Annotated in this window: 47 protein-coding genes and 1 CRISPR repeat array (2 of these 48 running past the window's edge); of the genes, 25 read left to right on the top strand and 22 right to left on the bottom strand. The window is 37.1% G+C overall.

Annotation, left to right across the window (positions count from 1 at the left end; genetic code table 11):
- From NSCAC_RS03350 to NSCAC_RS03320, 7 genes are all read left to right on the top strand, one after another.
- Positions 1-106, top strand: the 3' end of a protein-coding gene (locus tag NSCAC_RS03350; RefSeq protein ID WP_232085983.1) for an HAD family hydrolase. Its footprint begins 629 nt before the window's first position; 106 of the gene's 735 nt are visible here — the last part of the coding sequence; the start codon falls outside the window, past its left edge; its stop codon occupies positions 104-106.
- Positions 107-180: 74 nt separating this feature from the next.
- Complete coding sequence (locus NSCAC_RS03345) at positions 181-3105, top strand: insulinase family protein (protein ID WP_232085982.1); 2925 nt, start codon at positions 181-183, stop codon at positions 3103-3105.
- A 5-nt stretch (positions 3106-3110) separates the two neighbouring features.
- Positions 3111-3971: an NAD(P)-dependent oxidoreductase gene (locus tag NSCAC_RS03340; protein WP_197745009.1), complete on the top strand. Its 861-nt coding sequence runs from the start codon at positions 3111-3113 to the stop codon at positions 3969-3971.
- Between the two features lie 31 nt (positions 3972-4002).
- Positions 4003-4380 carry a DUF423 domain-containing protein gene (locus NSCAC_RS03335; RefSeq protein ID WP_197745008.1) on the top strand — a complete coding sequence of 126 codons (378 nt, stop codon included), beginning with the start codon at positions 4003-4005 and terminating at the stop codon, positions 4378-4380.
- A gap of 26 nt (positions 4381-4406) precedes the next feature.
- Positions 4407-5015: a peptide-methionine (S)-S-oxide reductase MsrA gene (msrA, locus tag NSCAC_RS03330; RefSeq protein WP_197745007.1), complete on the top strand. Its 609-nt coding sequence runs from the start codon at positions 4407-4409 to the stop codon at positions 5013-5015.
- Between the two features lie 36 nt (positions 5016-5051).
- Positions 5052-5945, top strand: coding sequence for a tRNA 2-thiocytidine(32) synthetase TtcA (ttcA, locus tag NSCAC_RS03325; protein WP_197745006.1), 894 nt, complete (start codon positions 5052-5054; stop codon positions 5943-5945).
- A gap of 1018 nt (positions 5946-6963) precedes the next feature.
- Complete coding sequence (locus NSCAC_RS03320; protein WP_197745005.1) at positions 6964-7218, top strand: hypothetical protein; 255 nt, start codon at positions 6964-6966, stop codon at positions 7216-7218.
- Between the two features lie 233 nt (positions 7219-7451).
- Here NSCAC_RS03320 and metE read toward each other — a convergent pair whose 3' ends face one another.
- From metE to dxs, 3 genes are all read right to left on the bottom strand, one after another.
- Positions 7452-9725 carry a 5-methyltetrahydropteroyltriglutamate--homocysteine S-methyltransferase gene (gene metE, locus NSCAC_RS03315; protein WP_197745004.1) on the bottom strand — a complete coding sequence of 758 codons (2274 nt, stop codon included), beginning with the start codon at positions 9723-9725 and terminating at the stop codon, positions 7452-7454.
- A gap of 139 nt (positions 9726-9864) precedes the next feature.
- Complete coding sequence (locus tag NSCAC_RS03310; protein WP_197745003.1) at positions 9865-11151, bottom strand: DUF1295 domain-containing protein; 1287 nt, start codon at positions 11149-11151, stop codon at positions 9865-9867.
- A 194-nt stretch (positions 11152-11345) separates the two neighbouring features.
- The gene (gene dxs / locus NSCAC_RS03305; protein ID WP_197745002.1) at positions 11346-13271 is read right to left on the bottom strand and encodes a 1-deoxy-D-xylulose-5-phosphate synthase; all 1926 of its coding nucleotides are present in this window, start codon (positions 13269-13271) and stop codon (positions 11346-11348) included.
- Positions 13272-13447: 176 nt separating this feature from the next.
- On the opposite strand from dxs, the gene ispH reads away from it, so the two are divergent.
- From ispH to lpxA, 7 genes are all read left to right on the top strand, one after another.
- On the top strand, positions 13448-14395 hold the full coding sequence (gene ispH, locus NSCAC_RS03300; protein WP_197745001.1) for a 4-hydroxy-3-methylbut-2-enyl diphosphate reductase: 948 nt from the start codon (positions 13448-13450) through the stop codon (positions 14393-14395).
- A 26-nt stretch (positions 14396-14421) separates the two neighbouring features.
- Positions 14422-15540, top strand: a complete 1119-nt coding sequence (gene hpnH, locus NSCAC_RS03295; RefSeq protein WP_197745000.1) for an adenosyl-hopene transferase HpnH — start codon at positions 14422-14424, stop codon at positions 15538-15540.
- Positions 15541-15651: 111 nt separating this feature from the next.
- On the top strand, positions 15652-16287 hold the full coding sequence (locus tag NSCAC_RS03290; RefSeq protein ID WP_197744999.1) for an ABC transporter substrate-binding protein: 636 nt from the start codon (positions 15652-15654) through the stop codon (positions 16285-16287).
- A 28-nt stretch (positions 16288-16315) separates the two neighbouring features.
- Positions 16316-19024 (top strand): MMPL family transporter, encoded by a 2709-nt coding sequence (locus NSCAC_RS03285; RefSeq protein WP_197744998.1) that lies wholly within the window; start codon positions 16316-16318, stop codon positions 19022-19024.
- 136 nt (positions 19025-19160) lie between these two features.
- On the top strand, positions 19161-20309 hold the full coding sequence (locus NSCAC_RS03280; RefSeq protein WP_197744997.1) for a flavodoxin/ferredoxin-dependent (E)-4-hydroxy-3-methylbut-2-enyl-diphosphate synthase: 1149 nt from the start codon (positions 19161-19163) through the stop codon (positions 20307-20309).
- A 23-nt stretch (positions 20310-20332) separates the two neighbouring features.
- Complete coding sequence (locus NSCAC_RS03275; RefSeq protein ID WP_197744996.1) at positions 20333-21121, top strand: hydroxyacylglutathione hydrolase; 789 nt, start codon at positions 20333-20335, stop codon at positions 21119-21121.
- Between the two features lie 26 nt (positions 21122-21147).
- Complete coding sequence (gene lpxA / locus NSCAC_RS03270) at positions 21148-21951, top strand: acyl-ACP--UDP-N-acetylglucosamine O-acyltransferase (protein WP_232085981.1); 804 nt, start codon at positions 21148-21150, stop codon at positions 21949-21951.
- Positions 21952-21957: 6 nt separating this feature from the next.
- Here the strand turns inward: lpxA and lpxB are convergent, their stop codons facing one another.
- Genes lpxB through NSCAC_RS03250 form a run of 4 tightly spaced genes read right to left on the bottom strand, consistent with a single transcriptional unit; the run spans position 21958 to position 25956 of the window.
- Entirely contained in the window at positions 21958-23112 is a 1155-nt protein-coding gene (gene lpxB / locus NSCAC_RS03265) for a lipid-A-disaccharide synthase (RefSeq protein WP_197744995.1), read from the bottom strand.
- Positions 23102-24205 carry a DegT/DnrJ/EryC1/StrS family aminotransferase gene (locus NSCAC_RS03260; protein ID WP_197744994.1) on the bottom strand — a complete coding sequence of 368 codons (1104 nt, stop codon included), beginning with the start codon at positions 24203-24205 and terminating at the stop codon, positions 23102-23104. Before NSCAC_RS03260 ends, lpxB begins: the two co-directional genes overlap by 11 nt.
- A 28-nt stretch (positions 24206-24233) precedes the next feature.
- Positions 24234-25181, bottom strand: coding sequence for a Gfo/Idh/MocA family protein (locus tag NSCAC_RS03255; RefSeq protein ID WP_197744993.1), 948 nt, complete (start codon positions 25179-25181; stop codon positions 24234-24236).
- Between the two features lie 16 nt (positions 25182-25197).
- Entirely contained in the window at positions 25198-25956 is a 759-nt protein-coding gene (locus NSCAC_RS03250; protein WP_197744992.1) for an alpha/beta fold hydrolase, read from the bottom strand.
- A gap of 93 nt (positions 25957-26049) precedes the next feature.
- Between NSCAC_RS03250 and NSCAC_RS03245 the strand changes: the two genes are divergently transcribed.
- Genes NSCAC_RS03245 through NSCAC_RS03225 form a run of 5 tightly spaced genes read left to right on the top strand, consistent with a single transcriptional unit; the run spans position 26050 to position 31011 of the window.
- Complete coding sequence (locus NSCAC_RS03245; protein WP_197744991.1) at positions 26050-26706, top strand: DedA family protein; 657 nt, start codon at positions 26050-26052, stop codon at positions 26704-26706.
- Positions 26707-26736: 30 nt separating this feature from the next.
- Complete coding sequence (locus NSCAC_RS03240) at positions 26737-27963, top strand: efflux RND transporter periplasmic adaptor subunit (RefSeq protein ID WP_197744990.1); 1227 nt, start codon at positions 26737-26739, stop codon at positions 27961-27963.
- Positions 27964-27975: 12 nt separating this feature from the next.
- Positions 27976-28641 (top strand): ABC transporter ATP-binding protein, encoded by a 666-nt coding sequence (locus NSCAC_RS03235; protein WP_197744989.1) that lies wholly within the window; start codon positions 27976-27978, stop codon positions 28639-28641.
- Between the two features lie 22 nt (positions 28642-28663).
- Complete coding sequence (locus tag NSCAC_RS03230; RefSeq protein ID WP_197744988.1) at positions 28664-29830, top strand: ABC transporter permease; 1167 nt, start codon at positions 28664-28666, stop codon at positions 29828-29830.
- 14 nt (positions 29831-29844) lie between these two features.
- Positions 29845-31011 (top strand): ABC transporter permease, encoded by a 1167-nt coding sequence (locus tag NSCAC_RS03225; RefSeq protein WP_197744987.1) that lies wholly within the window; start codon positions 29845-29847, stop codon positions 31009-31011.
- 13 nt (positions 31012-31024) lie between these two features.
- Here NSCAC_RS03225 and NSCAC_RS03220 read toward each other — a convergent pair whose 3' ends face one another.
- The 5 genes from NSCAC_RS03220 to NSCAC_RS03200 form a co-directional block, all read right to left on the bottom strand.
- The gene (locus NSCAC_RS03220; RefSeq protein ID WP_197744986.1) at positions 31025-31540 is read right to left on the bottom strand and encodes a hypothetical protein; all 516 of its coding nucleotides are present in this window, start codon (positions 31538-31540) and stop codon (positions 31025-31027) included.
- Between the two features lie 152 nt (positions 31541-31692).
- A CRISPR array of direct repeats spans positions 31693-35023; the repeat unit is 28 nt; unit sequence TTTCTAAACCGCCTATTCGGCGGTGAAC.
- 179 nt (positions 35024-35202) lie between these two features.
- A complete protein-coding gene (gene cas6f, locus NSCAC_RS03215) occupies positions 35203-35787 on the bottom strand; it encodes a type I-F CRISPR-associated endoribonuclease Cas6/Csy4 (protein ID WP_197744985.1) in 585 nt (194 codons plus the stop codon).
- 12 nt (positions 35788-35799) lie between these two features.
- Entirely contained in the window at positions 35800-36861 is a 1062-nt protein-coding gene (csy3, locus tag NSCAC_RS03210) for a type I-F CRISPR-associated protein Csy3 (RefSeq protein WP_197744984.1), read from the bottom strand.
- Between the two features lie 36 nt (positions 36862-36897).
- Entirely contained in the window at positions 36898-37806 is a 909-nt protein-coding gene (locus NSCAC_RS03205) for a type I-F CRISPR-associated protein Csy2 (protein WP_197744983.1), read from the bottom strand.
- 8 nt (positions 37807-37814) lie between these two features.
- Positions 37815-39176: a type I-F CRISPR-associated protein Csy1 gene (locus NSCAC_RS03200; protein ID WP_197744982.1), complete on the bottom strand. Its 1362-nt coding sequence runs from the start codon at positions 39174-39176 to the stop codon at positions 37815-37817.
- A gap of 155 nt (positions 39177-39331) precedes the next feature.
- On the opposite strand from NSCAC_RS03200, the gene cas1f reads away from it, so the two are divergent.
- A complete protein-coding gene (gene cas1f / locus NSCAC_RS03195; protein WP_197744981.1) occupies positions 39332-40219 on the top strand; it encodes a type I-F CRISPR-associated endonuclease Cas1f in 888 nt (295 codons plus the stop codon).
- Positions 40216-43713: a P-loop NTPase family protein gene (locus NSCAC_RS03190; RefSeq protein WP_197744980.1), complete on the top strand. Its 3498-nt coding sequence runs from the start codon at positions 40216-40218 to the stop codon at positions 43711-43713. The genes cas1f and NSCAC_RS03190 overlap by 4 nt, the downstream gene beginning before the upstream one ends.
- A gap of 1 nt (position 43714) precedes the next feature.
- Here the strand turns inward: NSCAC_RS03190 and NSCAC_RS03185 are convergent, their stop codons facing one another.
- Positions 43715-44575, bottom strand: coding sequence for a DUF4743 domain-containing protein (locus NSCAC_RS03185; protein WP_197744979.1), 861 nt, complete (start codon positions 44573-44575; stop codon positions 43715-43717).
- Positions 44576-44664: 89 nt separating this feature from the next.
- Complete coding sequence (locus NSCAC_RS03180) at positions 44665-44868, bottom strand: hypothetical protein (RefSeq protein WP_197744978.1); 204 nt, start codon at positions 44866-44868, stop codon at positions 44665-44667.
- Between the two features lie 69 nt (positions 44869-44937).
- Here NSCAC_RS03180 and NSCAC_RS03175 point away from each other — a divergent pair, with 69 nt between their 5' ends.
- Entirely contained in the window at positions 44938-45792 is an 855-nt protein-coding gene (locus tag NSCAC_RS03175) for a RibD family protein (RefSeq protein WP_197744977.1), read from the top strand.
- Positions 45793-45796: 4 nt separating this feature from the next.
- Here NSCAC_RS03175 and NSCAC_RS03170 read toward each other — a convergent pair whose 3' ends face one another.
- Positions 45797-46447 carry a hypothetical protein gene (locus NSCAC_RS03170; RefSeq protein WP_197744976.1) on the bottom strand — a complete coding sequence of 217 codons (651 nt, stop codon included), beginning with the start codon at positions 46445-46447 and terminating at the stop codon, positions 45797-45799.
- A gap of 17 nt (positions 46448-46464) precedes the next feature.
- The gene (locus NSCAC_RS03165; protein ID WP_197744975.1) at positions 46465-48381 is read right to left on the bottom strand and encodes a DCC1-like thiol-disulfide oxidoreductase family protein; all 1917 of its coding nucleotides are present in this window, start codon (positions 48379-48381) and stop codon (positions 46465-46467) included.
- An 86-nt stretch (positions 48382-48467) separates the two neighbouring features.
- On the opposite strand from NSCAC_RS03165, the gene NSCAC_RS03160 reads away from it, so the two are divergent.
- The gene (locus tag NSCAC_RS03160; RefSeq protein WP_197744974.1) at positions 48468-49127 is read left to right on the top strand and encodes an HAD family hydrolase; all 660 of its coding nucleotides are present in this window, start codon (positions 48468-48470) and stop codon (positions 49125-49127) included.
- Positions 49128-49135: 8 nt separating this feature from the next.
- Here NSCAC_RS03160 and NSCAC_RS03155 read toward each other — a convergent pair whose 3' ends face one another.
- Entirely contained in the window at positions 49136-49552 is a 417-nt protein-coding gene (locus NSCAC_RS03155) for a hypothetical protein (RefSeq protein WP_197744973.1), read from the bottom strand.
- Positions 49553-49617: 65 nt separating this feature from the next.
- Between NSCAC_RS03155 and NSCAC_RS03150 the strand changes: the two genes are divergently transcribed.
- Together NSCAC_RS03150 and NSCAC_RS03145 are read left to right on the top strand one after the other, a co-directional pair.
- Positions 49618-52410, top strand: a complete 2793-nt coding sequence (locus NSCAC_RS03150; RefSeq protein WP_197744972.1) for a valine--tRNA ligase — start codon at positions 49618-49620, stop codon at positions 52408-52410.
- Between the two features lie 28 nt (positions 52411-52438).
- The gene (locus NSCAC_RS03145; RefSeq protein WP_197744971.1) at positions 52439-53350 is read left to right on the top strand and encodes an AEC family transporter; all 912 of its coding nucleotides are present in this window, start codon (positions 52439-52441) and stop codon (positions 53348-53350) included.
- 21 nt (positions 53351-53371) lie between these two features.
- On the opposite strand, the gene NSCAC_RS03140 is transcribed toward NSCAC_RS03145, so the two are convergent.
- The 5 genes from NSCAC_RS03140 to fghA all read right to left on the bottom strand — a co-directional run.
- Positions 53372-55435 carry a DUF3300 domain-containing protein gene (locus NSCAC_RS03140; protein ID WP_197744970.1) on the bottom strand — a complete coding sequence of 688 codons (2064 nt, stop codon included), beginning with the start codon at positions 55433-55435 and terminating at the stop codon, positions 53372-53374.
- A gap of 225 nt (positions 55436-55660) precedes the next feature.
- Positions 55661-56071, bottom strand: a complete 411-nt coding sequence (locus NSCAC_RS03135; protein WP_197744969.1) for a nitrosocyanin — start codon at positions 56069-56071, stop codon at positions 55661-55663.
- A gap of 194 nt (positions 56072-56265) precedes the next feature.
- Positions 56266-56688: a hypothetical protein gene (locus tag NSCAC_RS03130; protein WP_197744968.1), complete on the bottom strand. Its 423-nt coding sequence runs from the start codon at positions 56686-56688 to the stop codon at positions 56266-56268.
- Positions 56689-56932: 244 nt separating this feature from the next.
- Entirely contained in the window at positions 56933-57352 is a 420-nt protein-coding gene (locus NSCAC_RS03125) for a hypothetical protein (RefSeq protein WP_197744967.1), read from the bottom strand.
- A gap of 88 nt (positions 57353-57440) precedes the next feature.
- Positions 57441-57671 carry the end of an S-formylglutathione hydrolase gene (gene fghA, locus NSCAC_RS03120; RefSeq protein WP_197744966.1) on the bottom strand. The gene runs 609 nt beyond the window's last position, so the window shows 231 of its 840 coding nt (coding positions 610-840); its start codon lies off the right edge, out of view; the stop codon is at positions 57441-57443.

The following is a 57671-nucleotide window of genomic DNA, read 5'->3' as shown; positions in this document are numbered from 1 at the left end:
AATGCATGCTATTTGGATTAATCGTAATGAAATGATGTGGCCAGAGGAACTACCTCCTCCTAACAGCATGATTAATAATCTTTATGAATTAGAGCAGTGGCTATAATAGATTAATACTCACTTTCTCTTAAACTAAATTTATTAAGGTAAAAGTAAATATTTATGAATAATACGGCGAGCATGAAATCTTCTACTCATTCTGCATTTAAGTGGTTACGGAGCCAGCGAATTGATTCTCTTAATCTGACCGTAGAAGAATATGATCATAATAAAACTGGAGCGAAACATTTCCATTTAGCAGCAGATCACCCAGAAAATGGCTTTTTAGTTGCGTTCCGTACGATTCCAATGGATTCTACTGGGGTTGCTCATATTTTAGAGCATACCGTGCTATGCGGTAGTAAAAAATATCCCGTCAGAGATCCTTTCTTCATGATGCTACGCCGATCTTTAAATACCTTTATGAATGCCATGACGAGTTCAGATTGGACAGCTTACCCATTTTCTAGTCAAAATGTGAAAGATTTTAATAATTTACTGCAAGTTTATTTAGATGCAGTATTTTTTGCCAATTTAGATTATTTTGATTTTTCTCAAGAAGGTCACCGAGTAGAGTTTGAAGAACCTAATAATCCCCAAAGCGATCTAGTATTTAAAGGAGTAGTATTTAATGAGATGAAAGGAGCGATGAGTGCTCCTACTTCTATGTTATGGCATACCCTTTCTAGTCATTTATTTCCTACCACAACTTATCACTATAATAGTGGCGGCGAGCCCAGTTGTATTCCAGATTTAACCTATGATCAGCTCAAAGCATTCTATGAAACTCACTATCACCCCTCTAATGCAATTTTTATGACTTTTGGGGATATTCCAGCCCAAAAACATCACGAATGTTTAGAGTCTTATGCTCTTTCTTCCTTTGATCGCCAAAATCTTCACTTTAAAGTTTCTGATGAAAAACGTTACCATACACCCGTTCAAATTGAAGAAACCTATGCGTTAGATTCTGAAGAAGCTATTAATAAAACTCATATTGTATTAGGTTGGCTTTTAGGTAAAAGCACTGACTTAGCTGCTCAATTAAGAGCTCATTTACTCTCTGAGGTATTATTAGAGAATAGTGCCTCACCCCTACGCTATTTACTAGAAACTTGTAGGTTAGGATCTTCCCCTTCTCCTTTATGTGGTTTAGAAGAAAGCAATCGAGAGATGAGCTTTGTCTGCGGTATTGAAGGATCCGATCCTAAACATGCAGACACCCTTGAGAAGAGAATATTAGAAGTTTTAGAAGAAGTAGCTGAAAAAGGTATTCCTCAAGAACAAGTAGATGCGGTACTTCATCAGTTAGAATTACACCAAAGAGAAGTGGGTGGCGATCGAATGCCTTATGGGCTTCAATTATTATTAGGAGGACTATCCAGTGCGATTCATTATGGAGATCCGGTGGGGTTATTAAATCTTGATCCTGCTTTAGCACAACTTCGACAGGAAATTAAAAATCCTAACTTTATTCAAAATTTAGTACGGGAAAATTTGCTCAATAACCTCCACCGAGTTCGTTTAATACTAAAACCAGATTCCCACTTAAGCACAAAACGAACTGAGATAGAAAAATCTAGACTCGCTCAGCTTAAATCTCAAATGAGTGAAGCACAGAAACAAACTGTTGTAGATTTAGCCGCTACCCTCACAGCTCGTCAACAAAAGCAGGATAATCCTGATATTTTGCCTAAAGTAGGAATTGAAGATGTTTCCTCAGATTTAACTATTCCTCAAGGGAAAAAAGCTAAAGTGGGTAATTTACCCCTTACCTCCTACAGTCAAGGGACTAATGGTCTTGTTTATCAACATATTGTGATTGATTTACCTTATTTAGAGGATGAGTTATTAGCAGTATTGCCTCATTATAGTGCTTGTTTAACAGAGTTGGGGGTAGGAAATCGAGACTATCGCCAAACCCAGATTTGGCAAAGTAGTATCAGTGGCGGAATCAGTGCAAGTACCACTTTACGCAGCGCTATTGATGATTTACAACAGACAAATAGCCATTTTATTTTTTCAGGCAAAGCGTTAAATCGAAATCACAGGGCATTAAATGAATTACTACAAGCTACCCTAGAATCGGTAAGATTTGATGAGCTAGATCACTTACGAGAAATCATGGCACAACGCAGATCAGGATGGGAAGATAGTATTACTGGCAGTGGTCATAGTCTTGCTATGCTCGCAGCATCTAGCGGTATGAGCCCCTCTGCTGCCCTTTCCCATCACTTAACTGGTCTTGCTGGTATTTCTTTCTTGCAAAAATTGGATTCAAGCCTGGAAAATAAAAAATCTTGTGAAGAATTAGCATATAAATTCCAGCAAATTCATAAACGTATTTTATCTGCTCCTCGCCAATTACTGTTAATTAGCGAAGAAGAACATCAATCAGAGTTTCTTCAAAATTTATCTCAATATTGGGGACAGAGTAGCAACACTGATTCTAGTACTTTTACTAGACTAACATTACCGAAAATACAAGAATCGGTATATCAGGCGTGGACTGCTAATACCCAAGTTAATTTCTGTGCTAAAGCCTATCCTACTGTACCTATTGATCATCCAGATGCTGCTGCTCTTTCAGTACTTGGTGGTTTTTTACGTAATAACTATTTACACCGTACTATCCGTGAACAAGGAGGTGCTTATGGGGGAGGCGCTGGTCAAGATTCGGAAAGCGGTGCTTTTCGCTTTTTCTCCTATCGGGATCCTCGGCTTACTGAGACTCTTAAAGACTTTGATCAATCAGTACAGTGGCTATTAGACAATGATCATCCATGGCGTTTAGTGGAAGAAGCTATTTTAGGTGTGATTAGTGCCATTGATAAGCCAAAATCCCCTGCTGGGGAAGCTAGAAGTACTTTTTATAATGAACTTTATGGGCGTACCCCAGAGCAATGTCGCCGTTTTCGTAATCGTATTTTAGAAGTTCAATTGAATAATCTTAAAGAGGTAGCAGAAAAATACCTTCAGCCCGAAAAAGCCAGTGTTGCTATCCTTACTAATACAGCTAGGCTTGAGCAATTAGATGGTCTTGGATTGACTGCATATCATCTATAAAAGCTATGAGAGCAGGATTTATTGGACTAGGTGCTATGGGTATACCTATGGCACGAAATTTAGCCAAAAATAGATTTTTGTCTACTGTTTGGAATAGAACTCAGAGTGTAGCGGATACTCTTGCAAAAGAGTTACGTGTTGCATCAGCACAACAGCTTAAAGATCTTGCAGAAAAAACAGAAATTATCTTTATCTGTGTCTCTAAAGATGAGGATGTACTTGCTGTTATAGATAGTTTGCATCCCTATTTTAGTAAACAGCATATTATTATAGACTGCTCTACTACCAGCAGTGAAACTGCGAGAAAAGTAGCTTGTATTGTTCGCAGTAAAGGGGGAGATTTTCTAGATTCTCCTGTTTCAGGAGGGGTAGAAGGAGCTTGCCAAGGTACACTCGCTTTTATGGTAGGTGGAAATGCAAATGCATTAAATACAGTCTATCCTTTGCTTAATGCTATGGGTAATTCTATTACCCATATGGGAGAGGTAGGAACGGGACAGGCGACCAAAGCGGTAAATCAAGTCATGGCAGCAGGTATTAATGAAGCAGTTACAGAAGCACTGGCTTTTGGTCAAGCACAGGGACTAGATATGAGTAAAGTAATAGAGGTGATTACTCAAGGTGCAGCAAGTAACTGGTTTTTAAAACACAGAGGGAACACCATGATGAAAGAAATTTTTAATCATGGATTTAAATTAAAATTACACCAAAAAGATTTACAAATTTGTAAGGAAATTGGGGAACAATTAGGCATTAATCTACCTCTCACTGAAACAGCTTTTACTCATTATCAAACATTAATAGATCAGGGATTTGGAGAAGAAGATATTTCTGCCCTATTTAGGCTAAAATCCCGCTTATCTTGACACTGTATAACAAAGGTAAAAATAAAAGAATATGGCTAAATTTTTCATTAGTACGGGTGCATCTTTTGCCGCTTTAGGTATCCTTTTAGGTGCTTTTGGTGCCCATGGATTAAAAAATAGATTAGAAACCCGTATGCTAGAAATATGGCATACCGGGGTAAATTATCATATGTACCATGCTTTAGGGCTTATTTTTATCGGAATTTTATTACATCAACTTGGAGATAGCTCATTCATTAAATGGTCAGGCAGGCTTATGATTACAGGAATTATTCTGTTTTCTGGTAGTCTTTATCTACTTGCATTTACTGGGATACGGTGGTTAGGTGCAATTACTCCTCTAGGTGGTATAAGCTTTATTATTGCTTGGTTACTACTTAGTTTTGCTCTTTTACGTGCTAATTATTAAAAACAATAGTTCTGTTTATTTTTACTATGCCCATCTTAGATCAAGCATTAATTAATCGAAAAATAAAAATAAATCAGCAAGGAAGGCATTTTATTAAGGGCAACTCCATTACCCCTCCTTTCCCTGAAAAGATGGAAAAAATTTTATTTGGCATGGGGTGTTTTTGGGGGGCAGAGAGAAAGTTTTGGGAGCTCGATGATGTGTATACTACTGGTGTAGGTTATAGCGGGGGCTATACCTTTAACCCCTCTTACCAAGAAGTATGCACAGGTATTACAGGCCATGCTGAGGTAGTATTAGTAGTTTTTGACTCAAATATTATTTCCTATCAAGATCTACTAAAAGTATTTTGGGAATCCCACGATCCTACCCAAGGAATGCGCCAAGGTAATGATGTAGGCACTCAATACCGATCGGCTATTTACACTTATAATGGGCGACAAAATCAAGCAGCAGAAGAATCTAAATCCATATATGAAAATACCTTAAAACAAGCAGGATTTAGAGCTATTTCAACTGAAATTAAATCAGCTCCAAAATTTTACTATGCTGAACCTTATCACCAGCAGTATTTAGCTAAAAATCCAGATGGCTACTGCGGAGTAGGAGGTACAGGTGTTCTTTTTCCATCTTAATTAATCTCTAATAATTAAGAAAAACTAGTATTTAATATGGACGTTCTAGCTCGTAAATCTCAATATAACGCCAATAAGCTTCAGAAAAAATTACGCCGTTTGGTAGGGCAAGCTATTGATGATTTCAATATGATTGAAGCTGGAGATCGGGTAATGGTATGCCTTTCTGGAGGAAAAGACAGCTATGGGCTTTTGGATATTTTACTTAATCTTCAAAAACATGCACCTATTTCATTTGAAATTATTGCAGTTAATTTAGATCAAAAGCAACCTAGCTTTCCAGAATATTTGTTGCCTGAATACTTAGAATCGATTCAAGTGCCCTATCGCATTGTTGAACAAGATACCTATAGTGTAGTTAAACGAGTCATTCCAGAGGGGAAAACCACTTGTTCTCTTTGCTCCCGCTTGCGACGAGGAATCCTCTATGGTACTGCTGAAAAATTAGGAGCTACTAAAATCGCACTAGGACACCATAGAGATGATATTCTGGAGACGCTACTGCTAAATATGTTTTATGGAGGCACACTTAAGGGAATGCCGCCAAAATTATTAAGTGATGATGGTAAAAATATTGTCATTCGCCCTCTTGCTTATTGCCGAGAAAAAGATTTAGCAGCTTACGCACTCATTAAAGAATTTCCCATTATTCCTTGTAATCTTTGCGGCTCTCAGCCTAATTTGCAACGGCAAGTCATTAAAGAGATGCTTCAGAGCTGGGATAAGAAATTTCCTGGCAGACTAGAAACCATGTTTCGTGCATTACAGCATGTTAAACCTTCTCATCTAGCTGATCCTAGTTTATATGAATTTAATCATATTAAGCAGCAAGAGACTCCTTTTCCAGACGGAGATAAAGCCTTTGATGAGGAGGTTCTCTTTGATTTTTCAAAAATGTTTTCGTCAATTGATAGTAATCAAGAAGTTTAAAAACTATATTTCTCACACCTTCTAATAAATTCTTCTCTTTCTTCCGCAAGAATAATTGGTAACAGGGATTTGTTTAAGTAGCAAACACCCTAGTTTATAATTGGATCTTTGTATTTAGAACCCGCTTACTTGTAATGCTAAGTGGCTGAATTGTTTTTCATTTAAAACTTAAAGAGTCGGATACAGCTATGCGAATTTGTGTTAAAAGCGATAGAAAATACAAAAACCTATTGTATGCCTAGACAAGACAAAATCATCTCTATCATTTAACTGTATTAACTATAAATAATCTAGGAGACCAATTGTGTCCGATGACATTAAAGCATTTGAGAAATTTATTGAGTATGTAAACACCAATTCTCAATCATGCGTGGCCTATAGAATGTTGAGTACTTGGTGCTTGCTGTTCTCCCTGTCAAATAGTTTATTCACTTTCATATTTTTACAGGAGAATACACATGCCTGACTTCGACTTTAATTCACACAACGAAGCAATCGACCTTTCTACTTCTTCCAATACATCTACGCTCACCCCGGTAAGTGGAGGGATAAAGAACAATGGTAAAAAGCAAAAGGTAGTAGCAGGCGATACAATTCCACAACTAAAATTGTATGTCCAAAACGAGGGAAAATAATGGTTAGGTGTTTGTGGTATATGGCCTAAACTTTGGAAGAATGGTGAACTCTCAAAAACCAATTGCCAATACGATTCATTATTCAAAGCATGTTCAAACGGAAACTCAATCAACGTAACAATCCAATCTAATTGTACTAACCAGAACAACTCTGTCCTTTTCAAATCAGGAGACGATGTTGATGAAACAATTACATTGGTTGTGGCTGAAGGTAAGACTGGACGGATGGTCAATGGCAAACAAGTCGTTGAAACAACTGAAGTCACTATTACTTCAGTCAGCAAAGTAACATTTATCTAACACTGTATTACCTTGCACACTGAATGGGATGTAATCTCATTCTTGTGTAAGGTCTTACTGCACAGCAATCTAAGAGATAAATCATGAACAAGCAACAACAAAAGGAATTAGATACTATTAACCTAGAGCTAAAGCATCCTGATAACATGACTTTGACTGGATACATTCGTAGGTTGCCAGCAGAGAAAGCTATCAGGAAAGCATTAGTTATTGCTTACGGAAAGAAAGATGCGAAATATCTGAGTAAGATTATCCTGAATGGACATATTGCCATGCATGAGATAACCACAAAGGAGAAAGAGCTACTGAAATTCCGAGATAAGTATCATCTTACCTGAGTTCCAATCTCTGGTAACACTCAGGAATACATCCAAAAATATGCCATATGCAGTTGAATTTGGTACATTTAGATCAAAGAATTCCAGTTCGGATTAAAATTGATTACAGTACCTCCAGGCTTATTATTAGCCGCAGGCCTCACCACAACTCATCCAATGGCTAAAAAATAAGTTAGCTTACACTTCCCTGTGCTTTTTCTGTAAAAAACAGAATTCCTAAACTTTATAACCTCTTAAGTTCGAAGCGTTTTAGCTGCTTCAACCATAGTACATAAAGCAGCTTCTACCTCTTCCCATCCTCTGGTTTTTAATCCGCAATCTGGATTAACCCAAAGTCGCTCTGATGGCACATATCTTGCTGCTTTTCGCATTAAACTCACAATTTGTTCCGAGGTAGGCACGTTTGGTGAGTGGATATCGTAAACTCCTGGCCCTACTTCGTTAGGATAATTAAAGGTAGCAAATGCTTGTAATAACTCTCCATCCGAACGAGAGGTTTCAATAGTAATTACATCCGCATCCATAGCAGCAATGGAAGCAATAATATCATTGAATTCTGAGTAGCACATATGAGTATGAATTTGGGTGCTATCCTCTACTCCAGCGGCAGAAATCTGGAAACAGCGTACCGCCCAATCTAGGTATTCATTCCAATCTGCTTTCCTCAGGGGTAGCCCTTCCCTAAAGGCAGGTTCATCAATTTGTATAACTTTAATACCTGCTTTTTCTAAATCTACCACTTCATCTCGGATAGCAAGGGCGATTTGCAAGCAAGTGTCTGCTCTAGGTTGATCATCTCGCACAAAAGACCATTGTAAAATGGTAACCGGTCCAGTGAGCATCCCTTTAACCCATTTACTAGTTAAGGATTGAGCATATTTAATCCAATCTACTGTCATAGGATTGGGACGTGCTATATCTCCATAGATAATAGGAGGTTTGACACAGCGAGAACCATAACTTTGTACCCATCCATATTGAGTGAATGCAAATCCATCCAGTTGTTCTCCAAAATACTCTACCATGTCGTTGCGTTCAGCTTCCCCATGAACCAGCACATCTAAACCATATTTTTCTTGCTCGACAATTGCTTTTTTAATCTCTTCTTTCATGTGCATATCATATTCTGCTTCAGAAATGATATTTTTCTTAAATTCTTGTCGTGCTTTACGAATATTAGCTGTTTGAGGGAAAGAGCCAATAGTAGTAGTTGGGTATGGTGGTAGATTTAGTGCTTCCTTTTGAGCTTTAGCCCGATCGGCATAGGAGCTTTGGCGCTGAGTTAACTTATCATTTACTCCAGCTACCCTCTCTCTTACTTTGGCTTGATGAGTGCGAGTAGATTGACGGCGGCTTTGCTGAGCAGCAGTAGAAGCTTGTAAATCATGAGCAACAGTCTGTTTACCCTCTGTTAGCGCACGTTTTAGAGTAGCTACTTCTTTAGTTTTTTGGGTAGCAAAAGCGAGCCATGATTTTAATTCACCATCTAATTTAAATTCTAAACCTAGATCTGCTGGGCTATGTAATAAAGAGCAGGATGGAGCCACCCATAAACGATCCCCTAACCGTTCTTTTATATACTCAAGTGTTTTTAAGTTGGCTTCAAGATCATTACGCCAAATATTTCGACCATCCACAATACCAACTGAGAGTACTTTATAGGCAGGAAGCTCATCGAGTACTTTAGTGATCTGAGCAGGAGCACTGGTTAAATCAATATGCAATCCTTCAGTAGGTAAGCGGCAAGCAAGCTGAGTATTATCTCCTAAGGCACCAAAATAGGTAGCTAAAAGTATTTTTAATCCTGAATTAGCTAATTGGGCATAAGCTTTTTCAAATCCAGTTTTCCAGTCATTAGGTAAATCTAAAACTAAAATTGGCTCATCAATCTGGACCCATTCTACTCCTTGAGATTTCAATCTTTCTAGTACTTGCCCATAAACTGGTAAAAGTTTATCAAGTAAGGAAAATTTATCAAAATCTTCTCCCTTAGCTTTTCCCAGCCATAAGAAACTTAATGGACCTAGAATTACAGGTTTTACAGGTACATCAAGCTTTTGAGCGGCAACCACTTTCTCAAAAAGCATATTACTGGATATAGAAAAATCCTGATGATCTTGAAATTCTGGTACAATGTAATGATAGTTGGTATTAAACCATTTAGTCATTTCACAGGCAGCCGCTTCTGTACCATGGACACTGCGACCTCTTGCCATCCTAAAATAGGTATCCAAATCCACACCCCCACCTGGGTGACCAAATCTAGGAGGAATTACTCCAAGCAAAACCGACATATCAAGTACATGATCATACCAAGAAAAATCACCCACCGGGATTAGATCCAGTCCTGCATTTTTTTGTCTCTGCCAGTGTAAGTTTTGTAAATCTTGACCAACTTTTATTAATTCTTCTTGACTTAGCTGTCCTTTCCAATAGTTTTCTAAGGCCCACTTCAGCTCTCGCTTATCTCCCATTCTGGGGAACCCCAAATTATGCGCTAAAATCACAAATAAATTCCTCTTTATATATTTACAAAAAATAATATATAGTTTGGCTTAGGTAGTTTATTAATGCAATTTAATAATTTTAAGATTAATATGAATCAAATTCATATTCATGAAGAGAGAGCTATTTTATAAAGAGTAATCATTTTAATCTTGCAAATAATCCATATTCTGCAATCCATGCAGCGTATGCACGATAGGTTGGATCCTCATTTAAATGCTGTTCTTCGGTAACTGCACGCATATAGTAAATAAAATTTACCATAGCTAATAATATGCAGCTTCGTACAGCCATCCAAGGGTTATTTACAGGGATAAAGGGAACCCATATAAGCCACCAAGAAATATTCTTACAAATATAATCTGGATGTTTACTATATTTGAAAAGCCCATCAGTAACGATTCCTCGATGGGTTAGATTAGAAAAACGCAATCCAAGGGTTAACATACTTAAAGCATGAATAGTAATCATACTAAGAATCATTAACCCCCAAATAATCTGTATGTATGGATGATTATGTAACCACGCTCCCCATCCCCAATGATCAATTTGATAATGTAAGAATTTATCATTAATAGCTAGGCTGAACGGGGCATAACATATTAGAGTAACTAACCACCCAAGCGTTGTTGGCTGGACTGTACGAGTGTGGGTATCTAAAATACGAAGAGACACAGTATAGCCAATAACGGCAACTATTATATCTGCAAGATACAGCCAATTATAAAAAAATGTATACACCGAAAGCCAATGCTTTACTTCCATACTTGTAAAACTATGAATTGCAGTTTCAAGATTGGCATTCACACCAACCAAATAGCAAAACATTGAAGGTAGGAAAAAGCCTTTTACTATCCATCCGCCCCAGTGATGAGCGATACGATTTCGATTTGGTTTTTCCAAGCAGCAGAATACTGCACCAAGGTGCCAATAATCGTCGTATGGGTCACGTTGTAATCCATCTATCCACCAAAAATAGATAGGGGATAAAATAAGCAGTGGAATCCCGATAATTTTTAATACTTCCCACCAAGGTTGATAGAATGTACCTTGATATTCTGGAAAAATGAGATAGGCTAGTGTAGGCACAGCAAGACTAAATGCAAGACCCACTAATTTAACGAGTACTCGTTGTAATGATGCTTTCCGAGGTTTTAATCCAACTAATCCTGCCGAATCTCGCTGCCAAACTTTAGCAACAAACAAATCATAAGTACAAATAATAGTAGTTATTACCGTACAAACAATTACTCCATTACGAAATGTAGAAAATGGCCACCACCACTGAAGAATAACTAATATAGCTAACCCTACCGTTAATGCTAAAAAATTAACAGTAAAATTACTTGCAGAAGGAGGCGGGATGTTTTTATTTGAGGGTATATTCTCTTTTTGATTTTTATATTGCGGCTTTTTAAAAAGTTTCATTTCTTATCTAACTTTGCTTTAACTTAGTTAAAATGTTAGAGATGTTTTTGCTATTTGTGCTAGATCGGAGTAACAATAAAGGGAATAAATTAGATTCTAATAAATGACAGAATCTAGCTCTGTGTTTACGTCTGATGCTATAGAGGATAGTAGTAAGTGTATTTTTAGAGTAGGCTACTTTATTTTTGAAAATGTTAAGAAATAGCTTTAACTATTTGTTGTGCATTTGCTTTTGCATAATTCAGTTTATTTTGACAAGATTGAATTGCCGATAAGATCCCTTTTGAGTCTAAATCACAACTAGCAAGAATTTCTTCTCTTGAACCATGCTCTTGGAAATAATCTGGTAATCCTTGGTGCAGTATTGGGATGAGTATTCCATGTTTTGCTAAACACTCACTTACTGCACTTCCAGCACCGCCTGCAATAACATTGTCTTCTATCGTGACCAACAATTCATGAGTTCTCGCCATTTCTATAATAGCTTTTTCATCGATAGGTTTTACAAATCTCATATTTAAGACTGTAGCATTTAATTTTTCCGCTACTTCTAAAGCAGGTGCGAGCATGGCACCGAAAGAAAGAATAGCAACTTTTGATCCGGATCGTTTAAGATCTGATTTACCTAAGGGAATTTGAGTCATTTCTGAATCAACATCTATGCCAATACCTTTTCCTCTGGGATAACGCACTGCAGCTGGTTGGTTGAGCATAAATCCAGTATATAGCATTTGCCGGCATTCATTTTCATCAGCAGGTGTCATGACAACCATATTAGGAATGCAGCGTAGAAAACTTAAATCAAAACTACCTGCATGGGTAGGACCATCAGGACCCACAATACCTGCACGATCAATAGCAAATAATACAGGTAGGTTTTGAATTGCTACATCATGAATAAGCTGATCATAAGCTCTTTGTAGGAAAGTAGAATAAATAGCTACCACAGGTTTTAAGCCATCACAAGCCATTCCTGCAGCTAAAGTAACGCTATGTTGCTCTGCGATACCTACATCAAAATAACGCTTTGGAAATTGTTCCGAAAATTTTACAAGTCCTGAACCCTCTCTCATAGCAGGGGTAATTCCTATCAAACGGCTATCTAAATAAGCCATGTCACAGAGCCATTGACCAAATACTTGAGTATAAGTAAGTGTTGGCTTTGTTTTTGCTACACTCTTTGGCTTTTCCATACCCACTTTAGGATCAAAAGGCACTACTGCATGGTAAGTAACGGGATTCTTTTCAGCTAATGAATACCCTTTCCCTTTTCTAGTTACAACATGCAACAATCGAGGTCCGCCAAGTTTATATAAATTGCGTAATGTACTAACTAATACAGGCAAATCATGTCCATCAATAGGACCAAAATAATTAAACCCCATTTCTTCAAATAGTGTCCCTGGAACAACCATACCTTTTACATGCTCTTCGGTACGTCGGACTAGCTCCCACATAGGTTGAGGCATCCGCTCTAGTACTTTTTTACTACCCTCTCTAACTGTGGCATAAAAACTACCAGTCATTAACCGAGTAAGGTAACTTGAAAGAGCTCCTACATTTGGAGAGATAGACATCTCATTATCATTTAGAATAACTAGCAGATCTGAACCACAAGCCCCTGCATGATCTAAGGCCTCATAGGCCATGCCTGCAGTCATACCCCCATCACCAATAATTGCTACTGCCTTACGGTTACTACTACTTTGCTCTGCAGCAATAGCCATACCTAGAGCTGCTCCAATTGAAGTACTAGAATGTCCTACCCCAAAAGTATCATAAGGACTTTCTGCTCTAGAAGGAAAAGGTGCTAGCCCATTAAGCTGCCGGATAGTTGTTAATAAATCCTTTCGCCCAGTTAAGATTTTATGAGGATAGGCTTGATGCCCTACATCCCAAACTAATCGATCTTCTGGTGTATTAAATACATAATGAAGTGCAATGGTAAGATCTATTACACCTAAACCTGCGGCGAAGTGACCACCACTTTGAGAAACTGAATGGAGTAAAAAAGATCGTAATTCTTCCGCAAGTATATTTAATTCTGCTTCTGATAAGAAGCGTATTTGTTCTGGTGTGTGAATGCGGTTTAATAAAGGATAATTTGCTATAGCAGTCATATTAAAATTGGTAATCAGGGAGTTTTCATTCTCTAATTTCAGAGCAATATTGAAGATATTAGACTAATTAATTATAGTAGTCTATGACCAGATTATTTTGTATATAATATACAAGTTTTTATTTTTATCTAAAGTTAATTATTAACTGTACACTACAAAGGCAATAAATATAGTTTATGGAAGTTACCCTTTCTCAGCCTCGGGGCTTTTGTGCTGGTGTAGTGCGTGCTATTGAAGTTGTTGAGCGTGCATTAGAAATTCATGGTGCGCCTATTTACGTGCTACATGAAATTGTCCATAACCAACATGTAATTCAAGATTTACAGCAGCGAGGAGTTATTTTTACTGAAAATTTAAACTCTATCCCTTCAGAATCAGTAGTTATTTTTAGTGCTCATGGAGTTGCTACTGCTGTAGTAGAAGCTGCAAAACTTCGTAACTTATACGCAATTAATGCAACTTGCCCGTTAGTTACTAAAGTTCACTTACAAGCTCAAAAATATCATCGTCAAGGAGATGAGCTTATTATTATTGGGCATGTAGGTCATCCAGAAGTAGAAGGTACTCGTGGACGAGTTAGCGGCACTGTTTATATTGTAGAGTCTGTTGAAGAAGTTGAAAAATTAGAAGTTAAGGATCCAAAGCAGATTGCTTATGTAACCCAAACTACTTTAAGTATTGATGATACTCGAGATGTGGTAGAAGCACTTAAAAAACGCTTTCCTGATATTCATGGTCCTGGTCTTGATGATATTTGTTATGCTACCCAGAATCGTCAAAATGCAGTTCGAGAAATAAGCAAAGAAATAGATGTTCTTTTAGTCGTGGGAGCACGAAATAGCTCAAATTCTAATCGTCTACGGGAAGTAGGTGAGCAAAGTGGGGTTGCTTCTTACCTTATCCAAGATAGCCAAGATATAGACTTCGGTTGGTTTACTCCGCAAGCTAGAGTAGGAATTACTGCCGGAGCTTCAACACCAGAAATCCTTGTACAGGAAGTTTTAGATAAACTACACAATTACGGTGTAAATGAAGTTAAGAATTGGGATGGAGTGCAAGAGTCCGTAAACTTCCGTCTCCCTTCATCACTACTCCGATCTGAAAAAGCCACGAATTTCACCTAAACTCTTTGTAGAGGAACAACACAATTATGGGTATACCTTTAATCCAACAATATCGAGTCGGCAAGTATATTTTAGAGCAAAAATTACGAGGCGTAAAACGTTATCCCTTAGTATTAATGCTTGAACCTCTTTTTCAATGTAACTTGGCTTGTGCTGGTTGCGGAAAAATAGACTATCCAGATGAAACTTTAGCCAAACGCTTAAGTGCTCAAGAATGTCTTAACGCAGTAGATGAATGTGGTGCTCCTGTTATATCAATCCCTGGAGGGGAACCTCTGCTACATAAAGAAATGCCTCAAATCGTTGAGGGTATTATTAAGCGGAAAAAATTTGTATATTTGTGTACCAACGCACTTCTTTTGTCTAAAAGATTAAAAGATTATACGCCATCACCTTATCTTACTTTTTCAGTTCATCTAGATGGTTTAAAAGAAGAACATGATGCCTCTGTATGCCAAGAGGGTGTATTTGATCGAGCAGTCACAGCGATTAAATTATGTCTTGATCGGGGATTTAGGGTCACTATAAATTGTACTCTATTTCAAAATGCAGATTCTAAAAAGGTGGCTGAATTTTTCGATTACTGTATGGGATTGGGTGTAGAAGGCGTCACTATTTCTCCAGGATATAGCTATGAGCATGCCCCTAGACAGGATATTTTTCTCCAACGAGCTGCAAGTAAACGCTTATTTAGAGATATTTTTCGTCTTGGTAAAGGGCACAAGTGGAGATTTAATCAATCTAGTCTTTTCTTAGATTTTTTAGCGGGAAATCAAAGCTATCAGTGTACTCCTTGGGGTAATCCTACCCGTAATATTTTTGGTTGGCAAAAACCTTGTTATCTGTTCTCAGAAGGGGGATATGCTCCTACATTTAAAGCATTAATGGAAGAGACAGAATGGGAGAGATATGGCACAGGAAATCATCCTAAATGTGCTAACTGTATGGCTCACTGTGGTTATGAACCTACTGCAGTGAATGACACGATGGCACATCCTATAAAAGCGTTTTCTGTATTTCTACGAGGCCCTAAATTAAAAGGTCCCTTGGTTCCAGAGCTTCCAATTAAATACTCACAAAAACAAACAACCTCTCCAACACCAATGGAAACACATTTATCTCAGAAGAGAGGAGATATTTCTTAAATCTCATTTAATTAAGAGATATCTAACTATTACAACAAGCAAAAGCTCTGTAGGTTTTAGCTATCATCATTAATAACTGTAATTATATTATACGGAATTAAAAACAGCACTATGAATCGAAAGTTAGCAGGAATGAGGGTTATATCACTATTTATAGGTATTGTATTTTTGTTAATAGCTCCCTCAACCTTTGCAGATACGCCTTCTTCAGTTATTGACAAATTACAAGTAGAGCTTTTATCTGTGATGAAAAATGCTAAGAAACTAGGTTTTGATGGTCGCTATAAACAACTCTTACCTGTAGTAACAGAAACTTTAGATATTCCATTTATTGCTCGCTACACCCTTGGATCCTCTTGGAAGTCTCTTACAGATGAGCAGAGCATCCAATTTGTTGATGCATTTCAAATTTTATCTGTTTCCGATTACGCACGTCACTTTGATGGTTATAGTAATGAAGAATTTAATATTGAAGGTGAGTATCCCCTTAAAAATGGAGGAATACGAGTTAGAAGTAAGCTAACTAACCATGATGATACCAATGTTACATTTGACTATCTTCTGAGAAATATAGATGGTAACTGGCGTATCGTCAATGTAATTGCCGATGGGGTAAGTGATTTAGCAGTTAGGAGAACTGAATATCGTCAAGTCATTAAAACACAAGGCTATGATGCGTTACTTGATCAGGTTAAAGAGAAAAGTAAACAGTATCGAGAAGCTGCAATTGCTAAGGAAGGTAAGTAGAGTTTTAATATAAAAGCTATCCTCTATTATGTCTGATCATTTGCTAAGAGAGAAGGAAAATTCTTTCGCTAAGGCTGCTAGCCATTTTGTTACTAATTTTATCACCCGGTGCATTAGTGTAGTTTATCGTTTTTCCCTTTGGATTATCATATCTACCCTCCTATTCACAGGGTGGGTGCTTTTTTATGTATCAGGGCATTTAGGTGTAGATATGGATACAGGAAATATCCTGGCTCCAGATCTCCCTTTTCGCATAGCAAGCAAAAATTACGATAAGTTATTTCCTCAATATCAAGATACTTTACTCATCCTTGTTGAAGGGGATATTCCAGAACATACTTGGGATGCGACTAAACAGCTTACTAATGCACTTGAGAAAAATTCTCTAGTTAAAAGTATTTATGCACCTGAATCAAATGATTTCTTCAAACGTAATGGATTAATTTATCTAGATCTCAAAGATCTAGATACCGTAGCAGATAATCTAGCAGAGGCACAACCGTTTCTAGGTAAACTGACTCAGGATCTCACATTAAATAATTTCTTTGGGATGCTTGATGATATTATTTCTGCTAAGCAGAAAAAAGAAACCACCCTTGATTTAGAATCGATTTTCTCCTCTATTAATGAAACTATAGAAAGCACCTTAAAAGGGCAGGATCATTTGCTTTCTTGGCAAGACCTTATGAATCGTGGATCTTCCTTATCAAAAAGCGGAGAACGCCAGTTTATTATTGTGCAGCCTCAGATGGATTATAATCAAATGCTGCCTGCAAAGGATGCCATTGATGTAATTCGAGACGTTGCTAAATCTCTTCATCTAGATCCTGAACACGGAGTGAGAATACGACTTACCGGTGATGTAGGCCTTGCCCATGAAGAATTAGAAAGTGCTCTGACAGGAAACACACTTGCTGGGATTTTAGCACTAATCATGACAGGGACCTTATTATATATAGGGCTTCGATCAGGTGCTTTTGCACTTACTATCTTATTAGGGTTAGTAGTTGGTCTCATCCTAACTGCAGGGTTTGCTGCATTTTATATCGGGCATCTCAATATTATTTCAACTGCGTTTGGTGTACTTTATATTGGATTAAGTACTGAATACGATATTCAATTTTGTATGCGCTATCAGCAGCTTGTAAATCAGGGGGCAAATAGGCTAAGGGCATTGAAAGTAACAGCATCTGAAACTGGAATTGCTCTTATATTATGCGCTATTACTACCATGATTGGTTTTTATTCATTTATCCCTACTAAATTCTCTGGTGTCTCTGAATTAGGCTTAATCGCAGGCACAGGAATGGTTATTAACTTAAGCCTTACTTTACTCCTTCTACCCGCCATACTACGTTATTTGCCTGTTAAAAATATCCCAAATATCTACGAATCAAAGACTCAAGGTAAATTTGATTTTATATATAGCTGGCCATTACAGTATAGGAAACAAATTCTCTTAGGAGGGTTAATATTAGGGTTAGCAACCCTACCCTTTCTACTTCAAGTAAGATTTGATTATGATCCGCTTAATTTGCGCAATCCTAATTCAGAATCAGTTTCTACTATAAGACAGCTGATGAAAACTGAAACTATTCCTATGTGGAGCGCAATTGTGCTTGCTTCTAATGCTGAAGAAGCCCAAAAAATTTCCCAGAGAGCTAAAAGAATAGATTCAGTAGACAAAGTAATCACTGCTGAAGATTTTGTACCTGATAATCAAGAAGAAAAGCTAGAGATTATTGATGATTTAAGTTTACTTGTAGGTCCACTTTTATTAGATGCATCAATAAAACCAAGTGCTGATCCAGATTCTAGGCAAGTTCTGTCTACTTTAGATATATTTCTTCATACTTTAGATTCTTATTTCAAAGATCCTTCCCCTAAGGATTTTTTGGCAATTCAACGTCTTGAAGAGGATATCCAATATCTGGTTTCTACTATTGAACAGGAAGATCAAGCTACTCAGAAACAAACATTACTCCGCCTAGAGCACAATTTACTAGGTACATTACCTGAGAACTTAAGCCAGCTACAAAACTCTCTAAAGGCCGAAGCAGTTACGATGGATACTTTACCCTCTGATCTCATAGATCGTTGGATCACAGCAGATGGTACTCATCGAGTAGAAATTTTTCCTACAAAAGATTTTAATGTTGATGATCTTCAGTCTTTACGTGGATTTGTAAATAAAATTCATGAAATATCTCCTAGTGCAACGGGCCCCTTAGTGCTTCAACTTAGATCTGGGGAAGCAATTGTTGATGCTTTACAACATGCTTTCTCTTATGCACTTTTTGCAATTATAGTTGTATTATTTCTTTTGCTACGTAGTATTAAAGATGTCTTATTAGTCTTAGTACCTCTTGCACTTGCGGGTTTATTATTAAGCACTGCTATGGCTACATTTCATATTTATTTTAATTTTGCTAATGTAGTTGCTTTGCCTTTGCTACTTGGCGTGGGTGTAGATAGCGGTATTTATATGGTAGAGAGAGTACGACAAGCCCCTGGTGATCGAAATGATCTACTTCGTACTAGTACAAGCCGTGCTTTAGTATTTACTACCCTAACTACTATGTTTAGCCTTGGTAATTTACTGCTAGTTTCTCATCCAGGAATGGCTAGTATGGGATTAATTCTTACTATTGGCATTGTATTTACTCTATTGTGTACATTGATTTTGCTTCCTGCATTACTTACTTCAAATTCAGAGAAATCTACTTCTTTACAATAAGGGGAATAGGGAAATATAGACGAATTTTTCATAGGCTCTCTTGAACAATTTTGATAGCTATATTAGTAACACACTATTATTTAATAATTCATAAAAAATCTTTTCTAAGATGTTTAAGTTTAAAGGAGAGTAAATCTTGAAATTGCCACGTAACCCTACTCGAGCTGTCGTTATTGGTAGTATCACCATTGGTGATGGAAATCCAATTGCGGTACAGAGCATGTGTGCTACTCATACACAAAATATAGAAGCAACTACTAAGCAAGTAAGTAATTTAGTTGCAGCAGGAGCAGATATCATTCGTATTGCCGCAGATACAAAAAAAGATGTAGAAGCACTTGCAGAAATTCGCTCTCAAACAGAAGCCAATTTATCCGTTGATTTGCAAGAAAATTACCGTCTTGCTAAAGATGTGGCACCTCATGTAGATAAAATCCGCTATAATCCTGGGCACTTATACCACCATGAAAAAAATAAACCTTGGCAGGATAAAGTAAAATTCCTTGTAGATGTGGCTGGAGAAAATAACTGTGCTATTCGAATTGGAGTGAATGGTGGATCGGTAGATCCAAATAAAGCTGCAGAATTTCCTGAAGGAGATTCAATCTCCCCTATGCTTGCCAGTGCTTTTGATCACTGTACGTTCCTCGATGGTCTAGGGTTTACTCGATATTGTGTTTCTTTGAAGGATTCTGATCCCAGTAAAGTTATTGAGCTAAATAAACGTTTTGCCGATGAACGTCCAGATATTCCTCTTCATTTAGGAGTAACAGAGGCGGGTATGCCACCGGATGGAATTATCAAAACTAGAATTGCTTTCGAACAGCTTATTAGTCGAGGTATTGGAGACACTGTACGAGTATCCCTTACCCTACCTTTCGATCGTAAAGGTGAAGAGATAGAAGCAGGGCGAAAAATTATTGCTGATATTGCTGCAGGTCGAGTGCGTAGTGTAGTGGACTATGGGCTTAAGAGCTTAAATATTATTAGCTGCCCAAGCTGTTCTCGAGTGGAAAATGAAGCGTTTATTGAGCTAGCTCAAGAAGTAAAAGCAATGACAGAATACGCTGCAGACTATGCAGTAACCATCGCTGTAATGGGGTGTCGAGTCAATGGTCCCGGAGAAACAGATGATGCAGATCTCGGACTTTGGTGTGGTCCTAAAGCAGTAAATCTTAAGAAAGGAACAGAAACTTTAGGAAGTTTTCGATACACTGAGATTCTTCCTCGGCTAAAACAAGAGCTTGATTTAATTATTGCTAAAAAAACTAAATCTCCAGTATAACTAAACTGCTTTAAGAGTAGCCCATGATTATTGAACAGATTTGGACAGGGAATGCTTATCGCAATTTTAATTATCTTATTGCCTGCCCAGAAACGGGTGAAGCTCTTGCAATTGACCCTCTTGACTACACTAAATGTTTAGCAATAGCTAAAAATCATGGATGGCAAATTACCCAAATATTAAATACCCATGAGCATGGAGATCATATAGGGGGTAATCAAAAACTGATCACTCAAACTAACGCTAAATTGCTTGCTCATAGTAATGCAAAAAATAAAATTCAAGGTATTAATTGGGGATTAAATGCTGGGGATATAGTTACTGTTGGTAAAACTGTTGAGTTAGAAGTATTAGATACACCTGGACATACTCTAAGTCATATTTGTTTATATGCTCATACTGATACCCCTGCTCTTTTTTGCGGTGATACATTGTTTAATGCAGGTGCAGGCAATTGTCACAATGGAGGAAATCCAAGCGTACTTTATCATACGTTTATTAATCAACTTACTAAACTTCCCGATAGTACTCTGATCTATCCAGGTCATGAATATATTGTGAATAATTTAAACTTTACTCTCCATTACGAAGCAGATAACCAAAAAGCGGAATCCTTATTGCGAAAAATACAGAATCAAGATCCTAATAATCCTTTTGTATCTACCCTAGGGCTAGAGAAAGAAATTAATACTTTTTTTCGTTTGCATAGTTTATCTATTGTTAATAATCTGCAAAAAATTTTTTCTGATTTAGCTGATGTTAACCCTGAAACAATTTTCTTAAAACTAAGAGAGCTAAGAAACGTTTGGTAGTGTAGTAATGTTTTACTTGTTTAAACATGCTACAAGCTAATTTCTCTACCATGAGTATTCACCCTACAGCAATCATTGATCCAAATGCTACATTAGGACAAAATGTTACAGTAGGTCCCTATACAGTTATCCATGCTCCAGTGACAATAGGAGATGGAACGAGTATCGGCTCTCATATAGTTATTCATCCCTATGTACAGTTAGGTGCTCAAAATAAAATTCATAGTTATGTCGTTATTGGCGATCTTCCTCAGGATCTTTCTTTTGATAAAAATATAGAAACATGGGTCTCTATTGGGGATCGTAATATTTTACGAGAAGGAGTGACGATTCATCGATCAACTCATCCAAATTGCCCTACCAAAATAGGAAACGATGGCTATTTCATGGCATATAGCCATATTGCCCATGATTGCTCTATTGGTAATCATGTTATTCTGACTAATAATGCTTTACTAGGTGGTCATGTAGAAATAGGTGATCGGGCAGTATTAGGGGGATCTTCAGTCATACACCAACATGCAAGGATAGGTGCTTATGTGATGGTACAGGGAAACGGCTCTGTAGGTCAAGATGTTTTTCCTTATACTATTGTAGGTGGTCATCCAGTGTCTCATTACCGATTAAATGTAGTAGGGCTGCGTCGTGGCGGTATTCAGGGTCACCGCTATCAAATACTAGAGCAAGCTTTTTGGCAGCTACGAAATGGTAATAGAGATTTAAGCAATTTAGAGAATACACCAGAAATTACTTATCTTAGAGATTGGCTTTTAGTGAAATCAAAACGAGGGTTTCATCGCTTTGCTATAGAAAAGGAGGATCAAAAATAATTAAATCTAAACGGTATTTAGCATCTCTAAAGCAAGATTACTTATATTTATCTGTGATGGTATCTCTAATCTAGCTTTAACAAATTCAAATTTTTCTTTCATAGCTTTGACCTTATTTTCATTCTGTAGTAAGTTTAGAGTTTCTTCAGCTATATGTTCTGGTGAGGCCTCTGCTTGAATAAGCTCAGGAACTACCAGTTCCTCTGCAATAATATTACAAAGAGCAATATACTTTACTTTAATTAGTAAACGCCCTATCCAATAGGTAAAAGCTTTTACTTTATAAACTACAATCATAGGAGCACCAATTAAAGCAATTTCCAAAGTAACTGTTCCCGAAGCTGCAATAATACTATCGCAAGCTACCATTACATCATAAGGACAATGAGAAATTACTTTAATAGGCACTGTACTTTTTGCTAAATAAGGAGCTAATTCAGTTTCAGTTAGTGTTGATGCCAAGGGCAACAAGTATTGAGTATTAGGTATTTTTAAAGAAATTTTCTCTGCGGCTTGAATTAATATAGGTAAGATTCGCTTTATTTCACTTTTTCTGCTCCCAGGAAATAACCCTAAGGTTAGATGGTGAGACTCCAATCCAAATTTAGTGAGTGCTTTATTGCGAGTTAAATTACTCTTTACCTTGTTTTTTAAAGGGTGCCCCACAAAACATACTGGTACTCCTGCTCGATCATAAAATGGTACCTCAAAAGGGAAAATAACTGCCATCATATCCACCAATTTTTTAATTTGATGAACTCGGTACTCTCGCCATGCCCATATCTGAGGGCTGATATAATACAGAACTTTTATTCCGAGCTGTTTTGCAGTTTTAGCAAGCCGTAAGTTAAACTCTGGATAATCTATTAGAATTAACAAATCAGGGCGACTTTCTTTAAGAAATTGCCGCATCTTTCGTAATACTTTATAAACTTTTCTAAAGTGAGAAAGAATCTCTACTAGCCCTATCACTGCTAGATGAGCTGAGTTATGTAATATTTCTACCCCAGCGGCTTTCATATGAGATCCGCCAATACCACAAAAACGAATCGACTTAGATGAAGTTGCTAGTATTTTAGAAACTAAATCAGCACCGTGATGATCTCCAGAAGCCTCTCCCGCAACAATAGCGACTAGCTGTGGGTGCTGATCATTTTCCAAATAGCACACCTTGAACAACGTTAAGTACTTGCTCTATCTGAGACTCACTCATTTCTGGGAAAATAGGTAAAGATAAGCATTGTTTTGCAACTTTCTCGCTGACTGGGAAGTGTACATCTTGATATATTTGTTGAAAAACAACTTGTTGGTGTAATGGAATAGGATAGTAAATAGCAGAGGTAATATGCTGCACCGTTAGTGCTTTCATTATTTCATCTCGATAGGGAGAGAGTAAGGTATATTGGTGATAGACATGAGTATTTCCTGTTTCCTTATAAGGAGGGATACAATAGGGTAGATTAGTAAGTGTTTCAGTATATTGTTGCGCGATTTGATTTCTTGCTTTATTAAATTGATCAATGTACTTTAGTTTGACTCGTAGAATCACTGCTTGTAATTCATCTAAACGACTATTAAATCCTAATTTTATATGATGGTAGCGCTTTGAGCTTCCATGATTTCTAAGGACTTTAAGGTGATCAGAAACCTCTTTTGAAGAGGTAGTAATAAGTCCACCATCTCCGTAACAGCCTAAATTTTTACTTGGAAAAAAACTAAAACATCCAGCAAATCCTAGCGTACCTGTTTTTTTTCCATTAATCTCTGCACCAAAAGATTGGGCACAATCCTCTATAATAGATAATCCATATTGAGCAGAAATTGTTTCCAAATGAACCATATTTGCCCCCTGTCCAAATAAATGTACGGGTAAAATAGCTCGAGTAACAGGAGTAATCGCTGCTTCTACTTGATTAGTATCTAGATTAAACGTTTTTTCATCAATATCTACAAATACTGGATGAGCTCCCACATAGCAAATGGCCTCCGCCGTAGCAATAAAAGTAAATGGAGAGGTAATCACTTCATCTCCAGCTTTAACTCCTGCAGCAATGAGTGCTAAATGAAGTGCATCCGTACCAGAGGCAACACTGATAGCATATTGTGCACCTAAATAGGCTGCTGCTTCCTTTTCAAAATCTTCTACATTAGGACCAAGGATAAATTGACCATTAGCTAAAGTGTGTAATACTGCTTCATTAAGTTCTTCCTTAAGCACCTGATACTGTGCCTTTAAATCTACCATGGGTAGCATAGAATATTTTTCTAAATTAATTTTATTTTTAATTTTTAAGTAGATGGCTAATTTGAAGTGCTACTGCAAGTGCTTCCCTACCTTCTTGTCCACCTACTACTGGGTTACTATGTGTGATGATGGTCTGTAAAAAAGAATCAATTTCAGACATAATTGCATCACTACGATCAAAATAATGTACCTTACTTGTAATTTCTGGTATTCCTGGAAAAGATTCTCTTGTACCTTTACGGAAAATACTTAACTTCTTTTTAAGAAAGTCTACGGAAATATAAGCATTTTTTTGAAAGATTCTCATTTTACGTTGTATTTTCATACTGATTCGACTAGCGGTTACATTAGCAACACAGTTATTTTTAAACAAAATCCGAGCGTTAGCAATATCTGTATCTCGAGTAAGTACCGATTCTCCATTAGCACGAATTTCTTTAACAGGTGCGTTGACGATGCTTAAAATAATATCAATATCATGAATCATTAAATCCAATATGACGCTAACGTCTGTTCCTCTAGGATTAAAAAGGGCAAGTCTATGAGATTCAATAAACCTCGGATTGTCAATAAATTCCTTAAGGGCAAGGGTGGTTGCATTAAATCGTTCTAAGTGCCCTATTTGAAAAATCAATTTATTTTCTTTTGCTATCTGAATGAGAGCATCGGCTTGTTCAAGGGTAGGAGTAATAGGTTTTTCTAATAGGATATGGATACCTGCTTCTAAACAGTCCTTAGTCACTTGATAGTGATACTCGGTAGGAACTACGATACTAACTGCATCTACTTTTCCAAATAAATCACGATAATCAGTAAAAGCGAGCACACCATACTCTTGGGCAGTGCGGTGGGCTGAATCATCGTCAATATCTACAACAGCGATAAAATCTGAATGAGGTAAGTGAGCATATTTTTGGGCGTGAAATTTCCCTAAATAGCCTACTCCAATTACTGCTGTTCTTATTTTTTCCTGCTTAAAAGCCATTTTGATAAACAAGATATTATTTTAGAAATGCTAGTATAGCCTCTAAAAATAACTTAGGGGAATCGGCATGCACCCAATGGTCTGTATTAGGGATAGAGTAAATACTTCCATAAGGAAACCAACAATAAATTTCTTGTTCATCATCTGCAGCAATATAGCTAGAATTTTCTCCCTTTATAAACAAATTTTTACCTTTATACGGGTAGTTTCCTGTAATAGGTGCACAAATTGCTTGATAATTATTCCTTAAATTAACCAGATTAATACGCCAAGAATAAGATTCTTTGGTTTTCTCTAAGTTCATTAATAAAAACTGCCGTACTTTCATATCCGGAATCTTTAAAGAAAGAGCTTTATCAATCTCAGATCGGCTGCCGTAGTACGAAAGATCTAATGAGATTAAGGCATCAAAAATAAAATTATGAGAGGGATTATAAGCTCTAGGAGCAATATCTACTACAATTAGACCACTTACCTGATTGGGAAAATCTAAAGCACATTGCATCGCAATTTTTCCACCAAAAGAATGACCAAGTAAAATAGCTGGACTAAAGTTATTTTCAATTAGAAAATAAGCAATATCTTGTGCTAAGGTCTGATAGTTAAAAAAATCCTGTGCAGGAGAATAACCATGGTTAGGTAAATCAAGCGTAATTACCTTGAAATCACTTGATAATTTAGATGCTATACTACGCCAGTTACCCATAGAACCAAATAGACCATGTAAGATAACTAAAGGAGCACCTTCCCCTTGAGATTGATAATAAAATGGCATAAGTATTCTTTTTTCTCTACTTTTTTAATTTAAGCGTAAAAATAAATTAAAATCTGTCTTCAGAACTTTAAAACATAATTTTTTATTACACTTATGTTAAGCCATTTCTTGAGTTTCTTTCTCCATTTTGATACTCACTTGGGTACTATGCTTGCTCAGTATGGAATATGGGTATATGCAATTTTATTTTTAATCATTTTTATTGAAACTGGTCTAGTAATTATGCCTCTTCTTCCTGGAGATTCCTTACTATTTACTGTAGGTGTTTTTACAGCCCATGAAGATGGATTAAATATATGGATAGCATTTATTTTACTCATTACTGCAGCTATTTTAGGAGATACTGTTAATTATACTATTGGCAAACTATTTGGGTATAAAGTATTAGATTGGCACTTTAGAGGAAAGCCGCTAGTTAATCCTAAATATTTAAATAAAACTCATAATTTTTTTGAGCAATATGGAGCAAAAACGATTATTCTAGCCCGCTTTGTTCCCATTGTAAGAACCTTTGCTCCATTTGTTGCTGGTATTGGCTATATGCACTATAGGAAATTTATTTCCTACAACGTTGTTGGTGGTGGTCTATGGGTTCTATTACTTATCTTTGCTGGCTATTGGTTTGGAAATAACACCTTTGTAAAAAATAATTTTGAAAAAGTTATTTTAGGTATTATTTTCCTCTCTATCCTGCCTATGGTGATAGAAATTGCTAGAGCAAAGTGGCAGAAAGTAAAAAAAATAAGCTAAATAAAAATACTTTAGATAATTCATAGTTTCATGGAGGAGTTAGAAAAGCTAAAGATTACTCGCCATGGGGATAAAAATAATAAATCTCAAATAAAATCACCACCTAAAAAAAAGTATAAATGGTTAGTTATTTTTGTTTTTCTATTCATTAGTATTATATCTTTTCTTTATATTCAGTTTTTCCATAAGGGAATTAAGGTAAAAATTAGTACCATTTCCCAAGTCTATCCTGCTCAAAATTACACTCTGTTTAATGCCACTGGCTATGTAGTGCCTCAAACCAAAGCAGATATTGCTTCTAAAGGCACTGGGCAATTAGAAGTATTAAATGTTGAGGAAGGAGACTATATAAAAAAAGGAGATATTATTGCTCAGTTAGAAAACCAAGATGTACTGGCAGCACAAGCACAAGCTGAAGCTAATGTGGCTGTTGCCGAAGCTGAGTTATTACAAGCTCAAACTGAGCTAGAGAATGCAAGAATTGAGCTAGCTAGGTTAGTCAATTTAACAAAGAGAAAGCTTGCAACCCAATCTGAATATGATGCGGCTGAAGCTCGTTATAACACGGCAAAAGCAGTTGTTCAAAGTGCAAAAGCGGCTATTATTGCCGCTAAAGCAGCCTACCGAGCAGCTAAAGTTGCTGTAGAATATACTTTGATCCGTGCTCCCTTTAACGGGGTTATCTTGGAAAAACACGCTGATGTAGGTGATGTGATTGTTCCTCTCTCCCCAGCTACTCAATCGAAAGGAGCGGTAGTTTCTATGGCTGATATGAGTACCTTACAAGTAGAGGCAGATGTGTCAGAAGCTAACTTGATGCAAGTAAAAATCCACCAACCTTGCCAGATTCAGTTCGATGCCTTTCCGGATAAGCGTATTCGTGGTCGTGTTCATATGATTGTTCCCACCGTAGATCGCTCCAAAGCTACGGTACTGGTAAAAATTGGTTTTATTGATCAAGATGAACGAATTTTACCTGATATGAGTGCTAGAGTGTCCTTTCTTTCCCAACCTCTTTCACCAGAAGATTTAACCTCTCGTACTACCATTCCTAAAGCTGCTATCGTTACTAAAAATAATCAAAATTATGCCTTTCAGATTCAAGGTAATACTGCCCATTTAATTCCTTTAGTACTTGGAGAAAATTGGGGAGATTCTGTAGTGCTTAAACAAGGACTCAATCTAGATGATGAAGTTGTCATTAACCCACCGGAAAAACTTAAAGACAACGCTCGCATTCTCCCTATTACAGATTAGTATCTATTATGTATGGTAGAAATAAAAGGAATCAGTAAATTCTATCAACGGGGTAATCAAACCGTACCTGTCCTTGAAAATATTAATTTAACCATTGCCGATGGTGAATTTATTGCTTTGATGGGTCCTTCTGGCTCTGGAAAAAGTACCTTACTAAATTTAATAGCTGGGATTGATACGCCAAGCAGTGGTCATTTATATGTAGATGGGATAGATATTGCTACCTTAGCAGAAAAAGATTTAGCACGGTGGCGAGCAGATCACGTAGGGTTTATTTTCCAGTTTTATAATTTAATGCCGGTACTTACCGCGCATGAAAATGTGGAGTTACCTTTATCCCTCACTGACCTAACTCGTAAAGAAAGAAAGGAACATGCAGCTCTAGTACTTACTATTGTTGGACTTAAAGATCGCATGGATCACTACCCTTCTCAACTTTCAGGTGGACAGCAACAGCGGGTGGCTATTGCCCGTGCTTTAGTGACTGATCCTACCCTCATTGTAGCCGATGAGCCTACGGGAGATTTAGATCGGGAATCAGCAAAAGATATTCTTAAATTGCTACAGCAACTCAATCAAGATCTAGGCAAAACTATTGTTATGGTCACCCACGATCAAACAGCTGCAGATTGTGCTCACTTAGTGAAACATTTGGATAAGGGAGTGCTTAACCAGTAATTATTCTTTAAGCTACTTTCCCATGTCTCACTTACTGTTATTAATTACTCGCAATGCCTTTCGGCAAAAATTGAGAACCCTACTTACCCTAATTGGTATTGTGATTGCTATTATTGCTTTTGGTTTATTACGTACGGTAGTAGATGCTTGGTATGGCAAAGCTGAATCGGCTTCAGCTGCACGCTTAATTACCCGCAATGCTATCTCTCTACTTTTTCCCCTGCCTTTAAGTTATAAAAACAAAATTCAACAAACCAAAGGGGTATCAGCCATGAGTTATTCTGTTTGGTTTGGGGGTATTTATATTAGTGAAAAAAACTTTTTTCCCCAATTTGCCATTGAGCCTCGAAGCTATCTCGATCTTTATCCTGAGTATGTACTTCCTCCCGATCAGAAAAAAGCCTTTTTCCTTGATCGACAGGGAGCGGTAGCTGGAGAGCGGTTGGCCAATAAATATGGCTGGAAAATTGGAGATACGATCCCAATTCGAGGCGTGATTTACCCCGGAAACTGGAATTTTGTCCTTCGAGGAATTTACCGAGGAGAGACTAAGGGAGTAGATGAAACTCTATTTATGTTTCATTGGCAACATTTAAACGAGCGGATCAAAGAAGATAAAGCGACTAATGAAAACATAGATCATGTAGGAATTTATATCGTTGGATTAGAGAATTCTAGCCAAGCGGCTAAAATTTCTCAGGAAATTGATAGCCAGTTTAAAAATTCCCCTGCAGAAACCCTAACTGAAACGGAAAAAGTCTTTCAACTTAGTTTTGTTGCCATGACAGAAGCCATTGTTACCGTAATTAAAATTGTTTCATTTCTGGTAATTATCATCATAATGGCAATTATGGCAAATACGATGGCAATGAATGCTAGAGAACGAAAACGGGAATATGCTACCTTAAAGGCACTCGGGTTTTCTGGCAAATACATTGCCCTACTCGTGTACGGGGAATCTTTAATTATTGCTATCACAGGAGGAATTTTAGGACTGATTCTTCTTTACCCTACTGCTCATATTTTTGTCACTAAAATAGGTACTTTCTTTCCCATTTTCAGAGTAACCATCCAAACTGCTTGGCTCTCTATTGGAGCTGCTATTATGGTAGGTATAAGTGCAGCAGCAATTCCTGCTTGGCGTGGAGCGACTACGCCTATCCTAAGCGGTTTTCGAGATATTGGCTAGCTCCTTTATCTTTCATGAAGATCCCCTTTATCTACATTATTCGTAATCTTTGGACACGTAAGCTTACTACCCTACTGACTGCTATTGGTATGAGTCTAGTGGTTTTCGTTTTTACCACTGTATTGATGCTCTCTGCTGGCTTAAAAGAAACCTTAGTTGCTACTGGCAGTCCAGATAACATGATCGTACTTCGCCATGCAGCAGAAACCGAAGTACAAAGTACTATTGATCGAGAACAAGCAGGAATCATTACTAGCCTACCTAAAATAGCTTATGACTCTCAAGGCGAAGGACTCATTTCAAAAGAGCTCATTGTATTGATTGTGCTACCTAAAAAAATGACCGGTAAGCCATCTAATGTCACCGTTCGGGGGATTTCTAGTGCAGGACTGGCATTACGCCCCCAAATTCGGCTTGTTGAAGGAAGAATGTTTCGCCCCGGAGCAAGTGAAGTCATTGTAGGTAATAAATTGGCTGAAAGCTTTAGCCATACCCATGTGGGAGATAAAATTCATCTTGGTATGAATGAATGGACTATTGTGGGTATTTTTGATGGAGGGAAAACTGGATTTAGCTCTGAAGTATGGGGGGATGTAAATCAACTCATGCAAGCCTTTCGTCGTAATGCTTATTCTTCTATTATTTTTAAACTAGCCGATCCTAATGCTTTTGAACAAACTAAAACCCTTTTAGAAAGCGATCAACGGTTGACCATTTTAGCAAAACGAGAAATTACCTTTTATGCTGAACAATCAGAAATGATGTCTCGATTTTTAAAAGTCTTAGGGATATCTTTGAGTATTATTTTTTCCATTGGTGCCATGATTGGTGCCATGATTACCATGTATGCATCAGTAGCAAACCGTACCATAGAAATTGGCACTCTTCGTGCCCTTGGTTTTCCAAGAAGCAGCATTTTATCTGCTTTTCTTTTAGAATCCCTTGCTTTGAGTCTAATTGGTGGTGCAATAGGCTTATTTATTGCTTCATTTATGCAATTTTTTACGATTTCCACCATGAATTGGCAAACCTTTTCTGAGCTTGCCTTTAGCTTTATTCTGACAGAGAAAATTATGGAGCAAGCTATCATTTTCTCTTTATTTATGGGATTGCTAGGCGGATTTTTACCTGCAGTCCGTGCAGCAAGAATGAATATTGTAGATTCTTTACGATCTGCTTAGATAACATTTAATCCTAGAAATTACAGTATTCCTTAAACTTAGGATAATATTCACTGACCCCGCTAATATCAAACTCCATAGTTAGCCCCTCCACCTGCATAATGATTTCTGATTTATCTTTCATTTGATGGAGGATATCCCAAGGGGAATACCTATCCATAGTTCCACGCAATTTCAACAATCCTACATCGTGGCGAACTACATCACTTCCTGTCCTCTCTACACGATTGTTATCAATTCGATAGATAATATCCCGATATAATTCAGGCTTCTTTCCATCATAAAACCCTGCATAAGCATCATAGGCAAGATAGCTTGTATAGATTACGGTAATATCTTGATTGAGCAATAAAGTGCTTTCTACCCCATTTTTACTACAATCAAAAATAAGTTCCTCATCCCCATCTTCACTCATTACCCCTATAGAATAGATGGGATAGCCTTCCATAGAGTCATTAGCGAGATTGTCAACCCATGCTTTTGCTTGAATATGAATAAAGAGGATAGGTATAAAGAGCAGTTTCTTCATTACAATGCTATGTATATTTATTTTTTTAAGTAAAATAGTAAATAATTAACCAGTGATTATACAAATATTTAGATTAAATATCTCTTATTGGATTCTCTAAATTACTTATTCGGAGATAATACAAAGTGGGTTTGGTTTCTGTGGGCTCTGATTTTTTAAACCGCCTGTTCGGCGGTGAACTAGAGAGCGGAGATAAAAGAGTAAGAGCTACATTTCTAAACCGCCTATTCGGCGGTGAACTTCTTTACAAAATTTGATGTACGCTGGATACATTTCTAAACCGCCTATTCGGCGGTGAACTGACATACCAGTACACGATGTTTTAAGACAATTTTCTAAACCGCCTATTCGGCGGTGAACTACAGTATTAACTTATGAGTATTATTCAGGATATTTCTAAACCGCCTATTCGGCGGTGAACCAGAAACAATACATCAAGGCTTTATAAGTGCATTTCTAAACCGCCTATTCGGCGGTGAACAATATTACACGAGTACCATCTGCATGAGTTGTTTTCTAAACCGCCTATTCGGCGGTGAACGTAAAATGCTTTTGACTATCCATTGTGTATATTTTCTAAACCGCCTATTCGGCGGTGAACGTGATTTTTGAATAACTACTGTCTCACCGAGCTTTCTAAACCGCCTATTCGGCGGTGAACTCAATGCACAACTTAGAATAAATGTTGTTAGTTTTCTAAACCGCCTATTCGGCGGTGAACCTATATGCAGAGGAATAGGGATGGGCACTGTATTTCTAAACCGCCTATTCGGCGGTGAACATAACGCTGAAGATTTGAGATGTACATTTGATTTTCTAAACCGCCTATTCGGCGGTGAACTAAGAGATAGAATATTGCCACCTGATCATGCATTTCTAAACCGCCTATTCGGCGGTGAACATACAAATAATGGGTAATTTAGATTTTGACGCTTTCTAAACCGCCTATTCGGCGGTGAACGTGTCATTACTCGGAGTATTATCGTATTTTACTTTCTAAACCGCCTATTCGGCGGTGAACGAGAAGAACGATACCAGCTGTTTATAATTATCTTTCTAAACCGCCTATTCGGCGGTGAACACCAATCACTAGCGTCTTTAAGTGGGCCGACTTTTCTAAACCGCCTATTCGGCGGTGAACGGGTGGTATTCTTCTATCTCTTTAAGAAAGTAATTTCTAAACCGCCTATTCGGCGGTGAACTTGTTAGAAGAAGCAGTGAAGTAAACTTTCTTTTTCTAAACCGCCTATTCGGCGGTGAACTTCCTCCATGTTTGTAAGTGCCGTCTCTCTGATTTCTAAACCGCCTATTCGGCGGTGAACTTGATTGACCAGAGAATATTAGAATTCTTGTTTTTCTAAACCGCCTATTCGGCGGTGAACTTAGAGGTGTATCAGATAGCCAGCATCTGAAATTTCTAAACCGCCTATTCGGCGGTGAACCAAGAGTATCTGCATCTACTGTTTTTAACCAATTTCTAAACCGCCTATTCGGCGGTGAACGTTATGGTACCTATGTAGATGACACCATTAAATTTCTAAACCGCCTATTCGGCGGTGAACATCGTTGTGAGGAGCTAAATAAACAGGTTAGATTTCTAAACCGCCTATTCGGCGGTGAACATGCAAGGAATCTTAGAAGATTCAGGTGAAGTTTTCTAAACCGCCTATTCGGCGGTGAACAATATGATCAATTAATAGCTGAGTATTATGGTTTTCTAAACCGCCTATTCGGCGGTGAACCGAAATGAAATTAATTAAAAAAATAAAGAATGTTTCTAAACCGCCTATTCGGCGGTGAACGGATCGTGTACAGTTACACTTCCCTCGCTATATTTCTAAACCGCCTATTCGGCGGTGAACACGGGGGAGTACACATGAGTATTCCTGAAATATTTCTAAACCGCCTATTCGGCGGTGAACAAGGTAGTGGTATTGTCAGGTTATCGTTGTGATTTCTAAACCGCCTATTCGGCGGTGAACCTAGAGGTGTATCAGATAGTCAACATCTAAAATTTCTAAACCGCCTATTCGGCGGTGAACCAACATTAGCACTTAAAGCAGAAAATGTACTTTTTCTAAACCGCCTATTCGGCGGTGAACACACTCTTCTACCCATGTCTTTAATTGCTTGATTTCTAAACCGCCTATTCGGCGGTGAACTCAAGTCAATTATCTGTCCTACTAAAGCCAATTTTCTAAACCGCCTATTCGGCGGTGAACATGAAGCAGAAGATAAAGGGAAATTTTATAACATTTCTAAACCGCCTATTCGGCGGTGAACAGCTTCTCCATTGTCTTAACACATCATGTACATTTCTAAACCGCCTATTCGGCGGTGAACGCAACGATTATATGAAGATGATTTGGCGGGATTTTCTAAACCGCCTATTCGGCGGTGAACATACCTATATTACCTACAGGTCATTTATATATTTTCTAAACCGCCTATTCGGCGGTGAACCTCATTCATCTTTGCAAAGAAAGAATGTTATTTTTCTAAACCGCCTATTCGGCGGTGAACATGTTGGTGTTGGGTTGATACATGGATTATCTTTTCTAAACCGCCTATTCGGCGGTGAACTAATACTAAAACGATCGTACGGATCAAGGTTATTTCTAAACCGCCTATTCGGCGGTGAACCTCCCTTCCACTCATATTCTTCTAATGTTTGTTTTCTAAACCGCCTATTCGGCGGTGAACAGATTTGTTGTAATACAGTCTGTGTAGTATTTTTTCTAAACCGCCTATTCGGCGGTGAACTTTCGGCTGTGATTAAAGCGTTAAGAAGTTACTTTCTAAACCGCCTATTCGGCGGTGAACGATTTGATACTTGATATTTACAAAGCACTGATTTTCTAAACCGCCTATTCGGCGGTGAACAGAAGGTAAAAATCAATTATTTTTATCGAGATTTTCTAAACCGCCTATTCGGCGGTGAACAATTTAATGTTTACGTAGCACGTTTATCATTCTTTCTAAACCGCCTATTCGGCGGTGAACACCATTGCGATCGATGTCTCTTAAAGTTCACTTTTCTAAACCGCCTATTCGGCGGTGAACAACACAGCTTGCAGTAAAGTATTTTATTGCATTTTCTAAACCGCCTATTCGGCGGTGAACTTAATACTAAAACGATCATACGGATCAAGATTTTTCTAAACCGCCTATTCGGCGGTGAACTGATAGTTTGTCATCATTAGAGCCTCTGATTTTTTCTAAACCGCCTATTCGGCGGTGAACTTTTACCCCCTTGAAATAATTTCGTTCCTGATTTTCTAAACCGCCTATTCGGCGGTGAACAAAATGAATAATACAAATAGCTACTTACAAATTTTCTAAACCGCCTATTCGGCGGTGAACATAGATAAATCATTAATTATGCTCATTTTTTATTTCTAAACCGCCTATTCGGCGGTGAACTATTTTAAAACATTCATCTAGTATACTTACATTTTCTAAACCGCCTATTCGGCGGTGAACAGTAAAAATTGTTAAAGATCCTTTAAAGCTAGCCGAGCACAATCCCACTTTTTATCGTGGGATTCGTTTTAAAAGCAAGCTCAGTATACTTAAATTTTAATAAAAAACCTTCCTTTTTTAGCATAAATTACAAGTTATTGTTTTTATTGTAAATAAAAAATATCTCAAAATAGGAAGGTTTAAAAGAAAGGAATCGCTGCATAGCACTCTTTTATCTTTTTTGCAAATCCATAGGTATTAAATTGGCAAAGATCTGAATCAAGTTTTAGCCTTTCCGTGCCAATATGAATTGGTAGTTTCTGCCCGTTACGTTCTAAAATTAAATAGGGTGGTCGTTTTATTTTCTCCTTTTCTTCGGTTTCATTTGTGTTGTTTTTTAAATGAGGTATGCTCTCCCTTTTCTGATTACGAAGACTAAGCCGTTTTTTAAATCCATTGATTGCTTTTTCTGGCTCTCGTAATCGGCGATAGGCTATTTTGTCATGATCTTTAGGTACGCTGGCAATGGAATTAATTGAAATCATATTCCTCTTTTCAAGATGAAGTAGCCCATCATTTTTCTCTAACTGAGCCAAATCTTTAACAACACCAAAACAACGGATGAGTTTGCCTGGCGAATATTCTTTTAGATCCGGAAATCCTAAAGCAATATTAAGAGAGTGGGATTTTAAAATGCCATGAATCCGAGTAAATAGCTTGCTTAAGATAAAGTGAGTGTCTTCTGACTCCCCTTGAGTATGAATTTCAACATATTCTGAAAACATAAGACTATGCTCCTATTTTTTATCTTTTTTACCCTCGCCACTAAAGACTCCACCTCGAATGAGGACTGCCATAAAATAATGAAGATTACCATCAAGATTTTTGGCATTTGAGGCGGCTTGAAGCTTATTTTTTAATTCTTCAGGATTTTTAAGTAGGCTGTAAAAATCTGATTTTTCCTTATCTGGCAAACGCACAGTAGTGGCTCTGCGCTTGTCTACCGTGAAAGGATCTACCGCTAATGGATGATCTACAGAAGCATCTGGATACCAAGTGTCAATGGTGCGAATAGCGTTACCAATTTTTTGGCTGTGCAGAGCAGCTACTTGTTGCCCATTGACCTTTACTGAAAATAGAGTTTTTGATTTTCCCCCCTTCCCTCCTTGAGATCCTTTATCCACAAACTCCTGGCTAGGATAAACTTCTTGACCATCGCCTATCGTGATTTTAGCGACAACATCTAGGATAAAAAATGGGATTTTGCCACTGAAAGCATCTGCGATATGATTAATCCAAGGCTGAAATTGAGCTATTTTATCTTCAGGTAAATGGGGCTCATCAATAATATCAAAACTAGTTTCCTTTAAATCCTTATGAAAAGGTGCCTTTAAAGTGAGGGTACGCTGAGTACCATAACGATTACGCCAGAGAAATTTACCATTCATTAAATTAGCAAAATAACGCTCAGCAAGGACAGTAAATCCTCCTTTTTCTTTGTAAAGCACTGCAATTTCTTCTAGATCATTTCTAAACTCTGGAACATTACAACTCTCTGGTGCATTAGCATTAGCTAGAAATTTAAGACTAAAACGTAGGGTAAAGGTATCAGTGCCAGCAGGTAGGTGGCAGCTATCTATTCGTTGAATATTATTATCTCCTGCCAGCATTTGTTTATTAATTGCCTCTTCGTCTTGCTGTTTGTTTCCTTTATAGACACCACTATAGTTGGCAATGGTACCCAGTACTGTTTTTTCTTGGATAATTAAAGGATCATGATGATTAATCCAAAACGTTCCTTCACTCGGGACAATGCTGCGGGTGTAATTGAGTAAAGATGGGATTTCTACAGATGGCATATATGTACTCCTAAAGGATGGTTTTTTAATTCATTGTTATTTTGCTGATAAATAGACAGTTTTACTTTCCCTATGGGTTTTCCAATCCCAAAGTAATCCTTGAAGCCAATTATCATCAGTATTAGAGGTTTCTTTTGAGAATAGGGGTAGCAATTTACGCACCCAAATAAGCTCTGCAAGGCTATGGGCAGGTTCGGCATAGGCATGATTCACTGGATCGCAATCCTTTACACCATGACTGCGATTAAGGCGATCTTGAGGATCTTCGAGGAGCTGATAACCCACACAGGTAGCATAAAGCCAACCGGGATAGCGGCGTTGTTTGAGTTGTTTTTCTGTGGAGTCTGGGGTATTTTCAGAAGAAAACCAAGCCACCGCATCTATAAGAGCTTTAAAAGGATCAGGCTCTTTTGCAATAAGCTCTGCACGGTCTTTTATAAACCAACCAGTAGGGAGTTTATTCATGGCTTTAGCAAGCTCAATTTTTTTATCGAAAATCTGAGCTCTTCCTGCTTGAATAATATCTCCTCCAGCAATTCGGCAAACATGTAACACTTGATTTGCCCTTTCTTTAATCCAATCATCCATTTTAGATTTGTTTTCTACTTCAATTTTGATTACTAAACTTAGAGTAGCGTGGCCTTTGAGTTCAGGAATAATAGGTGGGTTTATCAGATCGTCTTCATTTGGTTTATTTCCATTGCCTTTGCATAGGGCTAAGGGGTTTTTTGTCAGTCCATCATAAATTTCCCCTTCATGAAGGCATACCGCAAATCCTTTAAGATCTGCATTAGTTTCAGGGGCGTGGTTTACCAGCTCAAAATTAACTAAACAATCTGCAAATCCAGCAATAGCAGTTAAAGGAAGGGAGCACGTCAGATGGCTACTTTCCCAATTTATGTTGGTTATTTTTATCATAGGTAATAATAAATAGTACTGATCCATGCAACCCCCTAGTGGTGTAAGTAATTAATTAAACGGTTGAGTGCATCTGTAACTAGCTGGTAGAGAACATCATCTAGTAGAGATTTAAATTTTAGGGCTTGATACGCATCATTTTGTAGTGCTTGAGTAAGCTGCTGGCTGCTGATAGGTAAGCTACTTAATCCAAGCCAAACATTTACCCAATGAGGTAATTTCTTAGTTTCTAGATTTTCTCTAGCTTTAATTGCATCAGGAGTATCACTGGTAATCCAGCTTAAAAACTGATCTTGTGCTTCTAATTCTGGAGTAATCCATGCTGAAATTTTTTTCTCAAGCTGATCTAAGTAATCTTGGCGATTACCATAAGTTATATTCCAATCTTTTTCTAACCAAGCTTCTAGTTTTTCTGTTTCTCGTTTTACCATAGGTAAAAATAAATAAGGAGCATTTGAGGTAGTCAATTGTTTTAATCGTCGATAATAATTATTGTTTGAATGAGCACTAGGAATAGTCATTTTAAGTAAGTGTAAATTCCCTCCTAGCTCATTGATTAAACTTCCTGCATTTTGTGGTTTAGTACCGCCTACCTTTAATGAAGAGGTAACAACATGAGCAGATTCTTCTCGTAGCTTTTCTCGGTATTGCTTGAAGGCAGCCACCATCCTAGTAGCAGGTAACGGACTGATCACAAGATAATCATCTCCATTGCAGGTAGGGTCAGGTACAAAAATTTGTTTCAACTGGCGATCTAACGGTGCATTATTAGAAGCACTTAAGTGATTGGCTACGGCTTGATGAAAAGAATCCCAGTCTTCTGCAGAAATTCCAAGATCTAATAGGGTTTGTTTTAAGGTGTGATCTTGCTTTACTACTCGCTCAAGTATACTCAATACGCCATTAGCGTCTTGATAAGTAAAGCTAAGCCATTGATAGTGCGCAACATAAGCTCCATTGCCTGATCCAGAAAAATTTCGAATATTTTTAAGATACGCAGAAGTGACTAAGCCTAGTTCTTTAGGAGGGGGTGTTAAGTTATGAGCAATAATTGAACCAGAACTAATTTTATCGTTACGGGATTTGGGATGATGGGTACCTATATCTGCCGTCAATGCAGCCCAAATAAATTCTCCTCCTGTGATTTTATCAATGACTTTAGTTCTTAAAGCTTCTTTTGCCCTCTCCTCCATTGCTGGTTCATTTAGTAATATTTCCCACTCTTTATCTGGAGGAATACCTCCATAAGTCAGGCTCAAAACAATTTTAAGCAGTAAAGGGGTTTCATTCTCTGTAACAGAAATAGGATCGTTACTATGTCTCAGAAGACTGGCTTTAAAATCTTTAGTAGATTTTTTATCAGTGTTAAGATGTTGGTTTAAGTTTTCTATAAACATGAGTGATTATAATTATTATATTTTTACAAAAATTGTCATACTATTTAACACTAAACGTCACTTTTTTGTAAAGTTTTTGTCACATATTGACGTAAATTTTCACTTCTCTAATTAGAGAATTTTTAATAATCAAGTAAATATCCTAGAATAATTTTATGTCGATTCTCCCATCTCACCGACAGGGACTCTATTATTTAGAGCACTGCCGAATTATGGCAAAAGATGAACGTGTTGTTTATACTAGAGATGACAAAGCACTGACCAAATTTTTTTCGATCCCCCCGGAAAATACCAATGTTATTCTGCTAGGTAGTGGTACTTCACTGACACAAGCAGCAGCTCGATTATTAGCTAACTCTCAAGTTATGGTTGCTTTTGTAGGCGGTGGTGGTACTCCCTTATTTTTAGCAAGCCTAAATGAATATCGCCCTACTGAGTATTGTCAAGCTTGGGTTACCTTATGGCAAGATGAGCATAAGCGACTGAGTGCTGCAAAATTTTTTCAAAGAAAACGAGCAGAATTTTTATTAAAGCAATGGTCTAAATTATCAAACCCAAAGCCTGATGAAGCAGCGATTGAAACTCTGGTCAGTCATTATCTTTCTCATATTGAAACTGCTGAAGAAACCCAAACTATTCTTAGTCGAGAGGCTGAATTTGCAAAAAAACTCTACGGGTTGTGGGCACAATGTACTCAAGTAAAAAATTTTATTCGAGATCCGGGTAAGCGAGATTATCTAGATCCTTTTAATAGTTATTTAGATCACGGCAATTATTTGGCTTATGGCATCAGTGCGGTGGTGCTATGGGTATTAGGGATTCCCCATGCACTGCCTTTGATTCATGGAATGACCCGACGAGGAGCACTGGTCTTTGATGTGGCAGATCTTATTAAAGATACTTGTGTGATGCCTATCGCTTTTCAGCAAGCAGCTGCAGGCCAATCGGATCAGCAAATGCGTCAAGCTTGTATTGCTTGGCTAGATCAAAGTGATGCGATCACATTTCTATTCCAAGCAATTAAAGAGATTACTCAACGATGATCGTGCTTTTTATCAGCGAATGCGAAAAAGCAGCTTGGAAACGATCTCGTAGAATTTTATCCCGCTATGGTACCCAAATTGGAAGACGCACTTGGCTTGCTCGAATGAGTACAGAAGGACTTAGGGATATACGCCAAGCTTTGACTAAAGCCGCTAGTCGTCATACTGCCATTACCTGTCATCGAATTAAAGGTCGTTATCAAACAGAATTAGTATGGATCGTAGGGAGTCGGCGACATTTTAATTACGATGGTACCTTTTGTTTTAGCTATAGTACAACACCTTTGCCAAAGGAGGAACAAACGCCTCCTGCGATTCGCTTATTGAGCCATCTTTGTATTTTAGCAGGGCTTTTTCATGATTTTGGTAAGCATGGGGCTTGTTTTCAAGCGAAATTGCGAGATTCTAAAGTGAATCAGAGCGATCCTATTCGCCACGAGCGGCTTTCTTTACTCTTGCTTTTACGGCTAATTGAGTTACTTTGCCCTCCGGTGATGATAGATACACCAATATTAGAATCAGAATCTTTATCTACTCCCCGTCGCCGTAGACGAAATAAGGTAAGTCCAAATAGCTCTTTGGATCACATAACAGATAATCAATGGCTCAATACACTAGCTGATTCAAAAAATGTATATGAAAAACTAAATCAAATTTGGCAAGAAATTCCAGAATCAGACTGGCAGCATTTAATGCCGAGCAAGGATAGTACATTACAGCCACCATGGGGATCTATAAGAGAGGAAGAAAAGCAAGGATTGCCTCCTTTACTCAGTGTATTGTGTTTTCTTATCCTTTCTCATCATAAATTACCCGATGGTCATGAAGAAAGTTTTAGCCCCCTAGAGCAAACTTATTTGAATCAACCCGAATCTATTTTAAAAGGGTTAGTCTTAGCGACAGAGCTCAATCCTGCTTGGCAGCAATCTCCAAAATTAGTCAATGACATTATAAAACATGCTCGCCGAGCTCATTATTTACTAGAAGAGCATGTACTTCCTCTCTATGATAATGCACTTTGGTATAGTGCGGCTCGCTACCATGCTCGCTGTGCATTAGTGCTAGCCGATCACAAAATTTCTAGCACTGCCTCTAAAGAATATCCTATTGATTCCCAATCTAAACAAGGACAACAATGCTTCGCCAATAGCTATCAAGGTTATTTAAGGCAGACTCTTGCCAGTCATTTAGAACGAGTAGGCAGATTAGCAGGTAGAGGATTTAATCACTTATCTCAGCTTCAGCAAAATAGAAATACTAAAACAATTGAATATTCCCCGCCTTCATTAAAAAGTCCTATTACAGTGGATGCCTTTAAATGGCAACAAGAAGCAGAACGTAAATTACTTAAAGTAGAAAATCTTGATCAGTCTGGATTTTTTGGCTTAATTATAGCAGAAACTGGATCAGGAAAAACCCGAGGCAATGCCCGGATTCTAGCTGCACTCCATAAGCATGAAAACTATCGTTTTACTGTTGCACTTGGGTTACGCACTTTAACCTTACAAACGGGAGATGAATATCGTCATGATTTAGGATTCGGCAGCCTCAATGAAAGTGAAGATCAATGTGCGGTAATGGTAGGTGGTGCATTAACCATTGCTCTTCATGAATTAGAAAAAGAACAGGAAAATATTGATTCTAATGTTACAGAACAAGAGCAATCAGGGCGAGAAAGTAGTGAGTTAGATGATGATTTTTATGAAGGATTAAGTGGCGTATTTGATTATGATCCAGATAGCCCTTGGCCTGAAGAACTAAATGCACCAAATAACTCTAAGCTTAATCATTTATTGCAAGTCCCTATTTTAATTTGTACCGTAGATCATTTAATGCCGTTTATTCAAAGCCAGAAGGCTTCTGCAGCATTATTAGGTTTTCGGCTAGCAGGTTCAGATCTTATTATTGATGAAATTGATAGTTTTGCTACGGAAGATTTACCTGCCTTATTAAAATTAGCCTATGTGGTGGGGTTTAATGGACGGAAGTTGTTACTCTCTTCAGCCACTTTACCACCTGCTATTGCCCATAGTTTTTACCAAGCCTATGAAACAGGATTTCATCGTTGGCAGCAATTGCAAGGAATAAATTCTATGCCTATTGCTTGTGGTTGGTTTAGTCACCACTCAGATCATATTAAAGTTAATGTGGTTAAAGATAGGAAAGATTTTGCAAACTGCCATCAACGATTTGTAGCTAAATTATTAGAAATTAATAGCCAGCAACCTGTACGCCGCCGTTTACATCCTCATTTAGTGCCGATCATAGAAAAAAACACTGTATATCAAAATATAATGGCTACCTGCAAGGAATTACATCAACGATGGAATCAACAAGATCCTAAAACGGGTATTTATTATTCTATTGGCTGTGTACGATGGACCAGTACTAAAAATACGCGGAGATTTGCACATTATTGGCTTAACCATCAATTTGATTTAAGTGAAGATATACAGCTAAAAGTCATTTGCTATCATGCTAAACACTTACCTTTAATTCGCCATCATATAGAGCAGACTCTCAATAAGTTATTAAAACGAAGTAATCACCAGCCCCATGAAGATTCTAGTTTTGCTAATATTCTTAGAACTTGCCAGCAGGAAGGAAAAAAACATTTATTAGTGGTAGTAAGTACCTCCCCCATTTCTGAAGTAGGACGGGATCACGATTATGATTGGAGCGTTGTAGAACCTAATTCCTATTGGTCCTTGATTCAAATGGCAGGCAGAGTATGGCGGCATCGTCGAGATTTACAAGCCTCTCAAGGAAATATAGGGATGATGAGTCAGACAATGCGAAGGTTAGAATATGGAGAGCAAGCCTTACAGTTTAGTTTGCCCGGTCCCGAATCAGGAAAGTTTGCATTAGATCCTAGGCAACGAAATGAGCTTTCTCAAGTATTTGCTCTTGATGAATTAGATAGATCTATCGATTCTCGTTTTACTATTCAAGCTCCAGACAAGATTGAAGAGAATATAGAAGAAGAAAAGCACTACTACTCTAATATGAGTCAGCTTGAGCATGGACAGCTAAAAATTCTTCTTGAAGATAACCAAGAGAAGCACAAAGCTATGTATTTTATTGAGAGTAATAACCCATCTATGGTATTTACTCAAAAGCATAGTCAGCTTTGCCCTTTTCGTAAAGATAGGAACTTAAATCTACTTTGGTTTGATCCTGAAGAAGAAGGCTGGAAATACCTTAATCAAGAGGGAAAGAAAAGTTTTACAAAACAAGAAAAGCGAGTTAAAAATATTAATCATCAAGTAAAAGAGATCAATAAATATAACTATTCTCATCAATCTTACTTCGATGATAAGGTACTTAATCGCTATCAGCTCAATGAAGATTGGCAAACACAATTAGCCCAAAAAGGATTGGACAATAAACACTATATTATTAATGCACTTTCTCTCTCTGCTGGAGATAATTTTCAGGACGGTAAATACTTAGAATATAGTGATTTAATAGGTTGGCAGTTTGTGAAAGAATAATTTAAACAGATAAAGGGGATCGTAATCCTGAAACTAAATCAAAATAGTCAGGATGATCTGGAGTAATGAAGCCATGACGAATTAAAAAATCAATAATGACTAAGTTACAATTCTTCTTAAATTCTTCTGAATAACACACAATATCTGCAATTTTATCTATCGGCCATAAATAAAACTCTTCTACTTCCCCATCTTGGCATTGAGGAATAAAGTCAGCAGGAAGCTCTAAATCGTAACAATAAATGATGTCCGGTTTGAGTAAGCCTTGAGATGACTCTACTTGATAGGAAATATAACCTACTGGACAGGTTTTAGCACTTAGCTCTGATGGAATGCCTGCTTCTTCCCAACATTCTTTAGCAAGATTATCTGCTAAAGAAATATGATGAGGTAATCCCCCTGCTACCATATTATCAAGCTTACTTGAGTCACTCCATTTATTTTTAGCTCGCCGACCCACCCACATTTTTAACTGCCCCTGATCTTGAACAAAACCATTTAAGTGCTGACCAAAAGCTCTTATCCCAAAATGAGGTGCTACCCCCCTATCAATAGTAAATAGGGCTTTTTCTCGAGAGGAAGGAGTCACTGGATAGGCCTCTTGGCGTAAATTAGGAACAACCCCTTTTTCTACCAAAGCTTGGGATACTTCAGCTATTGCTTGAGTTTTTACGGTAAAGGAATCAAGTTTAGGGTTTAAGGAAACAGCAACTGAAGAAACTGTAAATAATTCAGGCCAAGCTTTAAGTACTTTAGCAAAGTCGTGCTTTAAATGACCTACTTTTAATCCATCTACATAAAAAGATCGAAAATTAGATAGAGAGTATTGATTACAGTCTTGAATGTGTTGTAGGTGGCTCATGAAATTAAAAGATCAATATAACTGCTTTCTTTAGCTTAAATGCTAACCAGTAGAATAATTTTTTATTTTATTGATTAAGCTAACTTAGTTTAATCTATATTCTGAGTAAAGAAACTAAGCCTACCTAATCCTAACATAGTCTGATCAAATTCTGGTTTATTAGAAGGTAGCTGATGAGTTTGGGTATTGGTTAAGCAAGTATTTTTTAAATACTCTCCCGTTAAATCCAAATCAGTACATAGTTGTTGTAGTTCAATACAGAGTGATTCTACAATTTCTTTATTTACACTCATTTTCTAACCTTTTCTATCTATGTTTAAAATGTATGTAATCGGATATTAACAAAAATTGTCACACTAATCATGAATTCTAACAAAAATTGTCATAATCAGCTAATAAAAATTTTTCCTAATTTCAGTGAGAGTATATCGCTAAAGAATCTTTTCCTAAATCAAAATTTACGAAAATTAGGTACCCATTTACGTCCATTTGTTTATGCAAATTTTATTACTAGCTTAGATGGAAGAATCTCCTTAGTGCACTCTAAAATTAAGGATCACGTTGTACCAGAGACAATTGCAAATAAAAGAGATTGGCGCTTATTCCAAGAGCTAGCTACTCAAGCCGATGGAATACTGGTAAGTGGGCGTTACATGCGACAGCTAGCAAAAAATACCGCACAGGATGGATTTCCAGTCAGTACTAAATCAAGCTATCAAGATTTGATTAAGTGGAGAATATCTCAAGGATTATCGCCACAACCTGCCATTATTATTATCAGTAGTAGCCTTGATTTTACCCTCTCAGAAAAACTATTAAACTCCGATCGATCGATTTATGTTGCTATCGGATCTAATGGAAATTTAGAAAAGATACGAAGGTTTGAGGAAAAAGGTATTCGTATTATTATTGCAGGTAGTAATATTCAAGTGGAAGGACGGCAACTAATCACAGCACTAGGACAGGCAAGGATGAGCACTATTTATATGGCCGCAGGATCTCAAGTATTTCATACCCTAATTAAGGATCATCAAATTGACCGTCTTTATCTTACCCATGCGTTGAAACTGCTAGGAGGTACTCATTTTGATACTCTTTTATCAGGAGATCAACTTGCTCTGCCTGCAGAGTTTAAGTTACATGCTTTGTATTATGATAAAAAATCCAGTGAAAATGAAATAAATCAACTCTTTGCGATTTATGATCGGTGTTCGTAGTATTTTATATATCTTTCTTTGTAGGTGGTGCGTCTTGTAAGTTTTTTTGCAGATCATTAAACAATTTATTTAACTCGTTGGTTATTCCATTTAGTCGTTCTTTAAACTCAGGCATTTGGGTATTGAGTTTTTCCCGCATAGCTCTTAGCTTTTCCTCCATAGCAGGTAAGGATTGTTGCAGCTTATCAACCGAATCATTTAAATTTTTTCCAAACACATCGCTAAGATTTTGGAAATTCCCAAGTGAATAGGTAAGCTCGCGTGCTTCAGTGATGACTCCTATAGTTTCTTTATAAAGTACTTTCCATTCCTTATTCTCTTCAACAAGTACAGTTATAGTAGGTATCTCTATAGTTTTTTTAGTATTTTCATCTATTAAAGTAATAGTCGTCTTAATTTTTGCCTCATCATCTTCAAGGGTTACCCCTTTATCTAACTTAAAATCTGAGATATCAGGCAGCGGTGATGTAATTTCATCTCCTTTAATAGATTGGGAAGCGGTATATTTTTGCAGGGATTTTTCATCTCCTGCTTTTATAGCTGCCCAGAATTTTTCTGCTACTGCCTGCTGAGGCATTTGGGTAGCACTAAATACTGTGGTTACTTCTAAACATAGGGATAGGCATAAAATAAGAGTAAACGTAGATTTCATCATTTAGATCTCAAAAAAAGTTATAGGGATTCTATATTTATCTCTGGATTAAGCTTAATTTCCATTACTTGATAGCTCCAGATTACTTTACCAATATCCACCCAAGGTTGTGCTATATTTTTATTTCGTAAATCTTTTTCCCAATGATCTAAAGGGATTTCTACATTTTTAGCTTTAATAATAAATATAGAATCTTGTAAATCAGCTCCTATTCTAGGTCCCCAAAATGCAGTAACCTTACTAATAAATTTATGAAAGCGATAGGCATTAATATGGGGAGTAATTGCCACATTTGCCCACATGGATTGAACTCTTCCCCAATTAGGGGCAAGTAACCTGCCTTCTTGATTGATAAAAGGAAGCCAATGTTCTTTTCCAACTTTATCTATATAAGTTAGGGCTAAAATGTGGTTATAGCCCTGAAAGTGATCGTGAAGGTAAAAAGCGTGGGGGGTAATACCTAAAAAAGCATTAGATAATGTAAGGATTTGATTACTAATTTGAGAGACTAGCTGGCCTATTTCTTCTGTTGTTTTAATATTTAAGCGGTAAAAAACGCCATAGTGAATAGAACTATTAAGTTGTAATAACAGAATAAGAATTAAAAACTTAGCAATTCGAGTGGCTTGTTTTTGCCCTGTTCCCGCATGGCGGGCATATAATTCATCAATAAAACCATTACTTTTATCGCTAGTACTTAAAGATAATGAGCATTGCTTATCACAGGTGATTCGAGTGCGGTTATCTGCCACTTTCCGATATACCCATTTTCCTAAATGATAAATCCCAGGAATACTCATCATCCAGCCTAAAGGAGCAATATATTTCATTGCTTTAAAAATCTGAATATAGGTATCCATTCCAGAATAAACCTTACCATGGGAATCCATACTATAAAGATCTTTAAGAAGCTCCATTTCCGTAAATTTGCTGACTTGTGGATATAATCCCCGATGATCTTGTAGTCCTTTAAAAGACACTCCATTTAGCCCATCAAAATGGTGAATCATAATAGCAGTGCGATTACATAATGGGCAATTTTGATCATATAAAACAGTGAGTTTTGGATTACCAAATTGAAGCCAAGTTTTAATATTTCGCCACCAAGCAAAAGGTACCATGAGACAATAATAGGCAAGCATAGCAAATCCAAAAGGATAGATATTCAAGGTAAAAATAATTCCTAAGTGAAGAGCTGATCCATAAATCAGTATAGGTACTCGAAAAATTCGAAAGTAGCAAATAAAAATAAAAATAAATTCAAAAATAACAATGGAGTGACTTATTAGTTTTTGTAACCCCTCAAAATTTAACAGCCAATTCATATTAATGGCAGAAATATAATAAGGCATAATGGCTGGCACCCATACCCCAAGTCCATTTTGCCATTGGGGTGCAAAAAGTTTATGAATATCAGAATCTAAATAAACCAGCCCAATGGAAATAGCTAAAGGTAGGTAATAACTTAAAACTGAAGTAGTTTGAGGTGGAGTATAGTGATTTTTAGGCGTAGAGAAACTGAGTTTAGCTCTTAAGTTATCTAAAGATAGCCCCCTTTCCGTAGGCAAGAAAAGTAATAAAAATCCTGTGCTAATCATTAATTGATCAAATCCTCCATCGAAATTACGCCACATGGGAGTAAAAATGGTGAAAATAACCCAGAAAAAATAATTAACTCCGGCTGCAAATCGAGTACGATAACCCAGTATTAAAAAGAGTGCAGCAATCCCCCAGAATAATAAAAATAAATGAATAGTTGGAGAGGCAATTTCCACGTTGGGGGTAGGATCAAAAATAAGACTACGAAAATAATAGAGAAAAATAATTTCTTGAAAAATAACTAATCCAAAAAAAATACGAAAAACAGCCAGTCCAGTTACCGGCACTTGCTTTTGGAGTCCTTGGTAAATTGCAGAGCGTAATTTTTGATATAACATGGGGTAATGGGGAAAATTAGCAACAATTTATCTTTTCAAAAAAATACTAACCATCATAATACATTAGCCTAAATACTCTTAAAAGAATGAATAAAATAAGTGAGATCATTGATCAATTCCATATTCAAGCAGCTATTTTCGATCTAGATGGCACCATGATTGACAACAACAACTATCATTTAGAGAGCTGGCTTATCTCTTTAAGGAGTAAAGGAGTATCCATTACTGAATCCTTTTTTAAGGAGCATCTGAGCGGAAAGACGAATAAGGATACCTTAGAGATTGTATTTAATCGTAAAATGACAGCCGATGAAGCAATGGTGCTTACTCTTGAAAAAGAGGAAATTTATCAAAAAATATATCAACCTTACATTAAAGAGGTGCAAGGTCTTAGCTCAATTCTAGATTTTCTTAAGGAAAATAAAATAAAACTGGCCATTGCTACTTCTGGAGTACTTACCAATATTAATTTTATGTTTGACCATTTGCCTATAAGGCAATACTTTGAAGAAGTAGTTTATAGTGCAGATATTAAAAAAGGAAAGCCTGATCCTGAAATTTATCTTCTAACCGCCCAAAGATTAGGTGTTAAATCTCAGTACTGCTTAGTTTTTGAAGACTCTATTGCAGGAATTGCCTCTGGACAAGCGGCAGGAATGAAAGTAGTGGCATTGACTACGACCAATACTAGAGAAGAATTGGCTAAGGCAGATTATATTGTTGAGAACTTTATGGATTTATTATAGAGCTATCTCTATAAAGAAGCATAGATTTTATTTTTCAAGCCGCACCATAAATAATAATACAGCAAAATAAATATTCCTAAAGAAAAAGGGATAATCGCTAGATGTTTATAAGTAATAGGATAAATAATTATAGATTCATCAATTTCCAAGAACTCTACAATCATCCAGCAGGAATTAGCACTAATCCAAAAAATAACGGCAAGATTATGGCATAGCTCTGCAAATATATTTCGGGTATGCAGAGTAATGATTATAGCGGCTATTAGAGTCGGAAAAATCATAGCAATTCCTAAAGGTTTCCAAATTAAACACCAGCTAATGTCCTTAAAGAGCCAAAATAGGATATGGAGATTTTCTAGTTTTCTAAATTTAAGAGGAATCGAATAAGTAGATATAGGTTCTTCCACAGTACTATACACCTTCATAGAAGCAAGATAAATTAAATAACATTCTTAAATTTTTAATTACTTTATTTAGCAATTTACACCTCATGGATAAAAGTTATCACCCACAAGAAATTGAACAGCGTTGGTACCAGCTTTGGGAAAAAAAGGGTTATTTCTCTCCCCAAGGAGATATACCTTATTGCATTATGATCCCCCCTCCTAATGTGACAGGTCATCTTCATATGGGCCATGCCTTTCAAGATACCTTGATGGATATTTTAATCCGCTATCATCGAATGAAGGGAAATAATACCTTATGGCAAGTAGGAACGGACCATGCAGGCATTGCCACTCAAATGGTAGTAGAAAGGCAGCTCAATAAAGAAGGAAAAACTCGCCATGATTTAGGTCGAGATTATTTTACCCAACGAATTTGGGAATGGAAAGCCCAATCAGGAGGAACTATTACTCGCCAACTTCGCCGTATGGGGGCTTCGGTAGATTGGGATCAAGAATGCTTTACTATGGACGAAAGTTTATCTCGAGCAGTAGCTACTGTTTTTGAGCAGCTTTTTGATGAAGGGCTTATTTATCGAGGAAAGCGACTTGTTAACTGGGATCCGGTACTCCATACTGCCATTTCTGATCTAGAGGTACTTTCAGAAGAAGAACAAGGTCATCTTTGGCATATGCGCTACCCGCTTACTGAAGGCAGTGGCTATATGATTGTTGCTACTACTCGCCCAGAAACCATGCTTGGAGATGTAGCTGTGGCCGTTCATCCAGAAGATTCTCGCTATCAACATTTTATTGGAAAAACGCTTACTCTTCCTCTTACCAGCCGGGTGATTCCAATTATCGAGGACAGTTATGTAGATCCAGAATTTGGTAGTGGTTGTGTCAAGATCACTCCAGCCCATGATTTCAATGACTATGAAGTGTGGCAACGGCATCAAGATAGATTATCTACTCAGCCTCATGGAGGATTAATTAATATCTTTACTGTAGATGCCCATATTAACGCTGATTTACTTATTCCTGAAAAATATCAAGGCTTAGATCGGTTTGAAGCAAGAAGGCTAATTATTGCAGATTTAGAAAATGCTGGACTTTTAGAAAAAACTGAAGAGCATAAGCTGATGGTGCCTCGCAGCGATCGCTCTCAAGCAGTAGTTGAACCTTATCTAACAGATCAATGGTTTGTGAATGCTAAAACATTAGCAGAACCTGCAATTCAAGCAGTCAAAGAAGAAAAAATAAGGTTTATTCCTGAAAATTGGAACAAAATTTATTTTCAATGGATGGAGAATATCCAAGATTGGTGTATCTCTCGTCAAATTTGGTGGGGGCATCGTATTCCTGCTTGGTATGACTCGCAAGGTAAAGTCTATGTAGCAGCGAGTGAAGAAAAAGTAAGAGAAAAATATCATCTCTCTGGTGATCTTGTGCTTATTCAAGATGAGGATGTACTAGATACTTGGTTTTCTTCAGCTTTGTGGCCCTTCTCTACCCTAGGCTGGCCTGAAGATACGGAACGATTCTGTTCTTTTTACCCTACCAGTGTGTTAATTACTGGCTTTGATATTATTTTTTTCTGGGTAGCACGGATGATTATGATGGGACTAAAATTTACTGGACAAGTTCCTTTTAAAGAAGTATATATTCACGGTCTCGTGCGGGATTCAGAAGGGCAGAAAATGTCCAAGTCTAAAGGTAATGTACTTGATCCTTTAGATTTAATTGATGGCATTGATTTAGAATCTTTGCTTGCCAAACGTACCACAGGGCTAATGCAACCAGCTCTTGCAAAGCGTATTGAAAAAGCAACTAAAAAAGAATTTCCTCAAGGTATTCCTGCTTTTGGCTGTGATGCACTGCGGTTTACCTTTGCCATTTTAGCTACAGGCGGGCGAGATATTCGCTTTGATTTAGGACGAATTGAAGGCTATCGCAATTTCTGTAATAAGCTCTGGAATGCGGCTCGCTTTGTATTAATGAATGTGGATTCAAGTGTTGCTTATTCTGAGCAAAAAGTAGCTTTAGGCATGCCAGAGCAGTGGATCTATTCCTGCCTTCAGCTTACTATCCAGCAAGTTACTGATAGTTTTGCAAATTATCGCTTTGATCATGGTGCTCAAGCACTCTATGATTTTACTTGGAATGAATATTGTGATTGGTATTTAGAGTTTGCTAAACCCACCTTAAATAGTCCTGATACTTCTGAAGCTCAAAGACGAGGCACTTGTCAAACCCTGATTGAGGTTTTAGAAATCCTATTACGCTTACTACATCCTATTATTCCCTTCATTACAGAAGAAATATGGCAACAGGTTTCTCCTTTATCTACTCATCATGGAGAAACTATTATGAAACAGCCTTATCCTACAGTAAGTCATAACCAAATTAATCAAAATGCGATTGAGGAAATAAATTGGGTGATTGGTTTTATTACTGAAATACGCTCGATTCGCTCTCAAATGAATGTGCCGCCTAATAAGCAGATACCTATTTTACTGAAATCTCCTGTAACTAATGATCGTATAAAGGTAGATTCCCATAGTTCATTACTAAAAACTTTAGCTAAGATAGATTCTATCCATTGGTTCAGTGATAAGACCCCTCCCCCTTCTGCGGCTGCTTTAATAGGCAATCTTGAAATTTTTATCCCTCTAGCAGGGCTAATTGATGCTCAAAAAGAACTAGCAAGGTTAGAGAAGGAAATAGAAAAAACCCGTAAAAATCTAGCACAAATTCAAAATAAATTAGCCAATACTAACTATATAGAACGAGCACCTGCTGAAGTAGTGGCAAAAGAGCGGCAAAAAGCAGAAGAACTAACAGTAACTTTAAAAGCTATAGAAGAGCAACATACTAAAATAGCAGCACTAAAAGTTTAATTTTTTAAACCATATCAATACCTATTTAATGTCAAATTTAATCCTGCTTTTTTTGTGCCTTTTCTTAGGCTTTCTATTAAGAAAATTTAAAATTTCCTCAGAAGAAACCCCGCTTGTATTAAATCAATATGTCATATATATCGCTTTACCCATGATGGCACTATACTATCTACCAAATATTACGGTAAGTCCGGAATTGCTCTTCCCTGTAAGTGTTGCTTGGATAGGGTTTGCTTTTGCTTGGCTATTTTTTACTCTGCTAGGTAAAAAACTCAATTGGTCCCGAAATCTGATAGGTGCACTCATTCTCACCAGTGGCTTAGGCAATACCTCCTTTGTAGGTATTCCTGTTATTAGTGCTCTTTATGGCGCAGAGGGATTACAAACTCTTATTATGGTAGATCTTCCGGGATCTTTTGTAGTGCTCTCTACTTTAGGAATTATGGTTGCTACCATTCACTCTGAAGGAGAAGCTAACTTTTTTCAAATTGGAAAAGCAGTTTTAAAATTTCCACCCTTCTTGGTTTTTTTAATCGGGTTTACCATGGCATTATTTAGTTGGCATTTTCCAGAAGTTATTAAGAATGCCATTAAACCACTGGCAGATACAGTAGCTCCTATTGCTTTGATTTCAGTAGGCTATCAGTTAAAAATAGAATTAGAAAGTGGGTACTGGCGTTATATTTCTATTGGCCTGTTTGTGAAATTAATTTTAATTCCACTTACCATCTATAGTCTCTACAAATTTTTGTTTGATCAATCAGGGATCCCTTTTGAAGTCAGCGTTATGGAGGCTGCTACCGGACCTATGATTACTGGATCTATTATTGCTATCTCCTACGGGCTACGTCCTAACTTAAGCTCTATGATGGTAGGTATCGGAATACTAACCTCTTTTATAACTATGGCTGGTTGGTACTTTATTCTAAAGCTGGGATAAAGCTATTATAATTTAGTTAAACTAGCGTCCTCTACTCCAAACACCGGCCCCTCTATCACCACCGCCCCCAGTTGGTGCACTTCCCATTCCTCCACTGCTACCACCAAAGTTACGAGTACCACCATTAAATGAAGGTACCGATCCAAATCCACGGTTACCACTATTAAAGGAAGGGGCCGACCTAAATCCTCCCGATCTTATTTGTGGTACTGGCTGCCTCATCGTAGGTGCAGATCTTTGAATTATTTGAGGATTTGCTCCTCTATTATTCATTGATCTTTGAGTATTTTGATTAAATTGGGGTACTTGCTGCTGATTTGTTACGCTAGGCATAGATCTAGGTATAGTCACATTAGATCGTGGAGCTGGGATATTATTGCGATTAAATTGGAGAATACGCTGAGTTGCAGCACTAGGTGGTGTAATTGTTTGGGGGGCAAGTCGTGTTCCACCACTATTCTGAGTATTTTTATTAAAATTAGGTATTTGTTGTCCTGCTATAGAAGGAGTATTAGATCTAGGGGCAAGAGATTGGCGGTTATTGGTAGTGGGTCCTTGAATATTATTACGATTAAATTGGGGAATACGCTGAGTTGCAGTACTAGGTGGTGTAATTGTTTGAGGAGCAAGCCGTGTTCCACCACTATTCTGAGTATTTTTATTAAAATTAGGTATTTGTTGTCCTGCTATAGAAGGAGTATTAGATCTAGGGGCAAGAGATTGGCGGTTATTGGTAGTGGGTCCTTGAATATTATTACGATTAAATTGGGGAATACGCTGAGTTGCAGTACTAGGTGGTGTAATTGTTTGAGGAGCAAGCCGTGTTCCACCACTATTCTGAGTACTTTTATTAAAATTAGGCACTTGCTGCCCTTGCACAGAAGGAGTATTTTTCTGAATAGATCTAGGAGCAATAGATTGACGATTATTGGTAGTAGATCTTTGAGTATTAGGATTAAATTGAGGGATTTGCTGATTTGTTACTTTAGGTGTGGCTCTTTGTATGGTTTGAGGGGCAATTCGTTGACCATTATTTAATAACTTTCCTTGGGCATCTTTATTTAAACTTGGAATTTTTTGTTGGTTATTTATAGAAGGAGTATTTCTTTGTATCGTACTTGGGGCTAATTGATTTCCCCTATTACCTATACCTGTAAAGGATCTTCCATTGCCATTGCGATTGTTAAGATTAGGAATAGCTCGATCTCTTACTGAAGGAGTATATCTTTGTCCGCCACCTCTATAAGGAATTCTATTGCGATCATATCCATCAAGCCGCCCATAACTACGATGGTGCCACCTCATAGGACCTCTATGACGACCATAACCATAGAGTCCATAGGGATAATAAAAACTATTAAAATAGGCTATTTGTGAATAGCCATACATCCAATTAATCCCACCAAAAAAGAAACCAGTCCCAATAGAAATTCCAACTCCTCCCCAAGCAAAACCACCCCCCCAGCCGGGATATAATCCATAGCCAGGCCAAGGATTCCACCAAATAGGCGGGTAAGAGGGCCACCACCAAGGACCATATACTATGGATGGATTGTAGTAGGGAACATAGATAACTTCTGGATTAGGTGATTGAACAATGATGGTTTGCTCTTTGGAGCTTACTTGATATTTATCATTAGATTTTAAATTACCTGCCTCTTTTGCTTTTTTGCGAAGATATTGAACCCGATTCCATAATTCTTTTTCTTGATTTATAAATGCATAACCTAATCGTTGTACCCAATCCAAGTTATCGTGCATGGTAGATAAAATTTGAGGAAAAGCCACCATAGATTTTACACTTGGATCCCAATCTCTATTTTCAACTGCTCTCACTGCTGCAGATCCTTCTAAAGTAGGATTTTCACTTGACCATTTAGCAGCCTCACTTATAGCAGTAGGATAAGTAGAAGCCATCAGTAGCTGGGCTAATAAACTATCAGGATAAAGAGCGATAGGTGCTAATATTTGATCAAGCTCTTCAGTAGTAAAAGCCTCATTTTCCTCTGCACTAACAGATGGAGAGAAAATTAAAGCAAAAAATATAATGACTATTGTATAAAATAAGCTTGCTTTAACTTTCATAGCACTTTCCCTTATATATTTGTATTTTTGAAGGGGATTATCAAAATAAATATTAAGGCTGCTGAATTAAATTAACCTTAATAATTATCTCTTATGACTAACTCAGAATCATTAGTCCTTATGTAGTAGGGTTGAATTAATCGAGGCTAAGTAAACATGAACAGAAAGAGGCGGTAATATTACCGCCTCTAGTAAGAATAGAATTTTATTATACTAATCTAAAAATTAGTCTTCTACTACATTTAAAGAACCAGGTAGGTGAATTCCTTTAGGATGGAGATGACACCAGATAGTGAAAGCACCTGTTTTATTTGCAGTTAAATTAATTGTTGCTTTCTCTCCAGCTTTAATGGTTTCTTTAATACCATAAGCATCAATAGCAAACCCTTCGCTAATAGGAGATTTATTATCTACCGTGATTTTGACAGTATCACCTTTATGTACTACAAGACCAGCAGGCTGATTGAGTACATGGAATTCACGAATATTTTTAATCGTCACTCCTTCTACTTTGAGTTCTGGAATATTGATATCATCAGCTTCCATTACTACAGTAAAATCAACTTGTTTTGCTTGAGCAGCACCTACAAATAATGCACTTAAAAAACCAATTAGTATTGCTTTAGTTACTTTCATAACTTAATATTCCTCAACCTAAATTTAATAAAAATTTATTATAAAAACTAAGAGTTATTCCTAACTAGGCTAGAAATAGATCATAGTTAGCTTTATTACTATTGAATAAAGATTTTTACCCAAATACTTTAGAGAGTAAGTATAATAATGTCAATTAATATTGGTCTAATCCAAATAGGAGTAGAGCTATTTCATTAAGTATGATGTTCTTCTAAGTTCCGCTTACGGTGGAGTAGTTGATTAACCCAGCTACCTATTTTATCAAAGATAGCGGTTATCATAGATGCTCCTTCACCCAAATGCCAAGATTCGGCATGGGCTAGCCGCACTCCGCCCAATTGATCTTCAATAGATTGATAATGATGTTTAATGGCTTCTAAATGGGTATGAAATTCTCTTTCAAATTTCCTATGGCCATCGATAATGTTATGTTCTAGTTGTAGAAATCTCTGATTAAATTCTATTAATTTTAATTCTAAATCCTCGATTTTTTCTCTATGAACTGCTCGTTTATCTTGATTACTACCTATATTTAGATTTTGTTCAAGCTGATCGATATCCTGCCCTAATTTTGCAAGTTCTCTTCCTGATTCAATTAACCTTTCTTCAATATTCATGGCACTACCCTCCCGGATAAAATAATTTAAAAAGGTATTTAGAATACATCTATAAGAGTACTCCATATTCCCAGATAAAGAAAGGAAAGATTTTAATTTTTTATAAAAACGAAAATATATTAGTTTAAGTAACTTAAATTTTCTATTGCAGAAATAATTAAGATCCAATAGATTAGAAAAAAGGGATGCCTATTGTTTAATCACTAAGAATATAGAAATTAAAGCATCCCTTTATGATTTAGAGCTAGGTATGATGTCCAAGATTTCGATCACGACGGAATAAGTGAGTGACCCATTGACCAATACCGTCAAATATTGTTGTACCAATAGGTAAATTCTCACCTAAATGCCATGATTCTGCATGAGCTAAATGGACATCTCCTAGCTGTTTCTCAAGGTGGTGATGACGATGTTTAATCGCTTCTAAGTGTGTATGAAATTCCTTTTCAAATTTTTTGCGCCCGCAAGTGATATTACTTTCCAACTGTAAAAATTGATGTTTAAATTCCTTTAATTTTATTTCCAGTTGCTCAATTCTTTCCCTGTGTACGGCTCGCTCATTTCTGTTTTTCCCTACGTTAATATTTTGCTCGAGCAGATCTAGATCCTGCTCTATCCTTGCAAGTTCTCTCCCAGCTTTTATAAGTCTCTCCTTAATACTCATTAATATGCCCTCCTAAAATAATAATTAAATAAAGGCATTTATAAAAGTAGACCAATTTTTTTAAATTTAAAGAAAATATAATAAAAAATTAGCGATTAGCAAAAATATCTACATGATGTTTCATGTGATCAGCAACAAATGTACTGACAAAATAATAGCCATGATCATAATTTTTATGGTACCTCAATGTAAGAGGCTGGTTTGCTGCTTTACAAGCAGTTTCTAAACGATCTGGGCATAGTTCTGAAAAAAATTCATCATTTAATCCTTGATCAATTAGAGGCTCTGGTATCCGGCAACCATCTTCAATCAATGCGGT

The organism is Candidatus Nitrosacidococcus tergens (assembly GCF_902810445.1).
GTDB classification, from domain to species: Bacteria; Pseudomonadota; Gammaproteobacteria; order Nitrosococcales; family Nitrosococcaceae; genus Nitrosacidococcus; species Nitrosacidococcus tergens.
The sequence above is the reverse complement of the archived record's forward strand: the minus strand, read 5'-3'. Positions and strand labels throughout refer to the sequence as shown.

Excerpts from the sequence above, each read along its gene's own strand:
- NSCAC_RS03345 (WP_232085982.1), top strand. The coding sequence starts at position 181 with ATGAAATCTTCTACTCATTCTGCATTTAAGTGGTTACGGAGCCAGCGA.
- NSCAC_RS03340 (WP_197745009.1), top strand. The coding sequence starts at position 3,111 with ATGAGAGCAGGATTTATTGGACTAGGTGCTATGGGTATACCTATGGCA.
- NSCAC_RS03335 (WP_197745008.1), top strand. The coding sequence starts at position 4,003 with ATGGCTAAATTTTTCATTAGTACGGGTGCATCTTTTGCCGCTTTAGGT.
- msrA (WP_197745007.1), top strand. The coding sequence starts at position 4,407 with ATGCCCATCTTAGATCAAGCATTAATTAATCGAAAAATAAAAATAAAT.
- ttcA (WP_197745006.1), top strand. The coding sequence starts at position 5,052 with ATGGACGTTCTAGCTCGTAAATCTCAATATAACGCCAATAAGCTTCAG.
- NSCAC_RS03320 (WP_197745005.1), top strand. The coding sequence starts at position 6,964 with ATGAACAAGCAACAACAAAAGGAATTAGATACTATTAACCTAGAGCTA.
- NSCAC_RS03310 (WP_197745003.1), bottom strand. The coding sequence starts at position 11,151 with ATGAAACTTTTTAAAAAGCCGCAATATAAAAATCAAAAAGAGAATATA.
- dxs (WP_197745002.1), bottom strand. The coding sequence starts at position 13,271 with ATGACTGCTATAGCAAATTATCCTTTATTAAACCGCATTCACACACCA.
- ispH (WP_197745001.1), top strand. The coding sequence starts at position 13,448 with ATGGAAGTTACCCTTTCTCAGCCTCGGGGCTTTTGTGCTGGTGTAGTG.
- hpnH (WP_197745000.1), top strand. The coding sequence starts at position 14,422 with ATGGGTATACCTTTAATCCAACAATATCGAGTCGGCAAGTATATTTTA.
- NSCAC_RS03290 (WP_197744999.1), top strand. The coding sequence starts at position 15,652 with ATGAATCGAAAGTTAGCAGGAATGAGGGTTATATCACTATTTATAGGT.
- NSCAC_RS03285 (WP_197744998.1), top strand. The coding sequence starts at position 16,316 with ATGTCTGATCATTTGCTAAGAGAGAAGGAAAATTCTTTCGCTAAGGCT.
- NSCAC_RS03275 (WP_197744996.1), top strand. The coding sequence starts at position 20,333 with ATGATTATTGAACAGATTTGGACAGGGAATGCTTATCGCAATTTTAAT.
- lpxA (WP_232085981.1), top strand. The coding sequence starts at position 21,148 with ATGCTACAAGCTAATTTCTCTACCATGAGTATTCACCCTACAGCAATC.
- NSCAC_RS03260 (WP_197744994.1), bottom strand. The coding sequence starts at position 24,205 with ATGCTACCCATGGTAGATTTAAAGGCACAGTATCAGGTGCTTAAGGAA.
- NSCAC_RS03255 (WP_197744993.1), bottom strand. The coding sequence starts at position 25,181 with ATGGCTTTTAAGCAGGAAAAAATAAGAACAGCAGTAATTGGAGTAGGC.
- NSCAC_RS03250 (WP_197744992.1), bottom strand. The coding sequence starts at position 25,956 with ATGCCATTTTATTATCAATCTCAAGGGGAAGGTGCTCCTTTAGTTATC.
- NSCAC_RS03245 (WP_197744991.1), top strand. The coding sequence starts at position 26,050 with ATGTTAAGCCATTTCTTGAGTTTCTTTCTCCATTTTGATACTCACTTG.
- NSCAC_RS03240 (WP_197744990.1), top strand. The coding sequence starts at position 26,737 with ATGGAGGAGTTAGAAAAGCTAAAGATTACTCGCCATGGGGATAAAAAT.
- NSCAC_RS03235 (WP_197744989.1), top strand. The coding sequence starts at position 27,976 with ATGGTAGAAATAAAAGGAATCAGTAAATTCTATCAACGGGGTAATCAA.
- NSCAC_RS03230 (WP_197744988.1), top strand. The coding sequence starts at position 28,664 with ATGTCTCACTTACTGTTATTAATTACTCGCAATGCCTTTCGGCAAAAA.
- NSCAC_RS03225 (WP_197744987.1), top strand. The coding sequence starts at position 29,845 with ATGAAGATCCCCTTTATCTACATTATTCGTAATCTTTGGACACGTAAG.
- NSCAC_RS03220 (WP_197744986.1), bottom strand. The coding sequence starts at position 31,540 with ATGAAGAAACTGCTCTTTATACCTATCCTCTTTATTCATATTCAAGCA.
- cas6f (WP_197744985.1), bottom strand. The coding sequence starts at position 35,787 with ATGTTTTCAGAATATGTTGAAATTCATACTCAAGGGGAGTCAGAAGAC.
- csy3 (WP_197744984.1), bottom strand. The coding sequence starts at position 36,861 with ATGCCATCTGTAGAAATCCCATCTTTACTCAATTACACCCGCAGCATT.
- NSCAC_RS03205 (WP_197744983.1), bottom strand. The coding sequence starts at position 37,806 with ATGGATCAGTACTATTTATTATTACCTATGATAAAAATAACCAACATA.
- NSCAC_RS03200 (WP_197744982.1), bottom strand. The coding sequence starts at position 39,176 with ATGTTTATAGAAAACTTAAACCAACATCTTAACACTGATAAAAAATCT.
- cas1f (WP_197744981.1), top strand. The coding sequence starts at position 39,332 with ATGTCGATTCTCCCATCTCACCGACAGGGACTCTATTATTTAGAGCAC.
- NSCAC_RS03190 (WP_197744980.1), top strand. The coding sequence starts at position 40,216 with ATGATCGTGCTTTTTATCAGCGAATGCGAAAAAGCAGCTTGGAAACGA.
- NSCAC_RS03185 (WP_197744979.1), bottom strand. The coding sequence starts at position 44,575 with ATGAGCCACCTACAACACATTCAAGACTGTAATCAATACTCTCTATCT.
- NSCAC_RS03180 (WP_197744978.1), bottom strand. The coding sequence starts at position 44,868 with ATGAGTGTAAATAAAGAAATTGTAGAATCACTCTGTATTGAACTACAA.
- NSCAC_RS03175 (WP_197744977.1), top strand. The coding sequence starts at position 44,938 with ATGAATTCTAACAAAAATTGTCATAATCAGCTAATAAAAATTTTTCCT.
- NSCAC_RS03170 (WP_197744976.1), bottom strand. The coding sequence starts at position 46,447 with ATGATGAAATCTACGTTTACTCTTATTTTATGCCTATCCCTATGTTTA.
- NSCAC_RS03165 (WP_197744975.1), bottom strand. The coding sequence starts at position 48,381 with ATGTTATATCAAAAATTACGCTCTGCAATTTACCAAGGACTCCAAAAG.
- NSCAC_RS03160 (WP_197744974.1), top strand. The coding sequence starts at position 48,468 with ATGAATAAAATAAGTGAGATCATTGATCAATTCCATATTCAAGCAGCT.
- NSCAC_RS03155 (WP_197744973.1), bottom strand. The coding sequence starts at position 49,552 with ATGAAGGTGTATAGTACTGTGGAAGAACCTATATCTACTTATTCGATT.
- NSCAC_RS03150 (WP_197744972.1), top strand. The coding sequence starts at position 49,618 with ATGGATAAAAGTTATCACCCACAAGAAATTGAACAGCGTTGGTACCAG.
- NSCAC_RS03145 (WP_197744971.1), top strand. The coding sequence starts at position 52,439 with ATGTCAAATTTAATCCTGCTTTTTTTGTGCCTTTTCTTAGGCTTTCTA.
- NSCAC_RS03140 (WP_197744970.1), bottom strand. The coding sequence starts at position 55,435 with ATGAAAGTTAAAGCAAGCTTATTTTATACAATAGTCATTATATTTTTT.
- NSCAC_RS03135 (WP_197744969.1), bottom strand. The coding sequence starts at position 56,071 with ATGAAAGTAACTAAAGCAATACTAATTGGTTTTTTAAGTGCATTATTT.
- NSCAC_RS03130 (WP_197744968.1), bottom strand. The coding sequence starts at position 56,688 with ATGAATATTGAAGAAAGGTTAATTGAATCAGGAAGAGAACTTGCAAAA.
- NSCAC_RS03125 (WP_197744967.1), bottom strand. The coding sequence starts at position 57,352 with ATGAGTATTAAGGAGAGACTTATAAAAGCTGGGAGAGAACTTGCAAGG.